51 protein-coding genes and 1 pseudogene (2 of these 52 only partly in view) are annotated in these 57671 nt (G+C 67.5%); 18 read left to right on the top strand and 34 right to left on the bottom strand.

Annotated elements, in window-relative coordinates; all coding sequences use genetic code 11:
• Positions 1–632: the 5' portion of a galactose-1-phosphate uridylyltransferase gene (gene galT / locus DAT37_RS24100; RefSeq protein WP_232839955.1), read on the bottom strand. 490 nt of this gene lie to the left of the window's left edge; the window shows 632 of its 1122 coding nt (coding positions 1–632); the start codon lies at positions 630–632; its stop codon lies off the left edge, out of view.
• A gap of 41 nt (positions 633–673) precedes the next feature.
• On the opposite strand from galT, the gene DAT37_RS24095 reads away from it, so the two are divergent.
• The 4 genes from DAT37_RS24095 to DAT37_RS24080 all read left to right on the top strand — a co-directional run bounded on the left by DAT37_RS24095 (position 674) and on the right by DAT37_RS24080 (position 5926).
• Positions 674–1600 (top strand): aldose 1-epimerase family protein, encoded by a 927-nt coding sequence (locus tag DAT37_RS24095; RefSeq protein WP_109527067.1) that lies wholly within the window; start codon positions 674–676, stop codon positions 1598–1600.
• Positions 1601–1927: 327 nt separating this feature from the next.
• A complete protein-coding gene (gene mraY, locus DAT37_RS24090) occupies positions 1928–3004 on the top strand; it encodes a phospho-N-acetylmuramoyl-pentapeptide-transferase (RefSeq protein ID WP_109527066.1) in 1077 nt (358 codons plus the stop codon).
• 52 nt (positions 3005–3056) lie between these two features.
• Complete coding sequence (locus DAT37_RS24085) at positions 3057–4499, top strand: CYTH and CHAD domain-containing protein (protein ID WP_109527065.1); 1443 nt, start codon at positions 3057–3059, stop codon at positions 4497–4499.
• A gap of 92 nt (positions 4500–4591) precedes the next feature.
• Entirely contained in the window at positions 4592–5926 is a 1335-nt protein-coding gene (locus DAT37_RS24080) for an NAD(P)/FAD-dependent oxidoreductase (RefSeq protein WP_109527064.1), read from the top strand.
• A 17-nt stretch (positions 5927–5943) separates the two neighbouring features.
• Here DAT37_RS24080 and DAT37_RS24075 read toward each other — a convergent pair whose 3' ends face one another.
• The 3 genes from DAT37_RS24075 to DAT37_RS24065 all read right to left on the bottom strand — a co-directional run bounded on the left by DAT37_RS24075 (position 5944) and on the right by DAT37_RS24065 (position 8147).
• On the bottom strand, positions 5944–6429 hold the full coding sequence (locus DAT37_RS24075; protein ID WP_109527063.1) for a F0F1 ATP synthase subunit epsilon: 486 nt from the start codon (positions 6427–6429) through the stop codon (positions 5944–5946).
• A gap of 107 nt (positions 6430–6536) precedes the next feature.
• Positions 6537–6998 (bottom strand): hypothetical protein, encoded by a 462-nt coding sequence (locus DAT37_RS24070; RefSeq protein WP_157978638.1) that lies wholly within the window; start codon positions 6996–6998, stop codon positions 6537–6539.
• Between the two features lie 231 nt (positions 6999–7229).
• A complete protein-coding gene (locus tag DAT37_RS24065) occupies positions 7230–8147 on the bottom strand; it encodes a DUF1206 domain-containing protein (protein WP_232839954.1) in 918 nt (305 codons plus the stop codon).
• A 604-nt stretch (positions 8148–8751) separates the two neighbouring features.
• Here DAT37_RS24065 and DAT37_RS24060 point away from each other — a divergent pair.
• Both DAT37_RS24060 and bfr read left to right on the top strand, forming a co-directional pair.
• Positions 8752–8961: a (2Fe-2S)-binding protein gene (locus DAT37_RS24060; protein WP_109527061.1), complete on the top strand. Its 210-nt coding sequence runs from the start codon at positions 8752–8754 to the stop codon at positions 8959–8961.
• Positions 8962–9019: 58 nt separating this feature from the next.
• Entirely contained in the window at positions 9020–9499 is a 480-nt protein-coding gene (bfr, locus tag DAT37_RS24055; protein ID WP_109527060.1) for a bacterioferritin, read from the top strand.
• A gap of 288 nt (positions 9500–9787) precedes the next feature.
• Here the strand turns inward: bfr and DAT37_RS24050 are convergent, their stop codons facing one another.
• Positions 9788–10624: an SMP-30/gluconolactonase/LRE family protein gene (locus DAT37_RS24050; protein WP_109527059.1), complete on the bottom strand. Its 837-nt coding sequence runs from the start codon at positions 10622–10624 to the stop codon at positions 9788–9790.
• A gap of 257 nt (positions 10625–10881) precedes the next feature.
• On the opposite strand from DAT37_RS24050, the gene DAT37_RS24045 reads away from it, so the two are divergent.
• On the top strand, positions 10882–12414 hold the full coding sequence (locus DAT37_RS24045) for a sensor histidine kinase (RefSeq protein ID WP_109527383.1): 1533 nt from the start codon (positions 10882–10884) through the stop codon (positions 12412–12414).
• Positions 12415–12417: 3 nt separating this feature from the next.
• Here DAT37_RS24045 and DAT37_RS24040 read toward each other — a convergent pair whose 3' ends face one another.
• Positions 12418–13170 (bottom strand): hypothetical protein, encoded by a 753-nt coding sequence (locus tag DAT37_RS24040; protein WP_157978637.1) that lies wholly within the window; start codon positions 13168–13170, stop codon positions 12418–12420.
• Positions 13171–13760: 590 nt separating this feature from the next.
• Between DAT37_RS24040 and DAT37_RS24035 the strand changes: the two genes are divergently transcribed.
• Together DAT37_RS24035 and DAT37_RS24030 are read left to right on the top strand one after the other, a co-directional pair.
• Positions 13761–14825 (top strand): LLM class flavin-dependent oxidoreductase, encoded by a 1065-nt coding sequence (locus DAT37_RS24035; RefSeq protein ID WP_109527057.1) that lies wholly within the window; start codon positions 13761–13763, stop codon positions 14823–14825.
• Positions 14822–16111 (top strand): MFS transporter, encoded by a 1290-nt coding sequence (locus tag DAT37_RS24030; protein ID WP_232839953.1) that lies wholly within the window; start codon positions 14822–14824, stop codon positions 16109–16111. The genes DAT37_RS24035 and DAT37_RS24030 overlap by 4 nt, the downstream gene beginning before the upstream one ends.
• On the opposite strand, the gene DAT37_RS24025 is transcribed toward DAT37_RS24030, so the two are convergent.
• From DAT37_RS24025 to DAT37_RS23980, 10 genes are all read right to left on the bottom strand, one after another.
• Positions 16046–17383 (bottom strand): NtaA/DmoA family FMN-dependent monooxygenase, encoded by a 1338-nt coding sequence (locus DAT37_RS24025; RefSeq protein ID WP_109527056.1) that lies wholly within the window; start codon positions 17381–17383, stop codon positions 16046–16048. The two genes, DAT37_RS24030 and DAT37_RS24025, sit on opposite strands and share 66 nt — an antisense overlap.
• 110 nt (positions 17384–17493) lie before the next feature.
• Positions 17494–18525: an aldo/keto reductase gene (locus DAT37_RS24020; RefSeq protein WP_109527055.1), complete on the bottom strand. Its 1032-nt coding sequence runs from the start codon at positions 18523–18525 to the stop codon at positions 17494–17496.
• A gap of 42 nt (positions 18526–18567) precedes the next feature.
• The gene (locus DAT37_RS24015) at positions 18568–19794 is read right to left on the bottom strand and encodes an acyl-CoA dehydrogenase family protein (protein ID WP_109527054.1); all 1227 of its coding nucleotides are present in this window, start codon (positions 19792–19794) and stop codon (positions 18568–18570) included.
• Positions 19791–21080 (bottom strand): acyl-CoA dehydrogenase family protein, encoded by a 1290-nt coding sequence (locus DAT37_RS24010; RefSeq protein WP_109527053.1) that lies wholly within the window; start codon positions 21078–21080, stop codon positions 19791–19793. Before DAT37_RS24010 ends, DAT37_RS24015 begins: the two co-directional genes overlap by 4 nt.
• The gene (locus DAT37_RS24005; RefSeq protein WP_109527381.1) at positions 21077–22690 is read right to left on the bottom strand and encodes a dipeptide ABC transporter ATP-binding protein; all 1614 of its coding nucleotides are present in this window, start codon (positions 22688–22690) and stop codon (positions 21077–21079) included. Before DAT37_RS24005 ends, DAT37_RS24010 begins: the two co-directional genes overlap by 4 nt.
• A 50-nt stretch (positions 22691–22740) precedes the next feature.
• Positions 22741–23634, bottom strand: a complete 894-nt coding sequence (locus DAT37_RS24000; RefSeq protein WP_232839952.1) for an ABC transporter permease — start codon at positions 23632–23634, stop codon at positions 22741–22743.
• Complete coding sequence (locus tag DAT37_RS23995; protein WP_109527052.1) at positions 23631–24668, bottom strand: ABC transporter permease; 1038 nt, start codon at positions 24666–24668, stop codon at positions 23631–23633. Before DAT37_RS23995 ends, DAT37_RS24000 begins: the two co-directional genes overlap by 4 nt.
• A gap of 57 nt (positions 24669–24725) precedes the next feature.
• Positions 24726–26363, bottom strand: a complete 1638-nt coding sequence (locus DAT37_RS23990) for an ABC transporter substrate-binding protein (protein WP_109527051.1) — start codon at positions 26361–26363, stop codon at positions 24726–24728.
• Between the two features lie 151 nt (positions 26364–26514).
• Complete coding sequence (locus tag DAT37_RS23985) at positions 26515–27150, bottom strand: cytochrome b/b6 domain-containing protein (RefSeq protein ID WP_109527050.1); 636 nt, start codon at positions 27148–27150, stop codon at positions 26515–26517.
• Entirely contained in the window at positions 27134–27868 is a 735-nt protein-coding gene (locus DAT37_RS23980) for a molybdopterin-dependent oxidoreductase (protein ID WP_109527049.1), read from the bottom strand. The genes DAT37_RS23985 and DAT37_RS23980 overlap by 17 nt, the downstream gene beginning before the upstream one ends.
• A gap of 192 nt (positions 27869–28060) precedes the next feature.
• On the opposite strand from DAT37_RS23980, the gene DAT37_RS23975 reads away from it, so the two are divergent.
• On the top strand, positions 28061–28621 hold the full coding sequence (locus DAT37_RS23975) for a TerD family protein (RefSeq protein WP_232839951.1): 561 nt from the start codon (positions 28061–28063) through the stop codon (positions 28619–28621).
• A gap of 35 nt (positions 28622–28656) precedes the next feature.
• Here the strand turns inward: DAT37_RS23975 and DAT37_RS23970 are convergent, their stop codons facing one another.
• Positions 28657–29598 carry an alpha/beta hydrolase family protein gene (locus tag DAT37_RS23970; protein WP_408637431.1) on the bottom strand — a complete coding sequence of 314 codons (942 nt, stop codon included), beginning with the start codon at positions 29596–29598 and terminating at the stop codon, positions 28657–28659.
• Positions 29599–29750: 152 nt separating this feature from the next.
• On the opposite strand from DAT37_RS23970, the gene DAT37_RS23965 reads away from it, so the two are divergent.
• The 3 genes from DAT37_RS23965 to DAT37_RS23955 all read left to right on the top strand — a co-directional run bounded on the left by DAT37_RS23965 (position 29751) and on the right by DAT37_RS23955 (position 32082).
• On the top strand, positions 29751–30338 hold the full coding sequence (locus tag DAT37_RS23965; protein WP_109527047.1) for a TetR/AcrR family transcriptional regulator: 588 nt from the start codon (positions 29751–29753) through the stop codon (positions 30336–30338).
• Positions 30339–30784: 446 nt separating this feature from the next.
• On the top strand, positions 30785–31234 hold the full coding sequence (locus DAT37_RS23960) for a group I truncated hemoglobin (protein WP_109527046.1): 450 nt from the start codon (positions 30785–30787) through the stop codon (positions 31232–31234).
• A gap of 212 nt (positions 31235–31446) precedes the next feature.
• Positions 31447–32082, top strand: coding sequence for a TetR/AcrR family transcriptional regulator (locus tag DAT37_RS23955; protein WP_109527378.1), 636 nt, complete (start codon positions 31447–31449; stop codon positions 32080–32082).
• Between the two features lie 3 nt (positions 32083–32085).
• Here the strand turns inward: DAT37_RS23955 and DAT37_RS23950 are convergent.
• The 7 genes and pseudogenes from DAT37_RS23950 to DAT37_RS23920 all read right to left on the bottom strand — a co-directional run bounded on the left by DAT37_RS23950 (position 32086) and on the right by DAT37_RS23920 (position 40851).
• Positions 32086–32941: pseudogene (locus DAT37_RS23950) on the bottom strand (oxygenase MpaB family protein).
• Positions 32942–33477: 536 nt separating this feature from the next.
• Positions 33478–34143 (bottom strand): TetR/AcrR family transcriptional regulator, encoded by a 666-nt coding sequence (locus tag DAT37_RS23945; protein ID WP_109527045.1) that lies wholly within the window; start codon positions 34141–34143, stop codon positions 33478–33480.
• A 74-nt stretch (positions 34144–34217) separates the two neighbouring features.
• Entirely contained in the window at positions 34218–34988 is a 771-nt protein-coding gene (locus DAT37_RS23940) for an ABC transporter ATP-binding protein (protein WP_198654399.1), read from the bottom strand.
• A complete protein-coding gene (locus DAT37_RS23935) occupies positions 34985–35800 on the bottom strand; it encodes an ABC transporter ATP-binding protein (RefSeq protein WP_109527044.1) in 816 nt (271 codons plus the stop codon). The genes DAT37_RS23940 and DAT37_RS23935 overlap by 4 nt, the downstream gene beginning before the upstream one ends.
• Positions 35790–37796 carry an ABC transporter permease gene (locus DAT37_RS23930; RefSeq protein ID WP_109527043.1) on the bottom strand — a complete coding sequence of 669 codons (2007 nt, stop codon included), beginning with the start codon at positions 37794–37796 and terminating at the stop codon, positions 35790–35792. The genes DAT37_RS23935 and DAT37_RS23930 overlap by 11 nt, the downstream gene beginning before the upstream one ends.
• A gap of 88 nt (positions 37797–37884) precedes the next feature.
• Entirely contained in the window at positions 37885–39147 is a 1263-nt protein-coding gene (locus DAT37_RS23925; RefSeq protein WP_198654398.1) for an ABC transporter substrate-binding protein, read from the bottom strand.
• 261 nt (positions 39148–39408) lie between these two features.
• A complete protein-coding gene (locus tag DAT37_RS23920; protein ID WP_232839950.1) occupies positions 39409–40851 on the bottom strand; it encodes an MFS transporter in 1443 nt (480 codons plus the stop codon).
• A gap of 166 nt (positions 40852–41017) precedes the next feature.
• Here DAT37_RS23920 and DAT37_RS23915 point away from each other — a divergent pair, with 166 nt between their 5' ends.
• Positions 41018–41923: a helix-turn-helix transcriptional regulator gene (locus DAT37_RS23915; protein WP_109527042.1), complete on the top strand. Its 906-nt coding sequence runs from the start codon at positions 41018–41020 to the stop codon at positions 41921–41923.
• Positions 41924–42023: 100 nt separating this feature from the next.
• On the opposite strand, the gene DAT37_RS23910 is transcribed toward DAT37_RS23915, so the two are convergent.
• On the bottom strand, positions 42024–43478 hold the full coding sequence (locus tag DAT37_RS23910; RefSeq protein ID WP_109527041.1) for a glyceraldehyde-3-phosphate dehydrogenase: 1455 nt from the start codon (positions 43476–43478) through the stop codon (positions 42024–42026).
• A gap of 142 nt (positions 43479–43620) precedes the next feature.
• Between DAT37_RS23910 and DAT37_RS44965 the strand changes: the two genes are divergently transcribed.
• Positions 43621–43905: a hypothetical protein gene (locus DAT37_RS44965; RefSeq protein WP_198654423.1), complete on the top strand. Its 285-nt coding sequence runs from the start codon at positions 43621–43623 to the stop codon at positions 43903–43905.
• Here the strand turns inward: DAT37_RS44965 and efeB are convergent.
• The 7 genes from efeB to DAT37_RS23870 form a co-directional block, all read right to left on the bottom strand.
• Positions 43891–45174 (bottom strand): iron uptake transporter deferrochelatase/peroxidase subunit, encoded by a 1284-nt coding sequence (gene efeB, locus DAT37_RS23900; protein ID WP_109527040.1) that lies wholly within the window; start codon positions 45172–45174, stop codon positions 43891–43893. The genes DAT37_RS44965 and efeB overlap by 15 nt on opposite strands.
• Positions 45158–46288, bottom strand: a complete 1131-nt coding sequence (efeO, locus tag DAT37_RS23895; RefSeq protein WP_109527039.1) for an iron uptake system protein EfeO — start codon at positions 46286–46288, stop codon at positions 45158–45160. Before efeO ends, efeB begins: the two co-directional genes overlap by 17 nt.
• A gap of 12 nt (positions 46289–46300) precedes the next feature.
• A complete protein-coding gene (gene efeU, locus DAT37_RS23890) occupies positions 46301–47209 on the bottom strand; it encodes an iron uptake transporter permease EfeU (RefSeq protein WP_109527038.1) in 909 nt (302 codons plus the stop codon).
• A gap of 230 nt (positions 47210–47439) precedes the next feature.
• Entirely contained in the window at positions 47440–48873 is a 1434-nt protein-coding gene (locus DAT37_RS23885) for an ABC transporter ATP-binding protein (RefSeq protein WP_198654397.1), read from the bottom strand.
• A gap of 8 nt (positions 48874–48881) precedes the next feature.
• Complete coding sequence (locus tag DAT37_RS23880; protein ID WP_232839949.1) at positions 48882–49688, bottom strand: ABC transporter permease subunit; 807 nt, start codon at positions 49686–49688, stop codon at positions 48882–48884.
• Positions 49685–50614 (bottom strand): ABC transporter permease, encoded by a 930-nt coding sequence (locus DAT37_RS23875; protein ID WP_232839948.1) that lies wholly within the window; start codon positions 50612–50614, stop codon positions 49685–49687. Before DAT37_RS23875 ends, DAT37_RS23880 begins: the two co-directional genes overlap by 4 nt.
• Positions 50611–52137 carry an ABC transporter substrate-binding protein gene (locus tag DAT37_RS23870; RefSeq protein ID WP_109527036.1) on the bottom strand — a complete coding sequence of 509 codons (1527 nt, stop codon included), beginning with the start codon at positions 52135–52137 and terminating at the stop codon, positions 50611–50613. Before DAT37_RS23870 ends, DAT37_RS23875 begins: the two co-directional genes overlap by 4 nt.
• A gap of 825 nt (positions 52138–52962) precedes the next feature.
• Between DAT37_RS23870 and DAT37_RS23860 the strand changes: the two genes are divergently transcribed.
• A complete protein-coding gene (locus DAT37_RS23860) occupies positions 52963–53871 on the top strand; it encodes an alpha/beta hydrolase family esterase (protein ID WP_157978636.1) in 909 nt (302 codons plus the stop codon).
• A 62-nt stretch (positions 53872–53933) separates the two neighbouring features.
• Here DAT37_RS23860 and DAT37_RS23855 read toward each other — a convergent pair whose 3' ends face one another.
• Positions 53934–54551 carry a response regulator gene (locus DAT37_RS23855; protein WP_109527033.1) on the bottom strand — a complete coding sequence of 206 codons (618 nt, stop codon included), beginning with the start codon at positions 54549–54551 and terminating at the stop codon, positions 53934–53936.
• Positions 54548–55789: a sensor histidine kinase gene (locus DAT37_RS23850; RefSeq protein ID WP_198654396.1), complete on the bottom strand. Its 1242-nt coding sequence runs from the start codon at positions 55787–55789 to the stop codon at positions 54548–54550. Before DAT37_RS23850 ends, DAT37_RS23855 begins: the two co-directional genes overlap by 4 nt.
• Before the next feature lie 130 nt (positions 55790–55919).
• On the opposite strand from DAT37_RS23850, the gene DAT37_RS23845 reads away from it, so the two are divergent.
• Positions 55920–56969: an FtsX-like permease family protein gene (locus DAT37_RS23845; RefSeq protein ID WP_109527371.1), complete on the top strand. Its 1050-nt coding sequence runs from the start codon at positions 55920–55922 to the stop codon at positions 56967–56969.
• A 14-nt stretch (positions 56970–56983) separates the two neighbouring features.
• Positions 56984–57671 carry the 5' portion of an ABC transporter ATP-binding protein gene (locus DAT37_RS23840; protein ID WP_109527032.1) on the top strand. The gene runs 41 nt beyond the window's last position, so the window shows 688 of its 729 coding nt (coding positions 1–688); it begins with the start codon at positions 56984–56986; its stop codon lies off the right edge, out of view.

Here is a 57671-nt window from a genome sequence, read left to right as displayed (position 1 = left end):
TAGGGGTAGGCGTAGATCTGGCCGTGCGGATGATGCAGCGTCACCCCGATCGCCTCACCGCGGTTCTCGAACGGAAACACCTGCTCGACGCCGGGCAACGCGGACAATTCCTCGGTGCGGTCGGCCCACACCTCTATCACCGTGCGAGCGCGACTGGTGCCGAGCGTGCCGAAGGAACCGCGCTGCGCGGGGCTGAAACACACCACCTCGCACCGCCCCACGGCCATTCGCTCCCGACCGATGCCGAGCGCGGTCGTGTCGTCGAGTCCGGACGGAGCGGGCGGCTCCCCGGTGACCTGCGACGCCAGCGCGGGCCCGAACGACGGCGAACGGTTCTCGAAGACCGCGACATCGTAGATATCGGGCACCTCCGACGGATTCTCCGGCGTCTGCGGCGCGAGCGGGTCGCGATCCGAGGGCGGGAGGACGACCCGGTTCTGCCTGGCGGCGGCGATGGAGATCCACTCCCCGGTGAGCACGTCCTGGCGCATCACCGCGGTGCCGGGACGCGGGCCGAGGCGCCTGGCGTCGATCCGGCGTCGCGGGCCGAGCACGGTATCCGCGTCGTCGTAGTAGAAGAGGTCGCGGCCGTCCGCGAGCTTCGCCGCGCGCTTGACGATTTCGGAGGGCACCGCCCCACGATAACCACCGATGCGCACCGTAGGCTCGCGACGTGCTCGAATCGGTTCCCACCGCTACCGGCCGAACGATCTCGCTCGAGGCGCACGGCGCCCGCGCCGAGATCGGCACGGTCGCCGCGGTGCTGCGCTCGCTGACCGTCGCCGGGGTCGCGGTGACCGAACCGGTGTCGGCGGACGCGCCACCGCCGCTGGGCTGCGGCATCGTCCTGGTGCCGTGGGCGAACCGGGTCCGCGACGCCCGCTGGACCCTGGACGGCGTCGAACAGCGGCTCGACATCACCGAACCGGCCCGCGCCAACGCGATCCACGGTCTGTTGCGCAACACCGAGTACACGGTGCTCGACCGTTCCGAGGAAGCCGTCACCCTGGGCGCGCTGATCCCGCCGCAGCACGGGTGGCCGTTCCTGCTGGACACCCGCGTCCGGTACGAGCTGCGCCCCGACGGACTCACCGTGACGCACGGCGTGGTCAACCACGGTGATCGTCGCGCGCCGTGGGCCGTCGGCGCGCACCCGTACCTGCGCGTGGGCGATACCCCGATCGAGGATCTCGTGCTCACCGCGCACGCGGGCACCTGGTTCGAGGCAGACGACCGCAAGAACCCGGTCGGCGAGCGTCCCGTGGACGGAACCGGCAACGATCTGCGCGCGGGTGTCCGGGTCGGGGACCTCGATCTGGACACCGCCTTCGGCGAGGTCGTCCCCCGCGAGGGTGTCGCCGCCCGGCTCACCGCACCCGACGGTGCCACCGTCGACCTGATACAGGACGACCGATGGGGTCACCTCCAGGTGTTCACCCCGCGCAACTTCCCGCGCCCCGACGGTATCGGCCTCGCCGTGGCGATCGAACCGATGTCCGCACCGCCGGACGCACTCAACTCCGGTCGCGGTCTGCACTGGCTGTCACCGGGCGAGTCGACCGAACGGACCTGGGGTATCCGCTACACACCTGCCCGCTGATCCCCCTCGGGTGCGGCTCTCTTCGATCCGACGGAACTCCCCAGTGATCGCAGCTCGAACAGCCGCTCCACCTCGCCGAGCGCGTCCGCGGGAAGTTCCCGATCCTCGTACCTTCCTGTCACGCCGGTCTGAATCGTCGCGGCATACGCCTGCCTCGGCGCGACGATCCCAGCGGTCCGTCCGACCGGCGGGTAGCCCGATGGTCGGGGCGCGGAGGTCGGGCGATCTCGCGCAGGGCGTGCCGGAAACCCGTCGGCTGGTTATGGTCTGACGGGCGGTCGACCCGTGGGGTCGCGGCCGAGGATTTCGGCGGTAGTGAGGGTGTGGATGAGGCAGATCTTGTTCTCGGCGTTGATCGCGCTCGCGGTGTCGATCACGTTGACGCCGTTGCTGATCCAGATATTCGCGCGCCGCGCGCTGGGGCAGGAGATCCGGGTCGAGGGCCCGCAGAGTCACCAGGGCAAACGCGGTACGCCGACGATGGGCGGTATCGCGATCGTCATCGGGATCTGGGTCGGCTATCTGGGATCGCATCTCATCGAGATGGGCGGTGAATCCACCGGACCGTCGGCATCGGGACTATTGGTGCTGAGTTTGGCCACGGCACTGGGCTTCGTCGGATTCCTCGACGATTTCATCAAATTGCGCAGACAACGCAATCTGGGATTGACGGCGACCGGCAAATACGTGGGACAGATCTCCGCCGCCGTGATCTTCGGTGTTCTCGCACTGCGCTTTCCGGACGCGACCGGGGCGACCCCGGGGAGCAGGCATCTGTCCGATGTCCGTGACATCGCCACCGTTCTACTTCCGCCGTCGCTGTTCCTGATCCTGGTCTGTTTCCTCGTGGTCGCGTGGTCCAACGCGGTCAATATCACCGACGGGCTGGACGGGCTGGCCGCGGGTTCCATGGGAATGACCCTGGGCGCGTACATGATCATCACGTTCTGGCAGTACACCAACGCGTGCTCGCGCACCCCCGATGTCGGCTGCTACACCGTGCGCGACCCGCTCGACCTCGGTGTCGTCTGCGCGGCGGGCGCGGCCGCGTGCGCGGGTTTCCTGTGGTGGAATGCCGCGCCCGCGAAAATCTTCATGGGCGACACCGGATCGCTGGCCCTGGGCGGATTGCTCGCGGGTCTGTCGATCACCACCCGCACCGAACTGCTGACCACCCTGGTCGGCGCGTTGTTCGTCGCCGAGATCATGTCGGTGATGATTCAGATCGCGATGTTCCGCACCACCGGCAATCGAGTTTTCAAGATGGCGCCGTTCCACCACCATTTCGAACTGAGCGGCTGGAAGGAATCCACGGTGATCATTCGCTTCTGGCTGCTCTCCGGAATTTCGGCGGCCCTCGGCCTCGGCCTCTTCTACAACCAGTACCTGTCCGACGTCGGCTGATATCGGAAGTCGGCGCCCGTTTCGGTCGTCCCGTTCGGGGAAGGCCGTATGGATGAAGGAAGAATTGGAGCGTGAGAGCAAATGGGAGGTCGATCGCGACTTCGCTCTCCCCGCGCTGGAGGAGCTCGTCCCGCAGGGCCGGGTCGAGAAGACGTCCGTCCAGCTGACGAGTACCTATTACGACACCGATGAGCTCGATCTGCTCGCCGACAATGTGACATTGCGGCGGCGCGAAGGCGACGACGAGTCGGGATGGCAACTCAAGATCCCGCATGCGCGCGGACGGGTCGAATTGGGCGCGGCGGTCTCGGAGGAATTGCCGAGCGAACTCGGTGATGTCGTCCGTGGCGTGAGTCTGGGGAAGCCGCTGCACGCGGTGACGACCATCTACACCCTGCGCGACCGCCACCGCGTACTCGATGCGGGCGGTGAGCTGATCGCCGAAGTCGCCGACGACACGGTGGAGGCGACACCGTCCGACGGTTCGGCGGACACCTTCGCCTGGCGCGAGGTCGAGATCGAATTGGGGCCGCGGACCGAGCGGGTTCCGGCGGCGTTGGTCGACACACTCGCGCGGGCGGGGGCCCGCGCCTCGGAGTATCCGTCGAAGCTGTCGCGGGTGCTGCCGGGTCGCCCGGGCAGGCCGACCGCCGAGTCGACGGCCGAACGCGCGATCGGCGACTATCTGACCGCCCAGATCGACATGATCATCGCGGGCGATATCGAATTGCGCCGGGGACGCGACCCGATCCACGACACCCGCGTGGCGTGTCGGCGGCTGCGCAGTACCCTGCGCGTTTTCGGCGGCCTGCTCGACGACGCCGCGATCGGCGCGATCGAGGACGAGGTGAAGTGGTACGCGGGCCTGCTCGGCGAGGTGCGCGACTGCCAGGTGCAGCGGCGTCGTCTCGGCGGCGAGGTCGCGGCACTGGAACCCGAGCTGGTGCTCGGCCCGGTGGCGGCACGGATCGAATCCGAACTGCTCGGCAGACAGGTCGTGCGGCGTGCGGAACTCGCCGAGGCCATGAACTCGCGACGCTATCTGGACCTGCTCGCCACGCTGCACGCGTGGAAGTCGACCCCGCCGTTCGCCGACCGTATCCGCGGACGCGATCTCCTGCGGCGAGCACACAGGGCGGCGCGCAAAGCCGACAAACGCCTGGCGAGCGCGATCGACGATCAGCGCGACGAGTCACTGCATCGCGCGCGCAAGGCCGCCAAACGGGCCCGCTACGCCGCCGAACTCCACGGCCCGGTCCGCCGGGCACAACGCGCGAAGGCGAATGTCGCGTACTACAAGAAGGTGCAGCGAGTGCTCGGTGATCACAACGACGGCGTGGTCTCGGCCGAATTCCTCTGGCGCACCGCGACTGTCGCGAGCACGGCACCGGACGAGAACGGTTTCACCTTCGGTCTGCTGTATGCGAACGAGAAGCACGAGGCGGACGCGGCCAAGCAGAAGATCACCGAGATCGCCGCCGAGCACGCCCGGTAGTCGCCCGGCTCCGGGCAGTGTCGTTCATCGCGCTGCTGTTTCACATCCGGTGAGCCGGGAATCGCCTACCGAACGACCGATGGGAGACGACGGTGACGGAGGACGCGACCGGACAGGCCGTGCGGGTGGTGATCGTCGGCGGTGGTTTCGCCGGTTTCACCTGCGCGCGGCGGCTGTGCAAGACATTCGCCCGCGCCGGACGGGATATCGAGATCGTGCTGGTCGACCCGCACGACTACATGCTCTACACCCCGCTGCTGCCCGATGTCGCCGGCGGTCTGATCGACCCCAGGTTCGTCACGGTGCCGCTGGCCGACGCGCTGCCGAAGGTCAGGCTGGTGGTGGCCCAGGTGGAATCGGTGGATCTGCTCGGCCGGACCATCACCGTGCGCGGCGAACATCACCCGCCGCGCGAGATCGGCTGGGACCGGCTCGTCCTCACCCCCGGTTCGGTGACCCGGCTGTTCGACGTGCCGGGGCTGCACGAACACGCCCGCGGCCTGAAAACCGTCGCCGAGGCCCTCTACCTGCGCGAGCAACTACTCCATCAACTGGAGGCGGCCGAACACGACGACGATCCGCGGGTGCGACAGGCACGCCGCACTGTCGTGGTGGTCGGCGCGTCCTACGCGGGCACCGAATTGATCGCCCAACTGCGCGCCCTCGCCGACGCCTACGCCGACCGACGCGGTCTCGAACGCGCGCAGGTGCGCTTCCTGCTGTTGGACACCGCGGAACGGGTGATGCCGGAGGTGGGCACACGGCTGGGCGACAAGGTGCTCGAAGTGCTGCGCGCCCGCGGTATCGAGATCCGGTTGCAGACCTCGCTGCGGTCGGTGGCCGCCGATCACGTGGTGCTCACCGACGGCACGAAGGTGTCGACCCACACCGTCGCCTGGGTGACCGGGGTGACCGGCGCGCCGCTGCTGAGTTCTCTCGGCCTGCCGCTGGAACGCGGGCGTCTCGTGGTGGACGCGGACCTGCGGGTTCCCGGCTTCCCCGAGGTGTTCGCCGGTGGCGATGCCGCCGCGGTGCCCGACCTGACGAAGAACGGGAAGGCGATCACGCCGCCGACCGCCCAGCACGCGATCCGTCAGGGCAAGGCCTTGGCGCGCAATGTCGCCGCCGGGCTCGGGCTCGGCACGTCGAAACCGTACAAACATCGGGACATGGGACTCGTCGTCGATCTCGGCCCCGGATTCGCGGTCGCCAATCCGCTCGGCATTCGCCTGTCCGGCCTGGCCGCCAAGGCGGTGACCAGGGCATACCACACCTACGCGGTGCCGCGCGGAGTCAATCGCTGGGCGATCACGCTGACCTACCTGACCAATACCGTGGTGCCGCGGCCGTTGACCCGCCTCGGACTCGTCAGCCCCGAGGAATCGAGTTTCGCCGCGAGCGAGGGCATCGGACACGAGGCGTCGTAACCCGCGCGCGGTGTGTCCTACCCGCGCACCCTGGCCGCTACGGCCAGCCGCAGGTTCGCCCGGCGCAGCGCCGCGTGGGCGTCCGCGTCACCGTGATCGTGCCGCAGCCGTTCGGCGGCGTCGGCTTGGGCACAGCGCGCCCGGTCGACGTCGATGCGGTCGGCGAATTCGATGCGGTCGGCGATGATCCGCAGTTCGTCGTCCCGGGCCGACAGCGTTCCGCTGTGCACGGCGGCCAGCCACGTCCTGTCCTCGGCGCGCAGGGTCAGCGCGCCGTGCTCGAGCGCGACAGCGCACGGTTCGTGACCGGGTTCGAGGAGATACTCACCGTGCACGGTCGGCGCGAGCACCGCGCTGACCCCGACCGTGAAATCGCGGTAGCCGGGCACGCTCAGCGTCACCGCCAATCGTTCGGCGGCGCGACCGCGCGCACCCCCGCCCCGGTCGGCGGCGCGCCGCCGGTCCGTCGTCGGTGCCGAATGCCGGGAAACGATGTCACGCATGGTGAGATTCCTCCTCACGACGCCTGTCGCGGTATCGACCGACCACCGCTCAGTACCGGGCCTACCCCGGACGCGGCCGATCGAAAACGCGACATCGCAAGCCCCCTCTACTTCGGCGGCGCCGGATCCTTCGGTACCGCGGCCGCGTCGATCGTGACCTGCGGGGCCGGGGCGCCGGGCGCGGGCGGCGCCTGCATCCCGTCCAGGGCCGAGGCCAGCGTGTCGTAGACGGTGGCGGCTAGTTCCTTGTCCTGCGCCATGAAACCGCCGTGCGCGTTGAAATCGAGCATCTGCAGATATTCGACCAATTGCGCGCCGGTCAGTTCGACGGTCGCCATTCCGTTCGGCTCGTCGGTCAGGCGCTGGGGATTCTCGATGGGCTTGTGTCCCGCGCCGGTGCTGGTCTGCTCCCAGAGATCGCGGGGCATGTGCAGGGTGATGACCGACAGAGCGGCGGCCTTGTCCTGACGGTCCGCCTGCCCGCCCGGCGAATCCGTCGCGCAGGCCGCGAGGATCACGATGAGCACGATCGCGGAGACGACCGTGGCGAATGATCGAAGAATCGACACACGACGCATAGCTGTTGTCCGGCCTTTGCCCTCGGCGCTCGAGCGGAGTCGCTCGATCTGTCCACTACATACCCCTTACCACGACCGATAAGCGGTAACCCGATCATGGTCCACGCGAAGGAGGCGGCTTTCACGGCACGCGAAAAGGGTGACCCGCGTGGACGCGGGTCACCCTTTTCGATAGGACCGCTGAATTCGTATGCCCTCCGGTTCATTGTCGGAGGAGCCGCATCACACCGGAACGCCGCCGTAGGTCCTGCGATGTTTGGCTTCGAGGAACGACAGCACACCGAAGGCCATCAGCCCGACGGAGACAAGGATGAGAAGCCACGGACCGAAGGGCTTGTCCGCGAAATCACGCAGGACCGCGTCGACTCCCTTGGCCTCGGCCGAATCGTAGTTCGCGCCCGCCACGATGGCGGCCAGTCCGATGCCGATTACGATCGCGCCCCGGGCGAGATAGCCGAGCCTGCCCAGCCAGATCACCGCTTCGCGCGAGCCGTGCGTCATCCAGCCCATGCGCAGATCGTCGACGAACTCGAGGCGCAGGCCGCGGATCGTCTGCCAGATTCCGAAGGCCAGCACGGCCAAGCCGATGAGCAGTACGACGACCTGCCCACCGTCCCAGCTCAGAATGCGGCCGGTCAGATCGCGGGCGGCGGCATCGGAGGGGGTGGGGTACCTGCCGTGCACCACGAAGCGCAGGGTGGCGAGAAAGGCGAGGGCGTAGATGATTCCGGAGATGACGGCGTAGAGCCGGTGCCCACCGGAATAGGTCCGCCGCGCGGTCGCCACCTGCGCGATCCGCCACACGGTCAGGGCCGCGAAGCCGAAGACGAGCACCCACAGCAGCAGGTAGCCCAGTGGTTTGCTCGCGATCGCCGCCAGCGCGCCGCCCATGTCCGGTTCGTGCTCGGCGGTGCCGATCGCCAACATGAAACCGAGAATGCCGATCACGATGTAGGCGACACCGCGTGCGAGGAATCCGAACCGCGCCGCGGTCTCGATCCCCGCCGAACCCGTGGACCGGCTCCTGCGGTAGTCGGAGGCGCGTCGGCCCCGGTACCCGCCGCCGGTGCGCCACCGGCGGCGGCCCCCGGTGGCGACCCGATCACGTCGTCGATATCTGGTATTGCGGAATATGCTCATGGCTCCTCATTTCTTCACCGCCCGTAATGCCCCCACTTCGCCGCGAATAACACGGCGGGCGATATTTCCGGACCGGGCGGTCGATCCGAGGGCTGTTCGCGGCATACGGCACGGATATCCCGGGAAATGCTCTCGCCCAAGCAATCAGCGCACCGGACCGTCGCGGACCGCGCGGTGGCGGGTATTCGCCGAGTCGTCACCTACGCGCTACGGGTGCGCGAATACGCTGTGGCACAGCACATCAGAGATCGACGGCCGCGTCGGGAAACCGGATCGTGAACGGCCCGGCGGAATTCCGGTCACACCGTCGGCGACGCGCGCGCACCGGCCCTTCCGCCGCCCGCGCGACGTCCTCCCGTTCGGCGACACCGGCCGCTGCACGCCGACGGGTGTCATGCCATCTTGACAGTCTCGATCACCGGATCACCGACCCGAAGAGTGAGCCGAGACGCTCGGCGCCCACCCACCGCACCGTCCTGACCTGCCCGAATATCGATCCGCGTGGGAGGTTCCGTTCCGCCGCCTCACCTGCTATACATTAGGGGAGGCTAACCTCCAGAGCGGAGCCTAACCTCAGGAAAATCCACGAAGTTGTGAGGGTGTCATGTACGTCTGTATCTGTAACGCGGTCTCCGAAGGAGACGTTCACGACTGCGTTGCGGCAGGTGCGTGCACCGTCCGCCAAGTGAAGAAAGCATGCGGCTGGAAACCGGGCTGTGGAAGTTGCACCACCCGACTGGCCGACGTCATCAGCCGAGCGCGGCTGACAGAGGCACTGCAGGTGTCCGAGGTGTCCGAATCCTCGGCTGCCTGACCCGACACGCCCTCTCGTCCGAGCGCGCCCGGGGTAGATCTGTGTCACCATCTCACCCATGGAAGGCGACCAGGACATCCTCACGCTGCTCAACGAGCAGCTGACGGCCGAACTCACGGCGATCAACCAGTACTTCCTGCACGCCAAGATGCAGGACAACTGGGGTTTCAAGAAACTAGCGAGCCACACGCGTCACGAATCCATCGATGAGATGAAGCACGCGGAGGTTCTCACCGACCGCATCCTTTTTCTCGAGGGCCTGCCGAACTACCAGAAACTCAACCCGTTGCGGATCGGGCAGAGCGTGCCCGAGCAGTTGCGGGCCGATCTGCAGATCGAATTGGAAGCCGTCGAACGGCTCCGCCGCGGCATCGACCTGATGCGTTCTCGCGGCGACGTCACCTCGGCCCGCATCTTCGAGCACATTCTCGAGGACGAGGAATCCCACGTCGACTATCTGGAGACCGAACTCGACCTGATCGAGAAGCTCGGCGAACCTCTCTACCTGCAGCGTTATACCGAACCCGCCCACGACTGACCCGCTCGATCAGCGCCCGGCCACACCGCCGGGCGCTCTCGCGGGTCGACCGCGAGGGTTGAACCGCCGGTCAGCGGGTAATAGACATAGTGGAGCTGCCCTACGGCGGTTCCGAGGGTGGGGCAGTCGACACCGCGCTGTCGGGGCACGGTGTCGACGCCACCCACTTCCTTCCGGCCGGACGAAACATCGGGTCGTCCGGCCGGAAGGATCTCCGCACAATCCGTGCGCGTCACGATCACACTTCTCCGGTCGAACGTGTCCTGAGCGCCGTTCGCGAGCAACTTCTCACGGCCTGCCCGCGCCGGGCGCGGGCGCGGGGAATACCGCGACCACACCGCTGGGTTCCTCGGTCTCGTCACCGCCCCAGTTCTGGCCGACGACGTACAGGTGCGGATCCTCGCTCCGATCGAGGGCACAGGCGAAAGCCCCGCGGTCGAACGCGACCCGCTGCGCGATCGCGCCGCCCTCGGCGACCCTGACGCAGTGCCTGTTGCCCACGTCGGCGTACCAGACCAGGCCCTCGGCGTCGACGCAGATTCCGTCCGGATGGTCGCCGGGAGTCTCGGCCCACACTCGCCGGTCGGTGAGACCGCCGTCCTCGGTGATCCGGTAGGCGGTGAGCCGTTCGGCGTAGGACTCGGCCACGATGAGCGTCGCGCCGTCCGCGGTGACCGCCATGCCGTTGGGGAACGCCAGGTCGTCCGCGACGCGGCGCACGCCGCCGTCCGGGCCGACCACGACGATCAACCCCGGCGCGAATTCGCCGCCGGGAAAATCGAATCCGATGCTGTTGACGTAGGTATTGCCGCGCGGGTCGACGACGATGTCGTTCCACGGCTTGTCCGAAATCGCGGACAGGTCGGCGTAGCGCCGCATCGAGCCGTCGTCGTCGCGGCGCAGCAGTCGCCGGTGCGCCGAGTCCACCACCAGCAGCGCTCCGTCGGGCCGGAAATCGATACACATCGGGAACGAGTCGACCCGCGCGATCGTCTCCTGTCCGCCGTCGGCGTCGAGCGCGATCACCCGACCCGCGCCCCAATCCGAGAACCACAGCCGTCCGTCGTGCCACCGCGGTGACTCGCCGAACACGATTCCTCGCGTCAAGATCCTTGGTTCGCTCACGCGCTGACATCCTTCCCCATCGGTTCTACTACCGACCGTTCTCGCGCCGGAAAATCATCTGTCGTCGCCCGACTCGGTCCACCGATGTCGCCCGCCGATTGCCCGCACTCGCCCCCGATGTCGCGATCACGATCGTGCACCTACGCTGAGCCGGAACCGAATCGAAAGCAGGGCCAGCGTTGACAACTGTCGAGAGCAGGACTTCATTCATCGGCCGCTTCACCGTGCAGACCTGGTTTCAGCTGGTCCTGGCCTCGATGGCGATCGTCGTGATCATCGGAGCGGCGGTGGGCGCCCAGGTGATCGCCCACACCGGCACGGTGACCGACCGGTTGCTCGACCACACCCAGCCCGCCTCGGTGGAGACCTATCGGTGGCAGAACGCGCTGATCAATCAGGAGACCGGCGTCCGTGGCTTCACGATCACCGGCGACCAGCAATTCCTCCAGCCCTATCTCGACGGCCAGCGAGAGCAGGCCCGCGCGGCCGACCGAATCCGTAGCCTGCTCGCCGACCGTCCCGCCCGGCTCGCCGAACTGGACGCCGCGGAGAAAGCCGCGAACGAGTGGCGGTCCGGCTACGCGGCCGCGGTGACCGCCGTCGCACCGGCGCCGGGCACGGCGAGTTCGTCGGCGCGCGGCAAGGAATTGTTCGACACGCTGCGGGCCGCCTTCGACAGACAGAACGACGGTATGGCCGACGCCATCGCCGACGACCGTCGCGAACTCGAGAACGCGCGGGTGCTGCGCGATACGGTGCTCACGCTGATGGTGGCGGTCTTCCTGATCACCGGGGTGGCGCTGGCGATTCTGGTGCGCAGGCTGGTCGCCCGGCCCATCTCGGCGTTGACCGAAGCCTCGCTGCGCGTCGGCAGCGGCGATTTCACCCACCACATCGGCGTCGCCGGCCCCGCCGACGTCACCACGGTCGCGGCGGCGGTGGAGAGTATGCGCACGCGCATCGTCGCGGAACTGGAGTCCTCGCGCGCCCAGGAAGCCGTCCTGTCCCGGCAGAAGGCCGATCTGGACACCCAGACCGAGGAGTTGCGCCGCTCCAACACCGAACTCGAACAGTTCGCCTACGTCGCCTCCCACGACCTCCAGGAACCGTTGCGCAAGGTCGCCTCGTTCTGTCAGCTGCTGGAGAAACGCTACGGCGACCAACTCGACGCGCGCGGCAAGCAGTACATCGACTACGCCGTCGACGGCGCCAAACGCATGCAGATCCTGATCAACGACCTGCTGACCTTCTCCCGCGTTGGCCGGCTCACCGAGCGGACCGAACGCATCGGTCTCGGCCGCACGCTCGACGCCGCGCTGACCAACATCTCGTCGGTCATCGAAGGCACGGGAAGCCGTATCGAACTACCGGCCCGGCTGCCCGAGGTCGTCGGTGATCCCACACTGCTGACGATGCTGTGGCAGAACCTGATCGCCAACGCCATCAAATTCCGCACACCCGATCTCACGCCCGCCATCCGCGTCGACTGCGAACTCGACGGTGCCACCGGCATGTGGGAGTTCTCGGTGGCCGACAACGGGATCGGCATCGCACCCGAGTTCGCCGACAAGGTGTTCGTCATCTTCCAGCGCCTGCACAACCGTGACGAATACGGCGGAACGGGCATCGGGCTGGCCGTGTGCAAGAAGATCGTGGAATATCACGGCGGCAAGATCTGGATCGACACCGACTACACCGGCGGCACCCGATTCCGGTTCACCCTGCCCGCGCCTGCCACCACCGAGGACGATTCCGCCGACGCGGTCGCGCCGGAGCGAGCGGCCGAATAGCGGTCAGCGGGTTCCGGCGAGGTCGCGCACCTCGGTGCGACCGGTCCATCCCGATCGGATACTCGTGGGCGTGGCCTCGGCCGACCTGGCCTGCCACAGTTCGATGGCACCGGGATGGAACGGATTGCCGCCCGGCAGCGGCGGCGGATTCCCGGTGTCGAAACTCGACGCCAGCTCGGCCAACCGTCCCGCGCCGGATGCGGGCCAGCCGTGCGCGAGCGCCCACGTGTAGATGGCATCGGCACTGAATCGGTGGCCCGCCCGGTGCAGGATATCGAGAATGGCCGTCGCGTCCCGGTGATCCGAGGGCGAGACGAGTGTCAGCGGCGTGGTGAGCATGCCGCTCATGGTGATCAACGCCTGGGCGACGATGGGATTCGTCGTGGGAGGTGTCGGCGGCAACACGGCGTCGGCGAGCAGTTCCGGATCGGTCAGGGCCGCCCAGGCGACCAGGTCGGCGTTGCGCGCCGGTGCGACGCACAGCGCGGTGGTGCGCGGGTCGTCGGCGAGTTCGGCGAGTTCGGCGCGGCTCGGCCAGACCGCGAGTACCGGACCGCGGTGCCATTCGGGGGCCGCCTCACCCGCCACGGCGGCGACGACGCGGCGGGTGTCGACGAATTCACGCAGGGCGGCACAGGTGTCGACGGTCGAATCGTTCGGTACCCACACCAGCACGGTGCCCCCGATACGGCGGGTCACGGCGGTCACCCAGTCGACGGCCTCGGCCAGTCCCCGGCAGGTTCCCTCGGTGGTCACGGCCGTGGGATACAACCACCTGCCCCCGGTAGCCGTCGCGAAACCCTCGTGCACCGGCGACGCAGACAACGGGAGGACTCGGGCCATGGTGGTACCTCGTTCCGCGTGGACATGCAGGCTCGGCACTGTCGTCGACGTGTCCCTATCGCGCGCTGAGGCGAACCGCATATACGAACTTCCGATCGAGTGCCACGGTAACAGCGTTACCCGCCCACCGCTAGTAACTGGCATCAAATATCGGAACCGAATACCTACCGAGTGAGATGACAAGTCGATCATGTTCTCGCTGCTTCAGGGAAATTCGACGCCCGGCGATGGCCACGAATACATACCGCGCCACCTGTTTGCTACGTGACGTACCACTTCCCACCGGTGCCGCCCGGGCGGCACCGCCGCGAACGCGGGGTCGGTCCATCGAATCTCCCGGAATTTATTTCCGATCGGGCCGGTCATCGCAGTTCACGGGTTCCCCCTTCCGTCGCGGCGCGTTCGGCGTCGGATCCGGTCGTACATCGGGGTCGATAATCTCGATGACCGGATGTCGGTCGTCGTCGACCCGGTGACCGCACCACCGAACAGGATCAACCCGCATGAGTCTCGAATTCCTCTGGTACATCCCCAATCAGGTCACGCCCGGCCACCGCGGCGAACCGGTCACCGCCGATCACAACAGCCTGGACACCCTGACCGCGCAGGCGAAAGCGCTCGAGGCGCACGGATGGAAGGGCGCGCTCGTCGGCACCGGCTGGGGGCGGCCCGACACCTTCACCGTCGCCACCGCGCTCACCGCGCGGACCGAGACGTTCGAGCCGCTGGTCGCGATCCGTCCCGGATACTGGCGTCCGGCCCATTTCGCCTCCGCCGCGGCGTCGCTGGACCATCTGTCCGGAGGACGGCTGCGCGTCAATATCGTGTCCGGCAAGGACAATCTCGGCGCGTACGGCGAAGCCGAGGAAGATCAGGCCGATCGCTACGCCAGGACCAAGGAATTCCTCCAACTCGTCCGCAAACTGTGGACCGAGGACAACGTCACCTTCCGCGGCGAGCACTACCGGGTCACCGATTCCACCGTGACCCCGAGGATCGCCAGGCGCGGCGAGCGGCGGCACCCGAAACTCTATTTCGGCGGCGCGTCCGAGGCCGCGCAGCGGGTGGCCGCGACCGAGGCCGACGTGCAACTGTTCTGGGGTGAGCCGCTCGCCGGTGTGCAGGAGCGGATCGAACACCTGCGGACGCTGAGCGCCGAACTCGGCCGCGAACACGCGCCACTCGAATTCGGTTTGCGCGTCACCACTTTCGTCCGCGACACCACCGAGCAGGCCTGGGCCGAGGCGGAGGCGAAGGTCGCGGAGATGGCGAAGAACCAGCCCGATCCCGTGCAGAATCCGCACCGCCGCACCGCTGTCGGTCAGCAACGACTGCTCGACCTGGCCGCGCGCGGCGATGTCATCGATGACAACCTCTACACCGCACCCGGTCGATACGGCGGTGGCGGCGCGGGCACCACCTGGCTCGTCGGTTCGCCCGAGGACGTCGCCAAATCGCTGCGCAGATACCGCGACCTCGGCATCACGCACTTCGTACTCTCCGACACCCCGTACCTGCGGGAAATCGAGCGTCAGGGCGATCAACTGCTTCCGCTGCTCGGAGAGTGACGGCGGACAGCACCACCACCGCCCCTCCCCCGCACAGCGAATCGCAGCACTGGCGACGGCTGGTCGTCGTCTTCGCCATCACCCAGACCGTCGGGTACGGCGCGATGATCCAGGCCTTCACGGTGTTGCTGATTCCCATGTCGGAAGCCCTCGGCGTCTCGCGGACGGCGGTCACCGGCGCGGCGACGATCTCGACGCTGGTCGGCGCGCTCGCCGCGGTTCCGGTCGGCGCGCTGCTGGACCGATACGGCGGCCGGGTGCTCATGAGCACCGGTTCGGCGATCGGTGTCCTCGCCGTGGCGCTGTGGTCGCAGGCCGACAACCTGGCCCACCTCTATCTCGCGTTCACCCTCGTCGGGCTCGCCCTGGCGATGTCGACCTACGAGGCGGCGTTCGCGGTACTGGTCGTCGCGACCGACGCGAAACACCGCGACGGCGCGATCGTCGCGGTGACGATGATCTGCGGCCTGGCCACCAGCTTCTACTACTTCCTTGCGGGCTGGCTCGACGGCCATCTCGGCTGGCGCAACACCTTGCTCACCCTCGCCGCCGGTCTCGCGCTCATCGCCGTGCCCGCGCACCTGTGGGCGGTGCCGAGCACCGCGGCCCACACCGGCCGGGTCACCCGACGCAGCGGCGTCCCCGTCGGCAGCGCGCTGCGCGATCGCGACTTCTGGCTCCTGGTCATCGCTTTCGTGGCGCAGAGCGGGTCGACATCGGCCTTCCTGCTGATGATGGTGACCTACTTCCGCGATGTCGGCCATTCGGCGACGACCGCCGCCGCGCTGCCGATCACGGTCGGTGTCGCCCAGATCTTCTCCCGGCTCGCGCTGGCTCCGCTGGCCCGCCGCTACGGGATGACGCGGGTGACGGCGGTGTCGTTCGCCGTCCAAGGGCTCGGACTGGTGCTGTTACCGCTGATGGACACCTCGTTGGCGCTGACCATGGCCTGCGTCGTCGCGTTCGGACTCGGCTACGGGATCAGTGTCGTCGCGCGGCCGTCGATCGTCGCCGACACCTTCGGCGTCGCCCGTTTCGCGAGCATCCTGGCGGTGATGACGGTGCCGATCGCGCTGTCACGCGCCGGGGCACCGCTGGCCGCGGCCTGGCTGAGCGACTGGCGGTTCCTGCTGCTGGTCGGCGCGGCGGCGCTGCTCGCGGCCGCGGCGTTGGTGCCGCTGTCCCTACCGGGCCGAACCGGTAGGGACAGCGCGGACCCCTCAGGCGGGCAGGCTGTCGGCGGCGCGCTCGCGATGCGGGAAGGGCAGACCGAACCGCTCCCGTAATGTCGGCGCGGCGTACTCCTTCTGGAACAGGCCGCGCTCCTGCAGGATCGGCACCACCAGTTCGGTGAAATTCGGCAGGTCGACGGCGGTTTCGGCGGGCATGACGGTAAAACCGTCGGCCGTGCCCGCCTCGAACCACTCCGCCAGATCGTCGGCGACCTGTTCGGCCGAGCCGACCACCAACCGGTGCCCGGATCCGCCCGCACCCCGCTGGACGAGCTCGCGCGGGGTGCGCGGCCCCTCCGCGATGAGCGCGCGGGTGGAGATACCGAATCCGGTGGAAAACGCTCCGGCGGGAAGGGTTTCGGGCAGATCGTCGGCCCCGATCGGGTCATCGGGGCCGAAACTGTCCTGCGGCAGACCGAGATTGGTCAGCAGCGCGGCGGTGAGCCGCTCGATGGGAAGCCGGTCGTAGAGTTCCTGTTCGCGGCGGCGGGCCTGTTCCTCGGTCGCCTCGACGAGCACCACGACACCGAGGGAGATCTTCACGTCGTCGGGATGACGTCCGGCCGCCGCGGCGCGCCGGCGGATATCGTTGCGGAACGCGACCGCCTTGGCCCGGGTCTGCGCGACGGTGAACACGACGTCGGCGAAATCGCCCGCGAGTGTGAGTCCACCCTCGGACCCGCCCGCCTGCACGACCACCGGCCTGCCCTGCGGGCCGGGCGCGACGGGCAGCGGACCCGCGACGGAGAAGAATTCGCCCTCGTGGTCGATCGGGTGGATCTTGCCGAGGTCGGCGTAGTGACCCGACTCCTTGTCGGCGACGAGCCACTCCGATTCCCAGCTGTCCCACAGCCGGGTGACGACATCGAGGAATTCCCAGGCCCGGCGATAGCGAGTCTCTTTGTCCGGATGTTCCCTGAGACCGAAATTGGCTGCCGCGGCGGGGGTTCCGGTCGTGACGATATTGACCGCCGCCCGGCCCTTGGTGACGTGATCGAGCGCCTGGAAGCGCCGCGCGAGGTTGTAGGGCGAGTTGTAGGTGGTGGACGAGGTGATCACGACGCCGAGATTCTCGGTCACCGCCGCCAGGTTGCCGAGCAGCACCAGCGGGTCGATGCCGGTGCCGGGCGCTTCCTCGATCTCGCCGCGCAGCGCGGGACCGTCGCCGAGGAAGACCGCGTCGATCTTCGCGGCTTCGGCGATCCTCGCCAGGCGCTGGAAATAGTCGATGTCGAGATAGGCGAGCGGATCGGCGTGATCGCGCCGCCACGCGTGCCGGAAATGCCCCGGCGTCATCAGCGACAGGTTGAGGTGGAATCCGGACATCGTCGACCTCTCGTACGTGAGCTACGGCAGGCGGGGTGATACGGGGACGCCGCGAGAACGGTTACCTGCCGGGGGCTCTCGCGGCGTCGTGTCGTCGGGCTCGGGACGGGTCAGAGGTTCAGGCCGGTCCCGTGCACGCCGTGTTCCTCGATGAGGGCCAATTCGTCGTCGGTGAAATCGGGGAATTCCACGGCGGCGATATTGTGGTCGAGTTGCGCGGTCGAACTCGCGCCGATCAGCGCCGAGGTGACTTCCGGCCTGCGAAGCACCCATTGCAGCGCCAGCTGGGCGAGCGACTGCCCGCGCGCCTCGGCGATCTTGTTGAGTTCGGAGGTGCGCTGCCGGTAGGTCTCGTCGATCACATCGGGCGACAGGAAACTGCTGTTCTGCGCCCGCGCGCCCGCCGGAATCGTCTCCAGGTACTTGTCGGTGAGCAGACCCTGCGCCAGCGGCGAGTAGACGATGACGCCGAATCCGTCCTGGGCGGCGGTGTCGAGCAGTCCGTCGCGTTCGGGTCGCCGGTCGTAGATCGAATAGCGGGCCTGGTGGATGAGCAGCGGAACGCCTGCCTGCCGCAGCAGTTCGGCGGCCTCGTGGGTGCGGTCGGCCTGATAGTTGGAGATGCCGATGTAGAGCGCCTTGCCCTGTTCCACGGCGCTGACCAGCGCGCCGACCGATTCCTCCAGCGGCGTGGTGAGGTCGGGGCTGTGGTGGTAGAAGATGTCGACGTAGTCGGTGCCCAGATCCCGCAGGCTGTGGTCGAGCGAGGTGAGGATCGATTTGCGCGAGCCGCCGCGCAGGTACGGGCTCAGGCCGATGGGGTTGCCCGCCTTGGTCGACAGGATCAACTCGTCACGGTAGGCCGCCAGATCCTTGGACAGGACGGCGCCGAAATTCTTCTGGGCGGCGCGATGCGGCGGACCGTAACGGTCGGCGTTGTCGAAATGGGTGATGCCGAGATCGAAGGCGTGCAGGATGATCTCGCGCTGCGTGGCGAACGGGTAGTCGGTGCCGAACTTCTGCCACAACCCGAAGGAGAAGGCCGGGAGATCCAGGCCGGATCTGCCGGTGCGGCGGTAGGGGACCTTCTCGTAGCGGTCCGCCGCGGCGGCGTAGGTCAGGTCGTAGGGGCTCGAGCTCATCGGTATGTCGTCTTCCGTTCGGTGTGTTGTGGGGTGGGAAACTCAGAAGAGGCCGGTGGTCGGCGGTTCTTCGCCGGTCAGGTGATAGGCCCCGGCGACCGCGTCCTTCCACTGTCTCGGATTGTGATTGGCCGCGGTGCGGGAATTGCGCCAGTGCCGGTCGAAACCGAGCGCGCGATCGGTGATCGAACCGCCGCCGACGTCGAAGAGCAGTTCGGCCGCGTTCAGCGCGGATTCGATGGCGATCGTTCCCGCCTGGGCGACGTGTACCGCGGCGGCCGCGCCCGCCTCGCGCGCGGCGTCACCGGTCAGACCCCGGATATCTTCGAGCGCCTCGGCCGCGAGCAGGACGACGGCCCGCGCCGCCTGCGCACGCGCGGCGATCCGGCCGATCGTCTCCCTGACATAGGGATCCCGCGCGCTCGTCGACGCGGAACTGTGCTTGATCGGCCGCGCCTTCTCCCGCACGTACCCGACCGCGTCGTCGAGGGCGCGCGCGGCGATCCCCGCCTGTACCGCCGCGAGATAGAGCTGGGCGAACGAACCCGCCCACGGATTGTCCGGCTGACTGTCGCCGAGCACGGTCACCTCGTCGTCGGACACCCGCACCTCGGTGAAGCGGGTGGTGCCGCTGGCGGTGAGCCGCTGGCCGACGGCGTCGAAATCGTCGAGCCGTTCCACCCCGGCTCGATCGAGCGGCACGAGGAAGCGGACCAGGGTGCCGTCCTCGGCCCGCGCCTGGGTGGAGAACCAGGACGCGTAGAGACCGCCGGTGGAGTAGTACTTCTCGCCGGTGACCACCCAGCCCGCGCCCTCGCGGCGGGCGGTCGCGTTGGTCTGCCCGCTCGCGCCGCCGGTGCGCTCGTTCGCGGTGCCCGCGAACAGATCCCGGTCGCGCAGCCGGGCCAGGATCAGCTCGCGGTGCGGCAGGTCGGGGCGGCTCGCGACCTGGTTCGCGATCAGGAACGTGCTGCGCAGGGCCTGCGCGACACTGGAATCCGCGCGCGCGATGTCGATGATCACCTCGGTGACCTCGCGCAGCGATCCGCCCGCGCCGCCGTCGTCCTCGGCGATGCCGACGAGCCCGATTCCGGCGGCGGCGAGGTCGGCGACATCGGCGAAGGCGTAGTCGCGGGTCTGCTCCCGCAGTGCCGCGCTCTCGCCGAGACGGCGCAGGACCGGACCGATCGCGGCACGCACGCCGTCGACGGTGAGCACCGAATCCGTAGTCGCCGTCGTTGTTTCGGGTTCGGCGTGCAGGGCGGTCATCGCGCGGTCTCCGTCCGCTCGGCGGTGTCGTCGACCGACGGCCGGTTACGGTAGTAGCCCGGCACCGGTGCGACATCGTTGACCAGGAAATTCCCGATCACCCTCGGCTTGTAGACCACCGGATTGTGCGAGGCGAGGGTTCTGGCGTTGCGCCAGTGCCGGTCCAGGTGGACGCTATTGCGCGCCGCCGACGAGCCGACCGCGTCGAAAGCCCTCGTCGCCGCGTCGAGTACCGCTTCGATGACGGCGACCTGCGCCGCCGAGGTGTCGAGGTAGGCCCGGGTGAAATCGGCTTCGGCGCCGCCGGCGTGCGCGTCCTCCAGGCGTTGCGCGGCCAGCCGCAGCAGTGTCTCCGCGGTGAGCCTGCGGGTCTCGAGCAGACCGATCACGCCCAGAACCTCGGGATCCTCGGTCGCCGTCTGCGTGAGGGCGTGCAGGCTCGTCCTGGTGCGCGCGCGAACGAGATCGACCGTCTCGGCGACGATACTGCGTGCGATCCCCGTCAGGTTCGCCAGATGCACGATCTGCACGAACGAGTCGAGCCCGCGCAGCGATTCCTTGAAGGCGCCGATATCACCGCGCGGCTCGACCGGCACATCGTCGAACAGTGTTGTGCCGCTGCCGGTCTGACGCTGCCCGATCCCGTCCCAGTCGTCGACGTGGGTGACGCCCGCGTGCCGGGCCGCGACGACGACGAAACCGCGTGTGCCCTTGTCGTCGGCCACCGCCGCGCGGATGTAGTCGGCGAATCTGGCTCCGGTCGAATAGAACTTGGTACCGGAGACGAAACGGTCACCGTTCTCGTCGGTGCGCACCCGCGTCGTCGTCGCACCCCATTCCCGCGCCGCCGCGCCCGCGGCGACGGCCTCGGCGACCACGGCCGACGGCTCGGACTGGGCGTTGCCGAACACCGCGCCCGCGCCGACGCGACGCAGCCAGTACTGCCTGACATCCTCGTCGATCTCCTCGCGCAGGATCTCGACGGTGGTGAAATGGCCGCGCCAGATCTGCGGGATATTCGAATCCGCCTGTCCCGCTTCGGCGAGCAGGTCGAACAGCGTCGGCAGATCGACGTCGAACCCACCGAATTCGACGGGAACCCGCAGCCGCCCGAATCCGGCGTCGGCCAGGGCCCGCACCAGTTCGTCGGGATGTTCGAAGGCCAGGTCGCGCGCACCGACACCGTGGGCGAGTTCGGCCAGCGCCGAGCGGATCCGCACCAGCGCGCGGTCCAGTGAATCCGGTTGTGCCGTATCGGGATCCCTCGGACGAGACGGAGCGGTCATGACAAACCTCCTACGGTGAGTTCGCGGCCCGCGATCGCGTCGATCAGTCGCACCGTGTACTCGTTGGCTGGATCGGAGAAGACCTGTTCCACCGCGCCCTGTTCGACGATGCGCCCGTGCCGCATCACCGCCACCCGATCCGAGATGGCGCGGACGACGGCGAGGTCGTGCGAGATGAACAGGTAGGTCAGGCCGCGTTCCTCCTGGAGGGTGCGCAGCAGATCCAGGATCTGCGCCGCGACCGAGACGTCCAGTGCCGAGATCGGCTCGTCCAGGACGACGACCTTCGGTTCCAGCACTAGTGCCCGCGCTATCGCGACCCGCTGCCGTTGCCCGCCGGACAGTTCGCCGGGGTGGCGATTCACGAAATCGGCAGGCAGCGCGGCGGCCTCCAGCGCGGCGACGACCCGGTCCAGGTCGGGACGCCGACCACGCGGGCGACGGGTGGACCGGAACGAGCGCAACGGCTCCTCGACGACGTCGTACACGTCGAATCTCGGGTCGAACGAGGAGAACGGATTCTGGTAGACGATCTGCACGTCACGGCGCAGCGGCCGGAACCCACGTCGGCCGATCCGGGTGATGTCGTTGCCCAGCAACGAGACTCGGCCCGAGGTCGCCTCGGTGAGCCCCGTCAGCACGCGGGCGGTGGTCGATTTTCCGCTGCCCGACTCGCCGACGAGGGAGAACGTCTCGCCTCGGCGCACCTCGAAGGAGACGCCGTCGACCGCGGCGACGTCGCCGTACTCCTTACGCAGTTCGGAGACGTCGATGACGGTCGCGCGGTCCTCCCCCACCGTCGCCCGGGTCCGCGTCCCGACGCGCCGCGCGGGCACGCTGTCGAGCAGTCGGCGGGTGTAGTCGTGGCCCGGACGCGCGACGACCCGCGCGGTGGGTCCCGCTTCGACGAGCCGGCCGTCGCGCATCACGCCGATGATGTCGGACCGGTCGGCGGCCACACCGAGGTCGTGGGTCACCAGCACCAGAGCGGTGCCGGTGCGCACGCGGATGTCGTCGATCAGGTCGAGCACCTGCTTCTGCACGGTCGCGTCGAGGGCGGAGGTCGGCTCGTCGGCGATGATCAGATCCGGCTCGGCCGCTACCGCCGTCGCGATCAGCACCCGCTGGCGCATGCCGCCGGAGAGTTCGTGCGGGTACTGCCGGAAGCGGCGTTCCACATCGTCGAAGCCGACCAGTTCGAACAGTTCGTGCACGCGCGCCCTTCGCGCCTCGGCGCCCAGGTCGGTATGCAGCAACAACACGTCTTCGACCTGGTCACCGACGCGGCGCACCGGGTCGAGCGAGACGGTCGGATCCTGCGGAATGAGACTCACCGCGCGGCCGCGGATCTCGCGCCAGCCCTTCGCCGACAGCTCGGTGAGAACCTGGTCGCGGAAGATGATGCGGCCGCCGATCACCTCACCGTTGCCGGGGAGCAATCCGAGCACGGCGTGCGCGGTGGTGGTCTTGCCGGAGCCGGACTCCCCCACCAGTGCCAACACCTGTCCCGGCCCCACCTCGAAGGACACATCGTGGACGACCGGTTCGACACGCCGCTTCACGCGGTAGCCGACGGTGAGGTCGCGCACCGCGAGAACCGGCGCGGTCACGGCCAGTTCGGTCACGGCGGATTCGGCGACACGGTGTTCGGGGACGACACTCACGACGACGTCCTCCTGGTGATGTGGTGGGAGATGTGGTTGGTCGCGAGGACGACGACCACGACGGTGAGGCCCGGCCACAGCGTCAACCAGCCGCGCGTGGCGATGTAGTTGCGTCCGTCGGAGACCAGCCGGCCCCATTCCGGATCGGGTGGCTGCGCGCCGAGCCCGAGGAAACTCAGCGAGGCGATCCAGACGATCGCGATCCCGAACTGCACGGTGATCAGCGAGACGGTCGGGGCGATCGAATTCGGGATCACGTGGCGGCGCAGAATGTCGAAAGTCGAAGCGCCGCTGGTGATCGCGGCCTCGACGTAATTGCTGGTGCGTGCCTTCATCACCTCCGAGCGGATCAACCGCGCGAAGGTGGCCGACACGGTCAGCCCGACCGCGACACCGGCCTGGAAGACCCCGAAGCCGAGCAGGACGACGATGGTGATCGCGAGCAGGAAACCCGGAATCGACAGCACCACGTCGATGATCCGCATCAGGACGCTGTCGGTAAATCCGGCGAACCATCCAGCGAGCACACCGAGCAGAGTGCCGACCGCGACACCGACCGCGACGGCCACCGCCGATCCGGTCAGCGACGCGCGCGCCCCGTAGACGACCCGCGTGTAGAGGTCGCGGCCGAGTTGGTCGGTGCCGAACCAGTGCTGTCCCGACGGGGGTTTCAGTTTGCTCGCCGGATCCACCGCCAACGGGTCGTAGGCGACGAACAGTCCGGGCACCAGCGCCCACAGCAACACCACGGCCACGACCGCGATCGCCAGCAGCAGACTCCAGTGCCCGCCCAACCAGCGCACGGCCGTGATCACGCGCTCGCGCGAACGCTTCTCGCTCGTGAGCGGCGTCGGCGCACCGGCCTTCCCGGTCTCGACGACGGCGGTCACGGCATCGCCATTTCCGGCGGAAGACGGTGCGGCGTCGGCGCCACGACCCGGGCGACGGGTTTGCGCCCGAGGGTGCGGCGGGCCCGCGTCACCCGCTGCGTCCTGCCGTCGACGAGCACGCGCGGGTCGACGAACGGATAGATCAGGTCCACCGCGAGGTTCACCAGGACGTAGGCCGCCGTCGACAGCAGCACCACGCCCTGCACGACCGGCAGGTCCTGGGTGTCGACGGCCCCGACGGTGAGCTGCCCGATGCCGTCCCTGGCGTACACCGATTCCGTCACGACCGACCCCGCGATCAACTCGCCGAGCGCCAGACCCAGCAGGGTCAACACCGGCAGCGACGAATTGCGCAGCACGTCCTTGCGGAAGATGTACCCCTCACCCGCTCCTTTCGCGTGCAGCACGTGGACGAACGGCGCGCGGCGGGTGGCGTGGATCGAGTGCGCGAAAACCTGGGAGATCGGGGCGGCGATCAATAGTCCCAGCGTCGCGGCGGGGGCGAGCAGCGCCAGGAAACTGCCGTCGTCGACCGAGGGGATCAGGTGGAACCGGAAGGACAGGAACTGTAGCGCCAGGATGCCGACGACGAAGGTCGGCACCGAGGCGAACAGCGCGGGCGCGGTGCCGAACAGGCCGCGCAACCACGCCCACGGCGCGTAGTTGCTCGCCAGCGCGACGACCACCGCGAAGAGCAGGCCGAAGACCAGACCGAGCGCGGTCAACCGCAGGGTGCTCGGCAGCACCTCGGCGAGCAATTGCGTGACGGGTTTGCCGTTGACGAGCGAATAGCCGAATTCCCCGGTCAGCACCCCGCGTATCCCGAGCAGATACTGCTCGAAGATCGGCCGGTCGAGGCCGTAGAACTCCAGCATGATCCGTCCGGCCTCCGGCGAGATCTGCGCGTCCGGATTCTGGATCCGGTTGTTGACCGAATCCCCGGGCAGCGCGCTGAGCAGGACGAAGGACAGGGTGTAGGCGGCCCACAGCACCAGCACCGCCTGCCCCAGCCGTCTGACGACATAGCCGCGCATTTCCTCACCTTCCGTCACTGTTGTTCGACTGCCGCGCTTCGCCGCTGCGGTCCGCCGCTACTCCGAGATCCAGGTGTCGTAGAGCCAGGTCCGCGCGGTGGACTCGGTTCCGAATCCGTGCACGTTCGGCGCGAGGCCGAACACCTGGGTCTCGTCGTAGAGCGGAATCACATAGCCCTCCGCGAACAGGTGATCCTCGATCGCCTGCACGGCCTTCGCCCGGGCCGCCGGATCGAAGGAGAACGCCTGCGCGCGCACCAGTTCGTTCAATTTCTCGTCGGGGGTGGTGGCGTGCAGTTCGTTCGTACCCGCGCTGTCGAACGCGGTCCGCAGCACATCGGGTTCGGCCCGCGAGGTCTGGCCCTGCACCAGCGCCCATTCGTCCGGGCGCGCGGTCTGGGTCGCCTCGTATTCGGTCAGCGACGTGCTGTGGATATTCAGCTCGACGCCCGCTTTCTTCCACTGCGATTGCAGCAGTTCCAGAACCGGTTGGGAGACCTGGTAATACGGCGCGACCCAGATCTCGAGCCGCAGACGCTTGCCGTCCTTGACCCGGATGCCGTCGGCGCCCTTCTTCCAGCCCGCCTGTTCGAGCAGTGACTCGGCCCTGCCCTGGTCGTAGCCCAGGTACTTGGTCGCGTCACCGCGACTCGGCGTGCCCTGCACCAGAATGCTGGTCGGGATCGGATAACTCGGCGAGAGCACCGTTCGGTTGATCTCCTCGCGATTCGTGGCCGCCTGCAACGCGAGGCGCACATTCTTGTCGAGAATCGGCGCCGTGGAATCCAGCTGCACCGAGAGCTTGTTGGTCTGCCCCTGGACCGGGAAGGCGAGGATCTGACCGCCCGCGCCCGTCACCGACTCCTCGTCGTAGGGCGCGATATTGCGCGCGATATGGGCCTGGCCCGATTGCAGCGCGCCCACCCGCGTGCCCGCCTCGGGAACGGTCTTGAAGACGACGCGCTCGAGGTACGCCCTGCCCTGATGCGCCGAACCCTCCGGCGCCCAGTTGTAATCCTCGCGCCGTTTCAGGGTGATTCCCGTTGTGCCGTCCACGGATTCGACGACGAAGGGACCGGAGCCGATCCAGTTGGTGGCGAGCCCCTGGCCGTTGAGATCCTTCTCCAGGAACGGTTTCGCCAGAATGGATCCCGCGCGGTAGAACGAGGCGACCTGGAGGAATCCCGCGTTCGGCTTGGTGAAGGAGATCTCCACCGTCAGCGGATCGATGACCTGGGCGCCCTGGTAATCGGAGAAGAAACGATCCGGCGGGATGCCGAGTCTCTGGTCGCCGAAGCCGTGCTGATCGTAGTTCGCCTTGACGATCGCGGCGTCGACCGGATCACCGTTGCTGAAGGTCACACCCTCGCGCAGCCGGAACCGGTACCTCAGCTTGTCGTCGCTGATCTCCCACGATGTCGCCAGCCACGGCTTGATCTCACCGGTTTTCGCGTCCTGCCAGGTCAGCCGCTCCGCCAGATTGTTGGTGACCTGACTGTTGGACCAGATCGAATTCGTGGGGAGCCACGCCGTGTACTGCACCGGATCATAGAACTGCAAGGTCGAGCCGAAGACGGGTTCGCCCGCGGAATCGCCCGACGAGGACGACGAGCCACCGCAGGCGGCCAGGGCCGTCGCGAGAGCGGTGGCCACCGCGGTCGTGGCCAGGAGTTTGCGGAATCGAATGTTCCTCATTGCGGTGGTGGGTCTTTCATCCGGATCGGACGCCGAACGGGTGGTCGCGCGTTGTCCACCGAGTGGACCACCGACCGCCACCGCAGTGCGATGGGTCAGCTCACGATGATTGAAACCCGGCGACCGACGCCGAGCCGACCGCCACCGATCGCTATCGGTCGCGCTGTTCCGATTCCGCTCGCGAGGCCCACAGGATGTGCTCGCGCGTCGCCCAGGATTTCGACACCGTACCGACGAGCATGCCGCGCATGGCTTCCCGATCGCGCAACGCGTACCCGAGATGGCCCGCGACCAGCAGGCCGAACGCGAGCGCGAACCAGTCGTGGACGAAGGTCGCGCCGGTGCGCCAGGTGAGCCGCGTCCAGTCGGGGAAGAACATGATCACCCCGGTCCCGAGCAGCACCGAGATCGATCCGGCGCTCAGCGCGGCATTGAGTTTCTGGCCCGCGTTGAACTTCCCGACATCGACGCCGGAGCGGCGGCGGGCTCTGGAGCGCAACCACCGGTAGTCGGCCGAGGTGAAGCGGTTCAAGCGTCGCAGATCGGCGCGGTAGGCCGCGGACACCAGGCCCGCGACCAAGGGGATCGGCAACGCGAATCCGCTCCAGACATGGACGGTTTCGACGATGTGCCGATTGCCGACCAGCACCGCGAGCGGGCCGTTGTAGAGGATGGCGGCGGTCACGACGCAAACGAGGACCAGCAGTCCGGTCAGCCAGTGCACCGCGCGTTCGACCCGTCCGAACCGGTGCAGGCGGACCGCGCCGGAATCAGCCGGTCGGGTCATCGTCACGACCGTTGGACCTGCCGACCCACCCGTCGACGGCGTACCCGTTCTGCTCCCAGTAGCCGGGGATCACCTTCGCGGTCACCTCGATGCCGGACAGCCATTTCAGACTCTTGTACCCGTACATGGGCGCGACGTAGAGCCGGACCGGCCCGCCGTGGTCGTGGGTGACCGGTCCGTCGATCATCTCCAGCGCGACCAGCACATCGTCGCGGCGGGCCTGTTCGAGGGTCAGGCTCTCGGTGTACTCACCGTCGAACGAGGTGAATCGCACCGCCCGCGCCTCGTCGCGCACCCCGGCCGCGTCCAGGAGATCGGCCAGAAGCACTCCGCTCCACCGCACTTCGGGCACGCGCCAGCCGGTGACGCATTGGAAATCCCGCACCAGCGTCGTCTGCGGCATGGCCCGCAATTCCTCGAGCGTGTACCCGCGCGTCGCCCCGACCAGACCGGTGACATCGAGTCGATAGTTCCCGGCGTCGCGATGCGGGACACTGTCGGTGACCGAGTAGAACCGGAACGAGTCGCCGACCGGAATCAACCCGACCAATCCGGTCGGATCGCGGTTGCCGATCGGTCCGAGTACCGCCGACAAACCCTTCTGCACGGTGGCGCCGCCGAGCACACCGGCCACCCCCGCCGCGAATAATCCGAGGATCACCCGGCGGCCCACCGGCGCGCCGGAGATATCCGGATCGGAGTCCTGCGCGGCGGCCATATTCCCAGTATCCCGGTTCCGGCACGGTCATGACCGCGGGTCGTCACCGATGACGGAACCTCCGGGCGAATTGTCCGTATTTGCCACAGACGGGGTGCATAGGGCATCTTGAGAGGTAGGTGTGCCGGGAAGTCTGGTCGGCAACTCGATCCGAACCGACGGATCGGGTTCGATCAGTCATGGAGGCACCGCGTGATCACCCCGGCCCCATTCCGTTTCCCCACCCCGCTCGCGCATGTCACAATGGGCCTCGGATGGGATCCCGTCCGTCGCAGAGGCCTGTTCGGCAGGAGCCGCAAGGACATCGACCTCAACGCCGCGGCACTGATGTTCGCGGGATCACGCCTCCTCGATGTCGCCTACCACGAGAAGCTGACCTCGAACGACGGCGCGGCACGGCATCTCGGTGACAGTGTCACCGGCGACGGTGACGGCGACAACGAGGTGATCGTCCTCGACCTGACCGCGATGGACCCGCTCGTCACCACGATCGTCTTCGTCGTCAGCTGCTACTCCGGCCACACCTTGGATCAGGTCGAGAACGGCTTCTGCCGAATCACCGACAGCGTCACCGCCACCCAACTGATTCGATGCGATCTCGCGGACACCGGACCGCATACCGGCATCGTGATCGCCACATTGCGGTACCGCGAGGGCGATTGGGACCTCACCCCGATCATCGAGCCGATCTCGGCTCGACACCTGATCGACGCCATCCCCCACCTCGGAGGCTATTTGGTCGAATCACACTGATTCACAGCACCTTCGGGAATTTACAGCCCGAAGACCTACTTCGACTCGATGCGCCCCAGGGGCGAACTACCCTCCAGCAGAGCAGAACACACCTGCTTCCAGTCGACGTCGTCGATCCCGAGGGCTCGACGCAGGTAGGCCAGGGTGACCCGTTGGATCAGTTCGACCCGTTCCGGACTCTCGTCCGTCGTCTCGGCGGCTTCGTAGCCGGGGATTCCGCCGAGGGAGTGTTCGGCGCCGAATACGGTGAGCAGGCTCTTGCTGCCGGGACTGGCGTGATAGGCGTCGGTGAGCCAGTCCGGTCCGCGCACCGTCAGCGGGGAGTCGTCGTGATCGCCCGCGACCACGAGCGCCGGGGTGGCCATCGCCGCGAAATTCGGGTGCATGAACGGGAAATGCTCGGCGGCGAACGGACTCAGGTCCGCACCTCCATGTCCGGCGGTGGCCAGGAGGACGCCCGCCGCGACGCGAGGATCGGACAGGTCGACGCCGTCCCCGCCGTCGGGATCGCGGACGCGCGCTCCCAGGAGATTGCCTGCCGTCTGGCCGCCGAAGGAGTGGCCCGCCACCGCGATCCGGTCGCGATCGACCCGACCGGCGAGGCCGGGGACCGAGGTCTCCAACTGTTCGAGCCGGTCGAGCACACGGGTCATATCCGCCACCCGCGACCGCCAGATCAGCGGCGTGCGGGGATCGTCGGGAGCGAGCCGCAGGGTCCGGGAGTCGAGGTGGGTCGGTTGGATCACCACGAAACCGTGCGCGGCCCAGAAGTCGGCGAGGGGGCCGTAGCCGTCCGACGACGAGCCGAAGCCGTGCGAGAAGACCAGCACGGGCAGAGCGTGCCCCGTCACCGGCGCGGATACTCGTACCCGCAGGCCATCACCCCGTTCGGGCGCTGGCAGGACGATCGGCTTCACCGAGACGATCGGTGCGGGCGATTCGATACCCGCGTTCATCGTTGTGTTCGACTGGTTCACGCAGAATTCCTTCCGAGATCCGTCCCGCTCGACGGGCACACAACGGCAGGGCCGTCGGCGCGATCTGACAGAATGGGAAACGGGACGCTGTCACGTTTGACTATACGGGACGCTGTCCCGTTTATCGACCGCGCCGCGAAAGAGAGGACCAGGTGAACGACGAACGCTCCACCGACGGCGCGCCCCGCCCCAGAAGGGCCGATGCCCGGCGCAACGAGAAAGCCCTGCTCGATGCGGCAGCGGCGGTATTCGTCACCTCGGGCGTCGAGGCGCCGATTCGGGATATCGCTGCCGGGGCGGGCGTCGGCACGGCCACGATCTACCGCCACTTCCCCACGCGCGCGGATCTCATCATCGCCGTCTACCGACACCAGGTGGACGCCCTCGCCGTGGACGGCCCCGAACTCCTGACGACCAGCGCGACACCGTACGCCGCCCTGCGATCCTGGATCGACCGCTTCGTCGATTTCGTCATCACCAAGCAGGGCCTCGCCGCCGTCCTCCAATCCGATGACCCCTGTTTCGACCCGCTGCACGCGTACTTCCTCGATCGACTGGTCCCCGTCTGCACCGAAATACTCGACGCCGCAGCCGCTTCCGGTGAGATCCGCCCCGATCTCGACGCCTACGAACTCATGCGCGGAGTCGGGAGCCTGTGCGCGGGCGCGAGTGCGAATCTGCGCTACGACGCACGGCGGCTGATCGGATTCCTGATCACGGGACTTCGCCGGACCGAATGAGCCGCGGGGCGCTCCACAGGCGCAAGTCGCATTCGCCACTCAGCCGCGATCCGCCAGCAATTGCCAGGCCACTATGTAACTAGCAGTTCTCTATGAATCTGCACCAAAGATCAACACCGACCCCGACTCTCGACCGACCATGCCTCACCTGTCTACGACAACCGAATAGGCCGATGAACGCGCAATACCACCTGTCGCATGTAGCTGCGCGACCGCCCGAAGTCCCATCCTCCATGGTTATGAAAATTCGTCAGAACACTTCTAAGTTAGTGTATATTCTCGATTACCTACCAGCGTGAGCACTTCTCGCTCCCGCATCGGGTGATGCTCGACTCAATGAGGAGTGGCGACGATGCACGGACTCACCGAACGTCTCGAATCGAGACTCGACTACGAACCGAAACAAGACCGGTCCCCGTCGACCACCCGAATCGGGCGCTGAGATCATGTCTTCCGCAGCGTCTTTCGCATCCGAGCCGCCCACACCGGAGGACACGCCGATCTACGAACTGATCGGCGGTCGACGAGCCATCGAAGTCGTCGTCGAGGACTTCTACGCGCGCGTCCTCGACGACGCCGCGCTGTCGGAGTTCTTCGCGGGCGTGAACATGTCACGCATGCGGGGACGTCAGGTCGAATTCTTCGCCGCCGCCCTCGGCGGTCCCGACCCGTACATCGGCCCCTCGATGAAACAGGTGCACCGAGGCCGCGGCATCACCCGACACCATTTCGACCTGGTGGCCCACCACCTGGCCGCCGCACTGTCGGCGGCGGGAGTACCCGCCGAGACGACCGGCCTGATCATCGCCGCCATCACACCGCTGGCCGACGACATCGCCACCGGCCCCGCACCGGATGATCCCGGCGACACCACGGGCATTCGACAGCTCCGGTAGCGGCGCGGATCTCACCTTCTCGGCCGCAACGCACGGGCGGCCGATCACCACGTCGCAGCGGTGCAGAACATCGTCCGCGCCGAGGGCCCGCCGGTAGGCTCGGGTCGGTGACGGCACAGCGGGATCGGACCATCGGCGAGAAGACTGCCGCGGACGACAGCATCCGGTCCGCGACGGTCGCCGCCGGTCCGGACGGTGACACCGAGGACACCGTGACGGAATTCCTCACCGCCGCGGGACAGGCCTGGGCCGACCTCGTCACCCTCGACCCGAGATCGCGCCGCATCGTCGACGCCGCGAGGGACTGTTTCGCCCAGGTCGGTTTCGAGGAGACCACCATGGTGGGCATCGCCGAACTCGCCGGCGTCGGCGTGGCCACGGTGTATCGCCGATTCGGGACCAAGTCGGCACTCGTGCGCTACGCGCTGATGGCCGAATCGCAGCGGGTCGGGCTGATCATGGCGGAGGCGGTGCGTCGGTCGGCGGGACCGGTGAGCGCGCTGGCGGAGATGTTCGCCGCGTTCGTCAGCGAGGCGAACGCACCCCGGCTGCTCACCCGCAGCCTCCGGGTGAGCTCGGCGGCCGGTGAGCTCGCCGACTTCCTGACCGGCGACGACTTCATCGAGCAGGGCCGCACTCTGGTGGCCCGATACCTGTTGCACTGGCAACGTCGCGGCGAACTCGGCGATTTCGACAACGAGGTGGTCGCCGAACTCTTCGTACGGCTGACCATGACCTTCATCTCCAACCCGCGCGGCGTGCTGCCGCTCGGCGACTCCGCGGCAGCCAAACAGTTCGCCCGCCGCTATCTGGCCCCGCTGCTGTTCCCGCATCCGGGCGGGCGCTGAGCCCTACACCTGTTTGGGCCGTACCTTGTACGCGGCCGATTTCAGTTCCCGCTTCTTCATACGCTGGATACTGCGGTGATGTCCGCGCGCGTGGTAGGCGATGGGGAAATACGTGAGGCGCTCGGGTAGCACCCGATAGGCGAAAACGAATTCCGGCGTATATCTTTTCGAGTGTCCGCTGTTCCCCCGGGCTCCAGTCGACGCCGATCATGGCGCGCAGGCGCGGATCGAGCAGGCCGACGACGGACAGATAGTTGAACCGCAGCAGCGGTCGAGCCAGCGCGCGGGCGATCGCCCCGGCGGGCGCAGGCAGCGCGCGCAGTTGTTCGGTATCGCCACGACGCAGCATCGCGAAATCGGCCCGCACCCGGTCGTCGGCACCCAAGACCTCGGTGACGATGCGCTCGTAGTAGATGTCGAATTCCGCCCGTGTGCGCGGATAGCCCTTCATCGGCACCCGCAGGATCTTGGCGATGCGAATGTTGTCGGCCAGCAAATCGTCCAGTTCCGCCTCGGTGAACTCACGCCCGATCAGCAGCGGACCCGCCTTCGCGGTGGTGACGTAGGCGGTGGCGATCACCCACTGGTAGGCACCGGGATCGAGGGCGCTGATGTGTTTGCCCGCACCGTCGCGCATGGTCAGCGGTTCGTGCAGGGACCGGAGCCTGGTGCCCTCCTGTACCGCCTCGACCCCGCCGTAGGTCCAGCGCAGCACGGAGTCGACGGACCGGATGGCACGCCCGCCGGGATCGGTGCGCGCTACCGAATACCGGTCGGTGACCTCGCGGATGACCGGGTGCAGGCCCTGCATCGCGAACGCCGCGCCCTCCAGCACGAGATAGGTCCAGTGTCCGACCATCTCCGCGGTCAGCGAGTCCGGCGATACCAGTTCGATCGGCTCCTGGTCATCGGACACCCAGACACGCGGAGCGGGCGGGCGGGCACGGCCGCCGTCGCGCGGGACGGCGCGGGGGCCGCGCGGTAGGGATTCGTCGGTGGCGCTGGTCATCTCGGCTTCTCCTGGGTATCGGCGTCAGTGGTATCTCGGACATGGGACCGGTCGACACCACCGACGCGGCCGACCGCGCTCCGAGCGCGCTCGTCGAACCGAACGTCCTTGCGCCGGAGGGAATATGCTTCTCGGCGCGACCACGGCGACCAGGGCCTGCGACCCGCGCGCACCGGACACGTCCACTCCTCGAACGAGATCCGCATTCGGTTCCGTGCCGTGTTCGGGCACGGTTCGCACACGGACTGATAGTCAACTAGCCTCAAGACTATCAATCAGGGCGTAGTACAGCGATGAAATCGGCGAGAATGATCGACCGTATCCATACAAGATCTCATGACCGAAGCTCGGCCTCATCGATGCGGCAGTGCATCGGCCCATGCTTGTTACGAGGTGTGCGGCACCGGCGAGGTATCGATCGCGCGCAGCTGTTCGGGTTCGACGGCGCGCAGCACCGCGAGCGACGCCGTCACGGCGAGGTCGCACGCAGCGTCGATATCGGCGCCCGCGACGATGACGGCGCGGTAGGCGATATCGAGGCTGATCCCGAGGAGCATGGTGGCCAGGGTGTCGGCGCCGCCGTGGATGGGGGTCCCGCGTTCGGCGTAGTTCGCTCGCAACCGCTCGGCGATACGCGGTTCCAGGGCGGCCGAGAGCCGCCGCCCCGGATGACTGTCGTCGTATCGGTTGTCGAGCAGCACCCGGAAACCCTCGGGGTGTCGGCGGGCGTAGTCGAAGAGCGATTCGACCGAGTACCTGGCGCGCTGCCCGTACTGCATCGTCTCGCCGTTGTCGTAGATCTCGAACATCCAGGCGGTCAACGCCTCCAGCTCGCGTTCGATCACCGCGTCGACGAGTGCGTCGCGAGAACCGAAATGGGCGTAGAGGGTCACCCGGGAGGTGTCGGCGCGCTGCGCGATGGTGTCCATGGTGGTCCGGTCGACGCCGACTTCGGCGATCACCGCGCAGGCCGCGTCGAGCAGTTCGTTGTCGGTGGGGCGATTGCGGGTACTGCGACGCGCTGTCTTCCCGCGGTCCGGCTTTCCGGTCACGCTCCCCCTCCCTCGTGTCCGCACGCCCTCGCCTGCGGTCTTCCGATCGAACGCGGCCACCGTGGTGGCCCGCGTCAGGTCATGGCGGGACCACCCGCGGATTCTCCGACATTACCGAAGTACGCCGCCTCGACCATATCCCGGCGATCGCGCAGCTCGGTCGCCGCGCCCGACAGCGCGGCTCTGCCGTGGTGGAGCACCACGGCAGAGTCCGCGATCGACAACGCCAGCTCGATATGTTGTTCGACCAGAACCACGGCCATGTGCTGGTCGTCGGCGATCACCCGCAGTCGCGGCAGCAGATCCTCGACCGCGATCGGTGACAGCCCGAGGCTGAGTTCGTCGATGAGCAGGATTTTCGGCGCGCACAACAGCGCTTTGGCCAGCGCGAGCATCTGTTGTTCGCCACCGGACAGGGTGCCGCACCGCCGCGAGCGCATGGACCCGAGTTTGGGGAAATAGTCCAGGACGTCGGCGATCGACGGACCGTGTTTGCGTCGGGCCAGGCGCAGATTGTCGTCGACCGAAAGCCGGTGGAACACCCCGCGGCTGTCGGGTACCAGGACGACGCCGCGGCGCGCGTTTCGCTCGACCCGTCGATCCAGCGGTTCGCCGAGCGCGGTGATCGTGCCCGAGAGCACCGGCAGCGCCCCGACCGAGGCGAGCAGGGTCGTGGTCTTACCCGCGCCGTTCGGCCCCAACAGCGCGAGAATCTCACCCGGTCGCACCTGGGCGTCCAGTTCGCGCACGGCGGGCACACCGCCGTACCCGACGGTGAGCCCGTCGATGCGCAGCGCCGGATTCGTCTCGGCCACGGGCACTTCGGCGATCGCCGAGCCGGTCATTCGGTGTCTCCTACCGGTCGGGCGGCACTCGCGGGCGCCGCCGTTTCGCTCTCGCCCGGCCGTGCGGTGCCCAGATAGGCCGCGATCACACGGGGGTCTTCTCGGATCAGGGCGGGCGCTCCGGCGGCGATGACCACGCCGAAGTCCAGCACATACAGTCGTGTACAGATGTCGAGGACCAGCGACATGTCGTGGTCGATGAGCAGCACACCGACGCCCGCCTCCGCGACCCGGCGCAAATGCCGTCCGAACTCCAGACTTTCGTGCGTGTCCAACCCGGCGGCCGGTTCGTCGAGCAGCACCACCCTGGTGCCGCCGACCAGAGCGCGCGCCACGCCGACCAGTTTCTGCTGGCCGAGCGTCAACTCACCGGGACGCCGGGCGGCCACGCCGGGCACGCCCACCAATTCCAGTGCCGCGTCGACGGTTTCACCCGGCAGCGCCGAACTTCCGAAGATATCGGAGAACAGCGTGCGCAGACCGGTCGGCGCGACGGCGACGGCGAGGTTCTGCGCGACCGTCAGATCCCCGAACAACTCCCCCGCCTGCCACGTCCTGGCCAGTCCGGCGCGACGTCGGCGGTGCGGTCCGAGTTTGTCGAGCGCTGCGCCTTCGAGGCTGACATGTCCGGTGTACTCGGTGAATCCGGTGACGGCGTCGACGAATGTCGTCTTGCCTGCACCGTTGGGTCCGATCAAGCCGACGATCTCACCGGGGTCGACGGCGATGTCGATATCGGTGTTCGCCACGACGCCGCCGTAGCGCACCGACAACCCGGACGTACGCAGCAGGGGTGTCACGTCATCCGACATGGGCCACTGCCTCCTTTCCTACGACGGGTTCGGTGACCGGTTCGCGGGTTCGTCGACGTGAAAGAGTCTCCGTGAGCGACTCTTTGGCCGCGGCGAGCGCGCCCGCGATGCCGACGGGATTGAGCACCGCCATCAGCAGCAGCACCCCCGCGGCGATGAGGTCGTAGTACTCGCCGAGTTCGAGAGTCTGATTGAGGAATACGTAGCCGACGCCGAGCGGGCCGACCGTTCCCGCGAGGAACGCGCCCGAGACCGAGGTGATGCCGCCGACGTAGGTCATCGCCAGTACGGTCAATCCGATCATCACGGTGAACGATCCCGCCGAGAGCTGTCCTCGGCTGTAGCCGATCAGGCAGCCGCCGATACCGGCGAGGAAGGCCGAGACCGCGAAGCCGAGCAATTTCGTCGCCGCGACGTCGATGCCGACCGAGGCGGCGGCGCGCTCGTTGGACCGCACGGCCAGCAGCGCACGGCCCGTCGCGCCGCCCATGATCCGCATCACCGCCAGGGTGCAGATCGCGACGACCACCAGCACCATCAGCGCGAAACGCAGGGTGACCAGATCGGTGCCCTCGCGGACGCCCAGGTCGAGGCCGAACAGGGTCGGATCGGCGATGAGATTGCCCTGCGAGGGGGTCAGCGACGGATTGTTGAACACGAAACTCTGGATCGCCAGCGCGGCGGCCAGGGTCACCACCGCCAGTTGCGCGCCGCGAATGCGCAGCGCGGGCACCCCGACCAGGACACCGAGCGCGGTGGCGGTCGCGGCCGCGGCGATCATGCCGAGCGGAAACGGCACGTGCCAGCCGTCGGACAACTTCGACAACGCGAATCCCGCGGTGCCCGCGAAAGCCATACTGGCCAAGGAGATCTGACCGAGATACCCGGTCAGCAGCACCAGCGACAGCGCGATCAGCGACAGGATGATCGAGGTGACGACGCCGTAGCGCCACGTGCCCGTCGTCGAAACGATCGCGAGGACGGCGACCGTCAGGACCCCGGCCGTCGGCACGATCCTGATCCGCGGGATCCGCACCGCGGGCATCTTCACCGCCCCGAGCGAGCCGCGCGCGGGTATCCGGCCACCGAGCAGGAACAGCGCGATCACGACGATCACGAAGGGCACCGCGTCACCGAACCCGGCCTGCGCCCAGTTCGGCAACCAGTCCTTGGTATCTATCCACAGCACGACCGCCTGGAAGGACCCCAGTCCCAACCCGGCCGCGCACGCGACCGCGAACGACGACAGCCGTCCGACCAGCGCCGCCGCCAATGCCGGGATCACGTAGAAGGTGTAGCTCGTCTCGTTCAAGCCGATGGTGTACGCGGCGAGCACTCCGATGAGCCCGCAGGCGGCGCCGGTCAGCGTCCACACGATCGCGGCGAGCCGGTCGGGTGAGTATCCGGTCAGCCGGGCCGCGAGTTCGTCCTCCGAGCCCGCCCGGGTCGCGATACCGGCGGTGGTCAGCGTGAAATACGCGCGCAGGCCGACCGCGACGGCGATCGCGATCGCGGCGAGGACGAGATCGGACACATTGATCAGCGCACCGGCCACCGTGACGGTGTTCTCCGGCAGAATCGGTGACGCGAAGAGGTTTTCGGTGTCGAACCGCAACCCGACCAGCGCCTGGATGAACAGCATCAACCCGACCGAGGCGACCACCTGCGCCAATACCGGCGCGTGACGCAGCGGGCGGAACACCACCAGGTGCGCCAGCAGCGCCCAGACCGCCGCCGAGGCGATTCCCAACGCGACGGCCGCCGCCATCGGCGTCGGATGCTCCTCGCTACCGAGTTCGAGACTGCCGATCGGCAGGACGAAGGTCCCGTCGGTCCGCAGTGCCGCGACGACATACACCGCCCACAGCGCGAACGCGCCCTGCGCGAAATTGATTATTCCCGTCGCGGCGTGCACTCCTACCAGCGACGAGGCCAGGACGGCGTATACCGCGCCGACCGAGAGGCCGAGGAAGACGAACTGCAAGAACTGGCCCATGTGCCCTTATTTCTGTCAATGGCCGAGGCCGTGAGGGGTGGGCCGCCGACCTGTCGACGGCCCACCCCTCACGGTCATCCCCTGTCGGTTACGCCGCGCCCGGAATCAATTTCAGGACTTCGGGACTCGGGGTGATGTACCCGCCGGAAACCGGTGCCTGCTTCTTGTCCCCGGTGACCTCGAACAGCAGCATGTCCGTGGTGCAGTTCGGCGTGGTCGCCTTGCCGCAGGTCAGTTTCGGGCCGAGGAAACTCTGGTAGTCGGTCAGGCCCTTGAGCGCGGTCAGGATCGACGGCCCGGTGAACTCCGCGGGCGCCGCCGAGGCCAGCCCCTGGGCGAAGTCGACCAGCAGGGAGAAGGTCCCGTAGGCGTAGAAACCGGCTGTGCCACCGGCGTTCTCGATGAATTTCTCGGCGATCTTCAGATTGGATTTCGCGGGCTCGGGAGCCGCGTCGACGGCGGGCGGCAGCCATACCGGTGAATACGCCTGCGCGCCGACCGCCTGCGCGCCCAGGATGTCGACGAATTCCGTGCAGGCCGCCAGGAATACGGTGCCCGTGTACTTCACGGACTTCAGCGCCTGTGCCAGCTTGTTACAGGTGTTGTCGTTGGGTGCGGTCATCAGACCACCCGCGGCGGGTGACCCGTCCGCGATCGTCGACGCGAGCGCGGTGAAGTTCGGACCGGTCGGCGGGTAGTAGGCGCTCTTGACCTCGATGCCCAACTGCTTGCCCAGCGGCGTGAGCAGGTTGTCGAAGACCTGATGCGCCTGGGGCAGATCGGAATTGACCAGGGTCAAGGAGTTCTTCCCGGCCTGTTTGAGCGATTGCAGGAATCCGACCAGGAAGGCGGCGGGCGGCGGGCCGAAGAACACCCGGTTCTCCGGCACCGCGCCGGTCGCGGTATTGAACGGAATCTGGCCGACCAGCGGGATTCCCGCCGAGGTCAGAATCGGCATGGCCGCCGACGATTCAGCGTTGTAGCCGTCGAGCGCGGCCACCACACCGGCCTGCACGAACTGGTTGGCGCACGAGATCGTCGACTCCGGGGAGGTGTTGTCGATACCGCAGTCGACCACCTCGATCGGATGGCCGCCGATGCCGCCGATCTGCTTGTTGATGTATTCGATCGCCGCGTTCTTGCCCGTCGTGACACCCGCCTGGGTCGCCGGGCCTTTCGACGGATTGAACAGGCCGACCTTGATCGGCGTGCCCGTGGCCTCGACGCCCGGGGCGATAGCGGTGCCACCGCCGCCCGAGTCGGAACTGCTGTCGTCGCCGCACGAAACGACGGAGAACACGCACGCGGCGGCCAACGCCGCCGCCGCGATTCGACCGGATCTACTACCCATGCTGAATGCCCTTCCAGGCCGGGTCGTGCCGGGCGTTCCGCGCCGGGCACCCCGTCGAGCTACATGTTTCGACGCCGGATCGCACATTCGGCGATATCCGGCGACCCGATCCTGATTGTGATCTGGGCCACTAGAAGCTAACTCAGCCTTACACGAGTGTCAAGCTGAATCCCGACAGCAATTTCCCGGAGAAATACGAGGTGAGATGCCTTGTATCCCAGGCGATGAGTCGCGCCCGCGCGCTTCCAGCCGGGCCCGGGTCTAGCGCGCGGCCCTGGCCGCGAGCACAGCCGCCACCAACACCGTGACACCTTCCGCGATCGCGGTACCGCCGAGTGCGTGCGCGGCCGAGACCGTCGTCGCTCCGGCCGGACCGAGGAATACCGTCCCGAAACAGGCGATGCCGACGACGATGCCCAACTGCACATTCGTGACCAGGATGCCGCTGGCGTCGGCGGCCAGATCCCTCGGAATCCGGGCGAGCGTGCGCGTCATCAACGGGCTGAAGGCGAGGCCGTTGCCCAGCCCCATGAAACCGGACAGGATCAGCGCCGCGACCCCGAACTCCGCGCCCTCACGCAACAGCATCCCCATCGCGACCATCGACACGGCGGCCACGACCAATCCGGCGGGAATCATCCTCGCGTGCGACCGGGCCGGAAGGCGCTCCCAATACAGGCTGCCCAGCGCGAAGGTCAGGCCCATCGGTATGAAGAGCAGGCCCGCGTGCATGGCGCTGTAGCCGAGCGTGCTCTGCAAGTGGATGGCGATCACGAACATCCAGCCGCCGAACGTCGCCATGACAACGAAAAGTGTTGCCGCCGTGAGCAACAGCCGAGGAGCCCGCAGTGCGCGGTGCGCGAAGAGCGGTTCCCCGCCACGCGCCGCGACCACCCGCTCGATCAGCAGGAACGCCCCGACCGCGATCACACTGGCCCCCAGACTTATCCAGGTCCACAGCGGCCAATCCTGTTCGTGTCCCAGCACCAGCGGCAATACCAACAGCAACACCGCGACCGTGAGCATTCCCAAGCCGGGAAGATCCACCGCGCGGTGGTACCGCGCGGAATCGGCGGGCAGCACCTTCGGCGCGGCGACGAGCAGCGCCAGGCCGATCGGCACATTCACCAGAAAGACACCGCGCCAACCAGTCTCGAACAGATCGGCGTACACGATCAGCCCGCCGAGTACCTGCCCGATCACCACACCGCCGGAAATGATCGCGGAGTACAGGCTCAGCGCCTTCGCACGGGCGTTACCGGTGAAATCGCGCTGGATGAGCGTCATCACCTGCGGCACCATGGCCGCGGCCCCGATCCCCTGCGCGAATCGGAACACGATCAACGCGGTCTCGTCCCACGCCAGCCCGCAGGCCAGCGATGCCGCCGTGAACACGGCGAGCCCGGCGATGAAGACGCGCCGCTGACTGAACCGATCCCCCAGCCGCGCACCCGTCACCAGCAGTACGGCATAGGCGATCACGTATCCGGCCACGATCAGCTGTAGTGACGATCCACTGGTGCGCAGATCGCCGCGAATCGAGGGAATGGCGACATTGACGATGGAGGAGTCGAGCACCGCCATGAACTGTCCGGTGAGTATCACCGCGAGCAGGGCGACGGTGCGGCGCGCGCCGTACCCGGTAGGCGTGGCGGCGGCATTCGACACGGCCGGAGCCGGTTCGGGCGGCAAGGTCTGAGTCATGACCACGAGCATGCGTCGTCACCGGCACCGGTAACAGGAGCCCGGTGACACCGGTACCACCGGCACCCGGATACGCGCGGCAGATCCCACACCGGTAGTACGAGCACCCGGAAACGGGTACCGGTGCCACCTGGATAACCCCCGGCGCTTCGGCGACGATCGAAGGATGACGGATACGGTGGACGCGGGCACCCTGCGTAAGGCCCGGCGTAGCGAACTCGGCGCATTTCTCAAGTCGCGCCGCGCGCGCATCACGCCCGGCGACGTGGGGCTCCCGCCCGGCCCACGCCGTCGCACCCCCGGCCTGCGGCGCGAGGAAGTCGCGCAATTGTCCGGAGTCGGCGTCACCTGGTACACCTGGCTCGAACAGGGCCGCAACATCAATGTCAGTGTGCAGGTGTTGAACGCGGTGGCGCGAACACTGTCGCTCGATCCCGCGGAGAAGGCGCACCTGTACCGCTTGGCGGATGTGCCGACGGTACCGACGGCGCACGCGGACGCGACATTGCCCGAGGAATTGCAGGTGATCCTGGACCATCTACAGCCGCTGCCCGCCGTCGTGTTGAGCACGCGCTACGACGTGCTCGCGCACAACATCTCCTACGAGGCGCTGTGCCCGGGATTTCTGCTCGGTGAGCGCAACGTCGCCCGGCGAATCTTCCTGACCCCCGAATGCTGCAACGCCCATCGCCACAATTGGGATGATCTGCGGCGCATGGTCGGATATCTGCGCGGCGCGTACGCGAAGAATCTCGGCGATCCCGACTGGGAGCGGTTCATCTCCGAGTTATGTTCGGAGAGTGAGAGTTTCGCGGCGATCTGGGCGCGCAACGATGTGGCGAGCCCGGCGAGCCGCACCAAACAGATCCGCAATCTCGCGGTCGGTGAGCTGGAGATGTTCCTGACCAGCATGTCGTTGCCGTCGGTTCCGCACGCGTGGATGCAGGTGTACACACCGACCGACGACGCGGCCTGGGGGAAGTTACGTGAACTGCTGGCGATGAGCGAACAGGAACGCCACCGGCCGTGGAACGAGCACCGGGAGCGGTTCCACGCGGCCGCGGCGGGATAGGTCGCGCGGGCGAGCGGTCGACGCCATTCGGCGGTCGCGGGGGCCGTACGCCGCCGCGACCGCCGGATTCACCCGGGATCCGACCGAAAGACGCGGGGCGTCAGACGCTTTCGCGGATCGCGTCGACCCGCGGGTAGGTCGGATACTCGATGCCCGAGATGTATTGCACCGTGCGCACCACCTGGCACGAGTAACCGAATTCGTTGTCGTACCAGACATACAGAATCGCGGTGTCGCCCTCGACGATCGCGGCGTTGGCGTCGATGATCGATGCCGCGCGCGACCCGATGAAATCGGAGGACACCGCGTCGGTGGCGGCGGTGTAGTCGAGGTTGCGGCTCAACGGTCCGGTGAGCGAGACCTGCCGCAGGTACTCGAGCACCTCGCTCTTGTTCGTCTCCCGCTCGAGTTGCAGGTTCAGGATCGCGACGGAGACGTCGGGGGTGGGAACCCGGATCGAGTTCCCGGTGATCTTGGCCTTGAAATCGGGCATCGCCTTCGCGACCGCGGACGCGGCGCCGGTTTCGGTGAGCACGAGATTGAACGGCGCGGAACGGCCGCGACGGTCCGCGCTGTGATAGTTGTCCAGCAGGTTCTGATCGTTGGTGAACGAGTGCACCGTCTCCACGTGGCCGCGGACGATGCCGTACTCGTCGTCCATGGCCTTGAGCGGCGGAACGATCGCGTTGGTCGTGCAGGACGCGCACGAGAAGATCCGCTGCGACAGGTCCAGGCTGCGGTGATTGACGCCGTGCACGATATTCGGGACGTCACCCTTGCCCGGGGCGGTGAGAACGACCTTCGCGATACCGGGGCGCAGATGCTGCGACAGTCCCTCCCGGTCGCGCCACTTGCCGGTGTTGTCGATCAGGATCGCGTCGTCGATCCCGTACTCGGTGTAGTCGATCGTCGTCGGATCGTCGCTGTAGATGAACTTGATCACGTTCCCGTTGGCGATGATCGTGTCGTTGTCGGTGTCGACCTTGATCGTGCCGTTGAACTGGCCGTGCACCGAATCCCGTCGCAGCAGCGACGCCCGCTTGGCCAGATCGCCGTCGCCGCCCCGGCGCACCACCACCGCGCGCACGTTCAACCCGTTGCCCGATCCGACCTTCTCGATCAGGAGGCGGGCGACCAGGCGGCCGATGCGGCCGAAGCCGTAGAGGACGACATCCTTCGGGCCGGGAGGCTGCGCCTTGTTGCCGTTGGTGACGTCGACGAGGACCGAGGCGGTGAAATCGCGGATCGACAGTCCGCGGTCGTCGGCACGGTAGGTCGTGACCAGGTGACCGAGGTCGATCTTGCACGGCCCGAGGTCCAATTCGGCGAGCACCCGCAGGAAGGGCAGGGTCTCGTCCACCGACAGTTCCTCGCCCTCGATCTGCCTGGCGAAGCGGTGCGTGCGCAGAATGCTGATCACCGACTTGTTCACCAGCGATCGGCTGTGCAGCAGGACCGTCACGCCCTTCTCTCGATACAACGTGCCGATGATCGGACTCATCGCCTCGGCAGCGGCTTCCTGTGCGTTCCAGCGGTCAAGTTGTTCGGTAGTCAACGCAAGTCCTCGGGTTCGCTCGATATGTTCGCCGACTCGACTCTAATCAGCGCCGCGATATCACCGAGGCCGGATACCCACCGGTGAGGAGCCGGTCGGCTCGAGGTCCCGACTCGACCCACCACGGTTTCTCGGTGTCGATGTGGACCGCTGGGCCGTCGCGCGTTACGTTCGCCACAGCCCCGCCCTCGGCGTCGAACCGGATGATCGCCACGCAACCGATGCCGGGAGCGTCGTGGACGACGGCTCCGACAACGTCGTCGAGGTCTACATGGGCTACCTCCGCCGCGAGATCGATGCCCCGTTCGGACTCACCAAAATCGAAAACCATTCGCGGTGTCGACTGTCGCATGCTCGACGAACTACTCCCAAACCCACTGCGACGGAGGAACATCCGTTCTCGGTGACTGCTCTACAGCGCGAATAGCCCTGAACCCCAATAGTCGTCGGGTCCGAGCCCGGGTGGTACCGCGAAGACGGCGGAACCGACGTGTTTGATGTATTCGTTGAGCGCGTCGTTGCGGGCCAGGTTCTCCTGCATCGGCACGAACTGGGCGAGTGGGTCACGGCAGTAGGCGATGAAGAACAGGCCCGCGTCCAGATGCCCGAAACCGTCGGACCCGTCGGTGAAATTGTAACCGCGGCGCAAGATCTGGATCCCGCCGAGTTCGTCACGGGACGCGAGGCGGACGTGAGCGTCGGTATCGATCAGCGGGCCGGACGGTCCCGCGGACTGGAGATCCAACTCCTCGAATTCGTCCCGGCCGCCCAATGGCGCGCCGGTACCCTTGGCGCGCCCGATGACCCGTTCCTGCTCGTGCAGACTGGTCCGATCCCACGGTTCGATCAGCATACGTATCCGGCGGGTGACCAGATATGAGCCGCCCGCCATCCACGCCTTGTCGTCACCGCCGTCGACCCAGACGAATCTCGAGACCGCGTCATTGTCCTCGGCCTTGATGTTGCGGGTTCCGTCCTTGAATCCCAACAGGTTTCGCGGGGTCACCTGACTGGTCGAGGTCGAGGAGGTACGACCGAAACCGAGTTGGGACCACCGCACCGACACCACACCGAATCCGGCGCGCGCCAGATTGCGAATCGCGTGCACCGCGACCTGCGGATCGTCGGCGCAGGCCTGGATGGCGATATCGCCGCCCGACCGCGCCGGATCCAATGCGTCCGCGGTGAATTTCGGCAGGTCGGCCAACACCGTCGGCTTGTGCTTCGACAGACCGAATCGATCGCCGCCGGATGCCGACGTGAACAGCGAAGGACCGAAACCGATGGTCAGCGTCAACCGCGCGGGTGCGAGGTCCAAGGCTTCACCGGTGTCGGTGGGCGGCATGTACTCCCCCGCACCGGTCGCCCCGTCGTGCACCGCCTCCCGACCCGATGTCATGCGTTCGGCCATCGCGGTCCAGGTCCGCAACAGAGCGAGAAGTTCCTCACGGGATTCGGTGTGCACGTCGAACGCGGCGAAATGCAGACGATCCTGAGCCGGGGTGACGATGCCCGCCTGATGGTCGGCGCGGAACGGCACGACCGTCGACACCGAGGAGTCCGAACTCGACGCCCGCCCCGCCAGCACTCCGGCCCCGGCGGCGAGGACACCGACACCGGCGGTGCCGAACAGGCTGCGGCGGGTTACCCCGCCGCGACCCGAGTCATCTTGCGCGCATTCAGGATCCCGCGACAACGCCTTGCACCTGACTGACGACCGCCGACAGTGCGTCGATACGCCGCGCCAGCTCGACTCGCTGCGGCTCGGTCACCTTGTCGTAGCTCATCTGCCCGTCACCGACGCGATACTTGGCCAGCTCACCGTCGAGTTCGGCGAAGCGGCGATCGATCTGGGTGCCGAGATCCTTGTTGCGTTCGTCGAGTATCGGGCGAACGCTGGCGATGGCGGCTTGCGAGCCGTCGACATTGGCCTGGAAATCCCACAGATCGGTATGGGAGAAGGTGTCCTCCTCACCGGTGATCTTGGTGCGCGCGATCTCGTCGAGCAGCGTCTGCGCGCCACCCGCGACCTGGATCGGGTCGACGGAGAAATTCGCCGCACCCACCCCCGTCGCGAGTTCGGCGATATCGGCGAGCAGTTGATCGGCGACCTTCGTGGTGTCGGGCTGCAAGCCTTGTGCCCACAGATCCTTTTCCAGCCGATGGAATCCGGTCCACGTGTCTCCCGGGGCCAGATCGGCCTCACGCAGGTCCAGGCGCGGATCCAGATCGTTCGGGAAACTCTCCGCCACCGGTTCGATGCGTTCGTAATAGGTACGCGTCAACGGGAACTGCTTCTTCGCCGACTCGATATCACCGGACTTGATCGCGTCGACGAACACCTTCGCCGTCTCCTGCAACGCCGTCACCTGCGAGACCAGGTAGCGCTTGTACCCGTCCGATGCCTCGGCGAGTTTTCCGGTGTCGTCGCGGGTCTGCGCCTGCCCGGTCACGACGAAGTCGGTACGGATACCGTCACCGACCATGCCCGGCTTGCACGCGGTCTGATAGGTACCCGGGTCGGGCACCGAGACGATCAGCTGACGGGTCAGTCCGGGGCCGATGTTCTCGACTTCACCGACGACCCGATCGCCCGCGCCGTAGACGTAGAACTCGGTGACTTTGGTGCCGTTGTTGGTGATCCGGAAGGTCGTGTTACCGGTCGTCGCCGATCTCGTCGACACCTCGCACGAACTGTCGTTCGTGGTGACGGTGATATCGCCGGCACTGCTCTCGGACTTGCTCGTACACGAGACAAGCACCATCGGCAGCGCGACGGCGGCGGTGACCCACTTCGTAGTAGATCGCATGGGTGGAACCTTTCACGAGTGCGGCACGGCCGCGGAGGGAGCGGGGGGTGGTCCATCGGAGCCTGGCGGGCCCGCGCCCGCGGTCGGGCGCAGGAACAACATCAGTACGACCACCACGTATCCCAGCCAGGCGAGCACCTGTAGCAGTGTCGGGTCGGCGCGGAAGTTGAAAATTCCCTGCGCGACCGTGCCGTACCAGCTCGACATGGTGAACCACGACGAAATGTCGAAGGCGTTGGCTGTCAACCCCGGCAACCAATCGGCCGTCTGCAACGCGCGGATCCCGTATGCCAGGATCCCCGCGGCGACAACGATCAGGAAGATCCCCGTGTACTTGAAGAACACCGCGAAATTGATGCGAATCGCACCGAAGTAAAGCAGCACCGTCAGCAGTGCCGCCACCACGATCCCCAGCAGCAGGCCGATCAGCGGCCACCTGCTTCCCTCGGCATTCTCCGCGTAGCCGACCATCAGCAACGCCGTCTCCACCCCCTCGCGCCCCACCGCGAGAAATGCCAACGCCGACACCGCGAGCGGGCCGCCCGCGACGGCCTTCGCCATCCCAGCCTTCAGATCCGTCGAGATCGAACGCGAGGCGGTACGCATCCACAGCACCATCCAGGTGACGATCACCACCGCGGCCAACGACGCGATCCCCGAGATCAGCTCGGCCGCGACCCCGGTGACCGTCGAGGTGCCGAACCGCACCCCGGCGAATATCGCCGCGACCATCGCGATCGCCGCTCCCACCCCGGCGGCGACCCACTTCAGCGCCCCGCGATCACCGGATTTGACCAGGAAGGCGACCAGGATCATGACAACGATCCCGGTTTCGAGGCCCTCACGCGCACCGATCAGCCCGCTGCCGAACAACTGCGCGGCAACCGATGGCGCATCGGAGGCGAGTGCCCGTACGACCACGTCGACTCCTCGTCACAAACTAAACCAAGCCTTACCTATTTCGGAAGGAAGTTCAGTGTCGCACACGGATGGCGCGGCGCGCTCCCTCGACCTGAGTAGACGCTGAGAGAGCTCCTTCCATCAGGCACGATATTGCCGATCTCCGGCCGGCCACCGTCGAGAGCCGGGGGTCGTCGACGCCGCCCGCGACGGCGGACCGGAGGACTACTTCTCCGGGTAGTCCCACGAGTTCACACCAGCAGGGCCTTCGTCTCGGGAGCGGCGGGGTCGGCGAGCACGTCGGCGGTATGGCCGCGCTCGACGACCCTTCCGCCCGCGAGCACCACGATTCCCGGGCAGTACCCGGCCACGACGGTCATGTCGTGGCTGACGACGAGAATGCCGATACCCCTCTCGATCCGGGTGCGTTCGACCAGTTCCATGATCGAACGCGCGGTGGCCGTGTCGAGGGCCGAGGTGATCTCGTCACAGACGAGGATCTCCGGTTCGGCGGCCAGGGCGCGGGCGATGGCGACACGCTGCCGCTGACCACCGGAGAGCTCGTCGGGATACCGGTGCAGCAGATCCGCGTCGAGTTCGACGCTGTCCAGCAGGTCCGCGGCACGATCGGCGATCTCGGACCGGACTGACATCCCGGTCAGGCGCAGCGGCCGCGACAACGATTGCAGCACCGTGTGTTTCGGGTTCAGCGTGGACAGCGGATTCTGCGGGATCAGCTGTATCCGTCTGCGTTCGCGGCGAGACCGGCGCGCACGCCCGACACCGAGTGCGCGACCGTCCACCTCGAGGGTGCCCGACGCCCCGGTGTGGATTCCCGCGAGCACCCGCGCGAACGTGGTCTTTCCCGCCCCCGACGGCCCGACGACCGCCACCGACTCCCCCGCGGGGATTTCCAGGTCGACCACTTCCAGGAGTTTCCTGCGGCCGACGGTCGCCGATATCGCGCGCGCCCGCAGCGCAGGTGGCCCCGAGGTGACCGGATCGCGCGGCCGCGCAGCCGAATGCGCCAGATCGGCGGGCGGCTCGCCGAGCGCGACGACCTGGTCGGCCAGTCGGTGCAGGATCTTCGTGTCGTGACCGGAAACCACCACGGCGACACCGTCATCGGTCGCGAGCGAACGCAGCAGATCGGCGATGCCGTTACGCAATTCCCCGTGCAGGCCCGCGATCGGTTCGTCCACGACCAGCACACCCACCTTGCGGGCCAGCGCCAACGCGAGCGCGACCCGCCGCTGTTCACCGCCGGAGAGTTCACCCGGACGCCTACGCAGACAGTGCTCGGGCAATCCGACCCGGGCGAGCACAGTGCCCGGCACGAGATCGGTGGCTCGGTGCGCCGCTTCGCCGAGCAGCGAACGAATACGCATCGTCGGATTGAGCGCCGCGCCGGGATCCTGGCCGACGAAGGCGATGTTCTCCCGCCGGAAGGATTGCAGCGCGGTCGGACTCAACGCGAAGACGTCCTGTCCGGCGACGTGCACCGAACCACTGGTTCGTGTCGTCCCACTGGACAGATGCCCCAGTACCGCGCGCATCAGCGTCGTCTTTCCGACGCCGGACGGCCCGGTCAGCGCCGTCACCGAACCCTGCGCGACCCGAAGCGAAGTCGGCGCGAGCAGTACCGCGCCCGACACCGAACGAATCGACAGGTCCTCGACTGTCACCCCGCCGGTCATATGCCGCGCCGCCCGCGTCCGAAGGCTGCGACGGCGCTGTTCACGCTGACCGCGAGCAGACCGATCGCGAGACTCGGAGCCAGGACCGCGGCGGGATTGAGCAGGATCCCCGACGCGTTCTCGCGGACCATCACCGCCCAGTTGGCGTCGCCGAGGGTGGTGGGAAGTTGCAGGAAAGCCGCGGTACTCACGAGATACATCGCCTCCACGAATCGTAATCCCAACTGGGTCAGCAGTGTTTCGCGCAGATTCGGCAGCACTTCCCGAAAGACGAGATAGCTCAACCGTTCTCCGCGAGCCTGCGCCGCCTCGATGAATCCGGAGGCCGCGACACCGGAGGCCGCGGCGGCGAACACGCGCGCGGAATACGGGGTACCGGCGATCACCGAGACGACGACCAGTCCGACGGCGCCGGATTCGGGCCAGGAGAGCATGAACAGCAGCATCGCCAGCACCGGCGGTAGCAGCATGCCCAGGTCGGCGGTCCGCTCGATCCACGAGCCGGTCCTCGGATACAGGGCCGCGATCGACCCGAGTATCGCGGCGAACGCCGTGACGAACACGGCGATGGTCGCGCCGAGCAGCAGCAATCCCCAACCGCCGCACAACAGCTGGCTCATGACGTTGCGCCCGAGCCGGTCGCCGCCGAGCCACGCGTCGTCGCCCGGTTTCTCGAACGAGATGCCGACGGGGTGGTCGACCGAATTCGGCGCGAGGGCTGGACCGACCACCGCCACCGCGACGACGAGGGCCGCGGGCAATACGGCGAGCCACCACCGTCGGGAGCTGGTCGACGTCGTCACGGCCGACCTCGATTCGACCAGGCGCGAATGGCATCGGCCATCAGCAGGACACACATGATCGTCGTTCCCGTCAGTGCCACGACGGCCGCGACGAGGGCGGTGTCACGGTCGGAGACCGATCCCGCGACCATCGCGCCCATCCCCGGGTAGTTGAATATCGTCTCGACGACGAGCGCACCGCCGAACAGGGTGCCGACCGAGGTCGCGAACGACGCCGCGATGGTCGGCAGCGCGAACGGCAGTACATGGCGCAGCAGTACCGTTCGCTCGTCGAGGCCGTTCAGGACGGCGCTCTCCACATGCGGCGCGGAGGCGGCATCGGCCAGCGCGCCGCGCACCACGCGCACATTCCAGCCCGCCTGCGGTATCGCCAGCGCGAGCACGGGCAGGATCAGCATCTCCGCGCTCGCCGGATACCCCGATCGATCGGTGAAGGTCACTGCGGGCAGCCAATCCAGCCAGAGCGAGAAGACCAGAACCAGCAGGGTCGCGACCACGAATTCGGGAACGGCGATCACGAACGCGGATCCCGGTTGCAGCAGGCGAGCGGCGGTGCTCGTCGGCCGCGCGGCCCACCACAGGCCGAGCAGCAGCGAGACCACCACCGTGACGGCGAGCGCGATCGACGCCAACAGCAGGGTCTGCGGGAATTTGGCGGCCAACAGGTCGTTCACCGATTGACCGCGGGCCGTTGTGCCGAAATCACCGGTGGCTGCCCCGCTGAACCAATTCCAGAACCGGACCGGCAACGGCCGGTCGAGTCCCAGCTCGTGCTCCTTCGCCGCGATCCGTTCGGGCCCCGCGTCACGTCCGAGCACCGCTCGCGCCGCGTTCCCCGGCAGGAGATCGACCACGACGAAGACGAGGGCGAGCAGCGCGACGAGCAGCCCCGCTCGTCGCACCACCAGTCCGGAGACTGCGATCAACTCGACAACCACACTCGTTCGAGCTGCACGCGGCCGTAGCCTCCCAGTGTCGGCAGATCCTGGACCCACTCGGCGGCGACATCGATTCCGTCCGCCATGCCCCACACGATGTAACCACCGCGGTCGTACTGGATCTTCTGGATCGCCTTGCTCGCCTCGGTGAACTTCGCGCCCGCGGGTGCGGCCAGAGCGTCGGTGTAGGCCTTGTCGAAGGCCTCGTCCTTGAAATTCGTCTCGTTCCATTTCGTCCGCGAGCTCAGGACCTTGCTCGCGTAGAACATCACCGAGTCGTTGGTGCCCCAGTTCACCGTGTACAGCGGCGCTTTCAGCCAGGTCTCGTCGTAGAAGGCGTTGGCTTCCTGGACCACGACCTCGAGTTTCACCCCGATATCCTTCACCTGGCCCGCGAAGACCTTGGCCGACTCCACCTCTCCCGCTGCCTCGGACTTGGTGACCAGCGGGTAGGTCTTGCCGGTGTCGAACTTCGCGTCCGCGAGCAGTTGCCTGGCCCGGTCGACGTCGCGTGTGCGCTGTGCGAGACCTGTGTCGTAGGTCGGATCACCGGTGCCGAGAACATCGTTGGCGACAGCGCCGTAGCCCGAGAGAACCTGGGCCACCATGCCTTCGCGATCCACGCCCAGGCGCAGCGCCTCACGGACGCGGGGATCGGCGAACGGACCGTCGGAGGTACGCATCGCGATCACCACGGCGACATCGTTCGGACGCCGGATGACCTGGAGATCACCCCGGGCTTCGGCCGTGCGCCCCGCCACCGCTCCGACGCTGGATGCGACATCGATCTGTCCGGCCATGACCGCGTTCGCCATGGATTCGGGGCTCTCGAACAGGGTGACCTCGATCGCGTCGAGCAGGGGCGCGCCACCGTGCCACTTGTCGTTGCGGACCAGGCGAGCGTTGCCGTTAATGTAGGACTCGAGTTCGAACGGCCCGCTGCCGATGCACTTGCTGTAGTCCGTGGTGCCCTTGGGCACCACGAAGGTCATCAATCGCAGCAGCAACGGCAGCTGACTGTTGGGACCGGCGGTCGTCAGCACCACCGCGTTCGGGCCCGCCGGATTGATATCGTTCACCGACGCGACCGGTACCTTGGTCTCGCCCGCCGCCTCGCGCAGTGTGCGCAGCGACCACACCACGTCGTCCGAGGTGACGGGGCGGCCGTCGTGGAACGCGGCGCCTTCCGCGATCGTGAAGGTCCAATTCCGCTGTTCGGCATCGGATTCCCATTTCGACGCCAGGCGCGGCGCCACATTCGGGTCGTTTCCCGGAACGGTCAGCGGGTCGTAGATCAGCGACATGATCAGAAAGTCGCTCTCGTTGCTGATGGTGGCGTAGGGATTTCGCTCGGTCTTCGACGACTTTCCGATCGCGCCGATACGCAATGTGCCACCGGATTTGAGAGAGCCACCCGACGGCGATCCGGAATTGTCTCCACAGCCCGCGATCGCCAATATAGCGCTCAATCCGAGGCCCGCCTTGAAGAGATTGCGCCTGTTCAAATCCACTGCTCGACCTCACCCGTACTCACGCTACAACAAAGGTTAGCCTCCGCTAACTCAGAAGAGGCTAACCTCTGAACGACCCGGCTGGCAACAGATTCGGCCGCGCGAGCACAGTCGCGATGCGAGATATCAAGGGGTAGAACACGAAACCAGAGAAGCCATCGAAAGATATTGCACCCGTGCCGGATATACGGCGATATCGAATTACTCGCACACCGATATGACGCATTGTCCGATGCGCGGATCCGAAGACCTCACGCAGACAACGCGCCGACGAAATTCGACTATTCGGCCGCGTCGGTGATCACGGATACGGCCGTGTCGACGGAGCCGTGAATCGACAGGACGATCGTCCGATCGACACTCTTTCGGCTCCTCGGAATCGGTGTGGCAAGTTCCGCTATCGCACCTCCGTCGATCGATGAGTCGTCGATCCGAGCGCCGGGCTCGTCCCGGCAGAACGACCGCGCCGGAACCACGTTCGCGGTCCGACGACAGCAGTATCCGACCGGTGACCCGTGCGAGGAGGACGACCGGATAATTCAGAGCCGTGTCGTGACCTCGGGAACGCCCACAGCGCATGACCGGACGCCACGCAGCCGGGGTCCACCGTGTCCGTCACAGCCGCGACCGTACCGATCGACAGCCGTGGCGACGCTGAGAGACGGCCCGGCCCACCGCTTGCCAGGGTGGGTAGGTATGCGATATGGCGCGGCGCCGGTCGTTTCCGGGGGTGTGCCCATATATCCGGGGCCTCGATCTCGGGCGCCATCCGCCCTACGATTCACCGAAGCGGTCACGAAAGCCGTTCGGAGGCAGGGGTATTCCATGCGTTGGAACACGATCAGAGCGATATCGGCCGTCGCGGGCGCACTGCTGACGGTTTCCCTGGCCGGACCGATGGCCCCGGCGACGGCCGAGGTCACCGGCATCGGCCCGTTGCCGGCGCCGTCGGCGTCGTGCTCGACCTCGCCGACCGGCGGGAGCGTCGAGCGCTCCATCGACCACGAGGGTGCGCCGAGACCGTACCGACTGTTCGTGCCCAGCGGCCTGACCGGGCCCGCGCCGCTGATCGTGGCGGTACACGGCGGGCAGAGCAGCCCGTCGATCTTCGAGCCCCAGACCGGCTGGAACTCCTTCGCGGAGACCAACAAGGTCATCGTGGCCTATCCGCGGGGCAGCAAGAGCGAGGGCGTCGGCAAATGGGCGTGGGAGTTCGCGAGAAATGTCGGTCCCGACGTCTCGTTCCTGCGCAAGGTCGTCCACGACGTCGCCGCCTCCTACTGCGTGCTCCCGAAACGGGTGCACTTCGCGGGCCACTCCAACGGCGGTCAGATGACCTCCCGAATGGCATGCGACGCAGCGGATCTGATCGCCTCCGCCGCGGTATGGGCCGGCCCCAAGGGCGCCTGGGACCTCGCCGATTGCCCCGCCTCGCGCAAGATCGCCTTCGGCGTGATGCTCAACGACAACGACCCCGTCGTGTGGCAGTGGATAGCCGAGCAGCATCGCGACCACTGGCGACAGATGGACAACTGCGGAACCGAACACGGCGAAACCGGCCCAGGCGTACTCACCGGACAACGATTCGACTGCGCCGCGGGCACTTCGGTGATCTACCGACTCTACGACGGTCCCGACGACGTATCCCAGGCCCACGTATGGCCCAGCGGTGCGCGCGGCACCGACGTCCGCGCCCGGATGTGGTCACTGTTCACCGCCAACCCACTCCCCTGACCCCACTCGGCCATTCGGCTTCGGCACGGATACCGACACCCACACTCCGGCGAATCCACGTATCAGATCGCGCCTTGTTCGCGAGCCCGGGCGACCGCCGAAGTGCGGGAGCGCACACCGAGTTTCGTGTAGATGTGGACCAGGTGGGATTTGACGGTGGTCTCGCCGAGGAAGAGTTCCTTGGCGATCTCCCGATTGGATCTGCCGTCGGCGACCAGTCGCAGTACTTCGATCTCACGGGGGCTCAGCGTGGTGTCGGCTCGGCGGACCCGGGTCAGCAGCTTCGACGCGACGGTCGGCGAGAGGGCGCTCTCACCGGCGGCGGCCGAACGCACCGCCGCGAGTAGTTCGGTGGGCGGGGTGTCCTTCAGGATGTATCCACACGCGCCCGCCTCGATGGCGCCCAGAATATCGGCGTCGGTGTCGTAGTTGGTGACGACCAGCACATTCGGTGGCTGGGGCAGGGCGCGCAGTTCGGCGGTCGCCGCCACGCCGGACCGCCCCTGTCCGAAACTGAGGTCCATCAGTACCAGGTCCACCGGGGTGGTCGCGCAGAACGCGACCGCGGCCTCCGCCGTCGCGGCCTCGTCCACCACCGCGATATCGGACGCGCTCGCCAAGAGCGCGCGCAGGCCCGCGCGGACGATGGCGTGATCGTCGACGAGCAGCAGCCGGATCACGGGGTTCGCTCGCTCCGGTTCGGCGCGAGGTCGGATCCGAACATCCGCGCGACGTCGATATCGTCGGAATCCCTCGGTGCGGAATCGGATTCGATCGGGAACGACACCGTCACGGCGGTATGTCCCGGCTCCGACTCGATGGCCGAGATGCCGCCCTGCTGTGCCACTCTGGACCGCATCGCCGACAGTCCGAAGGAGCCGGTGGAAGCGCGGTCGAGGATGTCGGGGGCGATGCCGATGCCGTCGTCGACGATGTCCAGGGAAATGTCGGCCTCCGAATAGGTCAGGGTGAGACGCATCCGGGTCGCGTCGGCGTGCTGCACGACATTGGCGACCGTCCCCTGAGCGATACGCACCAACGCCGCCTCGATCGGCATCGGCAACCGCGCGGGCGTGCCTTCCACCACGAGTCGGGTGCTACGTCCCGGCGCTTCGGCTCGCAGACAGATGCGCTCGAGTGCCTGTCGCAGTGACTGCCCGTCCAGTGCGGCGGGAGCGGAATCGGTGATCAGCCCTCGGGTGTCGGCGAGGTTCTCGGCGGCGGTCGTCCTGGCGAGCCGGATCTGCGGCAGTGCCGGATGTTCGGGGTCCGCGCGTTCGGCGGCGTGCAGGAGCAGTTGGATGCTGCTCAGGCCCTGCGCGACAGTGTCGTGGATCTCCCTCGCCCATCGTTCGCGCTCGGCGAGCCTCCCTGCCGTTCGCTCCCGCTCGGCGAGTGCCGCACGGGTACTGAGTAATTCGTCGATGAGCCGCTGCCTCTCGACGGACTCCCGGTACAGCGCCTGGTAACCGAGGCCGATCCCGACCGCCACCGCCGCACCGAGGACGGGGCCTATCACACCCGCGAGAGCCCACCCGCGATGCAACCCGAAGCCGAGTACCGCGACAGCGGTCGCGGACACCACGGCGGTGAGATTCCACGGGTAGGGCAGAAGGTGCAGGTAGAGGAAGAACAGCCCGAAGGCGAGATATCCGGCGTCGGGGGCGGCGGCGACCAGCCCGAGCCAGAGCAGGGTGAGCGCACCCAGCCAGATCCGCATCGCGAGGGGACGCCCCGACAGGCGCGCGCCCGCGAAATAGGTGAACAGGAAGGCCGCGGTCAGCAACACCACCGGCAGCGGATGCGGGGCGCCCGGCAGCAGTGCGCGCACCGCGATCACCGCCGCCAACGCCGTCATGAGCACATGCAGACCGAGCCGCAATGTGGCGAAGACGGGCGTGAGCGGCGACGAGTGCACACTTCCAGCTTATGCACGGCTATCGGTGGGACATCCATCGAAAGGTGTAATCGGACCACCGACCTTCGACCGACCGGATCTCGACCGCACACCCGATGTTCGGCTGCTCCTCGGCCGCGACAGTGGAACCATGTTCGTCGCACTCCGGGAACTGCGGGCCGCCCGCGGCCGCTTCCTCCTCATCACATTCGTCGTCACGCTGGTGGCGCTGCTGGTGAGCTTCCTCGGCGGCCTCGCCGCCGGGCTCGCGCACCAGAACATCTCCGCCGTGCGATCGCTGCGGGCCGACGCGCTCGTCTTCGCCGACAACGGAGCTTCCCCGTCGTTCGACGCTTCGGCGCTCACGCCCGAGCAGGTCGGCATCTGGCAGGCCGCCGCCGGAGCGACCGGGACCGTCGAGCCGATCGGCATCAGCCGCGCCGAAGCGGGACGTCCCGGCGCGCCACCGACCGCGGTCGCACTGTTCGGCGTCACGTCGGCGGTCGCGGGCGATCGTGCCGCTACCGACGCGGGCACGGTGGTGCTCAGCGATCCGGTGGCACGGGCACTGAACGCGGACACGGACTCTGTCGTCACCCTCGGCGGACGCTCCTTCACCGTGGCCGGGGTCCGCGGCGACGACTGGTACAGCCACACCCCCGTGGTCTGGATGACGCCCGCCGACTGGCGATCGGTGAGCCCCCACGCGGGCGCGGCCACCGTGCTCGCCATCACCGGCGTACCGGACCGCGACGTGACCGCCCACACCACGACCACCGATATCTCCGATTCCCTTTCCGCGCTCGGCTCCTATCGGGCCGAGAACGGCTCGCTCACCCTGATGACAGCGCTGCTCTTCGCCATCTCGGCCCTGGTGGTCGGGGCGTTCTTCACGGTGTGGACCATCCAGCGAATGCCCGACATCGCGACGTTGAAGGCGTTGGGAGCGACCTCGGAATCGCTCGTGATCGACGCACTCGCCCAGGCCGCGCTCGTGCTGGCGGCGGGGGTCGCGCTCGGCCTCGCCCTCACCGTGCTCGGCGCGAGCGCGCTCGGCGAAGCGCTCCCGTTCGTGGTCGGCCCGGCCACCACTGTGCTGCCCGCCGCCGCGCTCATCGTGCTCGGGCTCCTCGGTGCGACCTGCGCGCTGCGCTTCCTGTTCACCGCCGACCCGCTCACCGCGCTCGCCGCGACCCGCTGATCCGGAGTTCCGAGATGACCATCGCACTGACCGCCGAGAACCTGACCCTCACCTATCCCGACGGCGCGGGCAGGCTCACCGCGCTCGATCGAGTGAACCTCCATGTCCGCGGTGGCAGTGTCGCCGCCGTCACCGGCCCCTCCGGTTCCGGGAAATCCAGCCTGCTCGCCGTGGTGTCCACGCTGACCCGCCCCGATTCGGGCCGTGTCCTGCTCGAAACCGACAGCGGCACAGTCGATCTCACCACCCTCGGTCGACGGGCGGCGGCGGCACTGCGTCGATCCGCCATCGGCATGGTCTTCCAACAGCCCAACCTCCTGTCGGCACTGACCGCGATCGAACAACTCGAAGTGACAGCGCATCTCGGTCGGCGCTCCCGCATCCCGACCCCACGCCGCCGCGAAACACGGTCGAAGGCAGCGGAACTCCTCGACGCGGTCGGACTCGGCGACCATCGGACGAAGTACCCCGCCCAGTTGTCGGGCGGCCAGCGCCAACGCGTGAATATCGCCCGCGCGCTCATGAACGACCCCGCGTTGCTCGTCATCGACGAACCGACCAGCGCCCTGGACTCCGAGCGCGGCGCCGCCGTCATCGAGTTGATCCGCACCGTGGTCCGCGAATGTGGCTCGGCGACGCTGCTGGTCACCCACGACGACACCCACCTGCACCGCATGGACGCGGTGTATCGGATGGTCGACG

The organism is Nocardia aurea (genome assembly GCF_003123685.1).
GTDB lineage: Bacteria > Actinomycetota > Actinomycetes > Mycobacteriales > Mycobacteriaceae > Nocardia > Nocardia aurea.
This window is presented reverse-complemented; position numbering and strand designations above follow the sequence as displayed.

Coding starts and splice junctions, on each gene's coding strand:
- DAT37_RS23995 (WP_109527052.1), bottom strand. CDS start 24,668: ATGCGCGGCTATGTCGTCAGACGGCTGGGGCAGGCGGTGCTGGTGCTG.
- DAT37_RS23915 (WP_109527042.1), top strand. CDS start 41,018: ATGACGGATACGGTGGACGCGGGCACCCTGCGTAAGGCCCGGCGTAGC.
- DAT37_RS24060 (WP_109527061.1), top strand. CDS start 8,752: ATGTACGTCTGTATCTGTAACGCGGTCTCCGAAGGAGACGTTCACGAC.
- DAT37_RS24015 (WP_109527054.1), bottom strand. CDS start 19,794: ATGACCGCCCTGCACGCCGAACCCGAAACAACGACGGCGACTACGGAT.
- DAT37_RS23845 (WP_109527371.1), top strand. CDS start 55,920: ATGTTCGTCGCACTCCGGGAACTGCGGGCCGCCCGCGGCCGCTTCCTC.
- DAT37_RS24035 (WP_109527057.1), top strand. CDS start 13,761: ATGAGTCTCGAATTCCTCTGGTACATCCCCAATCAGGTCACGCCCGGC.
- DAT37_RS23925 (WP_198654398.1), bottom strand. CDS start 39,147: ATGGGTAGTAGATCCGGTCGAATCGCGGCGGCGGCGTTGGCCGCCGCG.
- DAT37_RS23985 (WP_109527050.1), bottom strand. CDS start 27,150: ATGACCCGACCGGCTGATTCCGGCGCGGTCCGCCTGCACCGGTTCGGA.
- DAT37_RS24075 (WP_109527063.1), bottom strand. CDS start 6,429: ATGCGTGACATCGTTTCCCGGCATTCGGCACCGACGACGGACCGGCGG.
- DAT37_RS24085 (WP_109527065.1), top strand. CDS start 3,057: ATGAAGGAAGAATTGGAGCGTGAGAGCAAATGGGAGGTCGATCGCGAC.
- bfr (WP_109527060.1), top strand. CDS start 9,020: ATGGAAGGCGACCAGGACATCCTCACGCTGCTCAACGAGCAGCTGACG.
- DAT37_RS23990 (WP_109527051.1), bottom strand. CDS start 26,363: ATGAGGAACATTCGATTCCGCAAACTCCTGGCCACGACCGCGGTGGCC.
- efeO (WP_109527039.1), bottom strand. CDS start 46,288: ATGCGATCTACTACGAAGTGGGTCACCGCCGCCGTCGCGCTGCCGATG.
- DAT37_RS23960 (WP_109527046.1), top strand. CDS start 30,785: ATGTCTTCCGCAGCGTCTTTCGCATCCGAGCCGCCCACACCGGAGGAC.
- DAT37_RS23860 (WP_157978636.1), top strand. CDS start 52,963: ATGCGTTGGAACACGATCAGAGCGATATCGGCCGTCGCGGGCGCACTG.
- DAT37_RS23920 (WP_232839950.1), bottom strand. CDS start 40,851: ATGACTCAGACCTTGCCGCCCGAACCGGCTCCGGCCGTGTCGAATGCC.
- DAT37_RS23935 (WP_109527044.1), bottom strand. CDS start 35,800: ATGTCGGATGACGTGACACCCCTGCTGCGTACGTCCGGGTTGTCGGTG.
- DAT37_RS24025 (WP_109527056.1), bottom strand. CDS start 17,383: ATGTCCGGATTCCACCTCAACCTGTCGCTGATGACGCCGGGGCATTTC.
- DAT37_RS24020 (WP_109527055.1), bottom strand. CDS start 18,525: ATGAGCTCGAGCCCCTACGACCTGACCTACGCCGCCGCGGCGGACCGC.
- DAT37_RS24045 (WP_109527383.1), top strand. CDS start 10,882: ATGGCGATCGTCGTGATCATCGGAGCGGCGGTGGGCGCCCAGGTGATC.
- mraY (WP_109527066.1), top strand. CDS start 1,928: ATGAGGCAGATCTTGTTCTCGGCGTTGATCGCGCTCGCGGTGTCGATC.
- DAT37_RS23940 (WP_198654399.1), bottom strand. CDS start 34,988: ATGACCGGCTCGGCGATCGCCGAAGTGCCCGTGGCCGAGACGAATCCG.
- DAT37_RS23930 (WP_109527043.1), bottom strand. CDS start 37,796: ATGGGCCAGTTCTTGCAGTTCGTCTTCCTCGGCCTCTCGGTCGGCGCG.
- DAT37_RS24010 (WP_109527053.1), bottom strand. CDS start 21,080: ATGACCGCTCCGTCTCGTCCGAGGGATCCCGATACGGCACAACCGGAT.
- DAT37_RS24065 (WP_232839954.1), bottom strand. CDS start 8,147: ATGAGCATATTCCGCAATACCAGATATCGACGACGTGATCGGGTCGCC.
- DAT37_RS23980 (WP_109527049.1), bottom strand. CDS start 27,868: ATGGCCGCCGCGCAGGACTCCGATCCGGATATCTCCGGCGCGCCGGTG.